Source organism: Tautonia rosea (assembly GCF_012958305.1).
In the GTDB taxonomy this organism is placed as follows: Bacteria; Planctomycetota; Planctomycetia; order Isosphaerales; family Isosphaeraceae; genus Tautonia; species Tautonia rosea.
In genome coordinates, this window is sequence record NZ_JABBYO010000003.1 from 115,344 (window position 1) to 173,014 (window position 57,671).

The window sequence follows — 57,671 nt, forward strand, 5'->3', positions numbered from 1 at the left end:
GCGTCGCTCGGTACGGCCAGGACGAACGCGGCCAGCCCCTCGTCATGAAAATGGGCTCCCCGAGCCGGGTCGACTCCTTCGGGGAGGCGTTCTCGAATGCGATCGGCCAGCCGGTCCCCCGCCTCGGCGTCGATCGGTGCCTTCAGCGCGTCTCGCAGTTCGGCGGCGGAGATCGGGTCAGATTCCAGCACGATGGTGAGGAGGAGGGAGAGGATCATGTGGGGATCTCGAATCGTCAAGAGGGAGCAGAAACGTCACGGTTGCGAGTCTCCCCGACGGCTCATCACCAGATACGCCGGGACACCCGCCAGGATGATGCCGAGACCGACAATCGACTCGGCAAACGTCTCCTGGAGCATGTTTCCAAGTAGCAAAGCCGCACCCGCCAGGTAGATCATCGGCGTGAAAGGATAGCCCCACGTCCGATAGGGACGCTTTAGGTCGGGCCTCGTCCGACGTAGAACGAAAACAGATGCGACCGTTAACGCATACATGAACGTCGCGCCAAAAATGACGTAAGAAAATAAAACGTCATAAAGTGGTGTCTGATTGAGTTTCACCCAGGCGTTTCGAAACCAGGCTGGCAAGCCACTCTCTGAACCAGGCGCCTCGATCACCAGGAAGATGGCCCCGGCGGCCGTCAAGAGCGCTGCCCAGGCGGTCTGAATGATGATCGCGTTGGCCGGCGTGTGAAATCTGGGATGAACATGACTGATCGAGTGCGGTAGCAAGCCGTCTCGGGCCATGGCAAAGTACGCCCGAGGCCCGGACAGGGCATTGCCGTTGAGTGCGATGAAGATCGATCCCATCACCACCAGGGCAATCAGCCAGGCGCCGGGTAGACCGAACAGCCGAACAAAAAAGGCTCCTGCGACGTTGCGGCCGTCAGGAGGTTGGGCCACGTCGGCCATCGGCAAGACGAGGTGATAGGAGAGCGTGACCCCCAGGTACACGGCGATCAGGGTCAGTGTTCCCAGAATGGCCGCACGAGGAATGTTCCGTTCGGGTTCTCGGATTTCCTCGGCAAGTGCCGTGATGTTGATCCACCCGTCATACGTCCAGAGCACGCCGACCATCGCCGCGAGCATTGCCCGCATCACCGATCCGCTCAGGTCCGTCGGCCACATGGGCGAGAGATTCTCGGTTCGGGCCACTCCCATCAGGAAGGGGAGCGGGAGCAGGATCATCGCGGCCATCGTGCCGACCTTCAGCACGGTGCCGAAGACCTGCACGCCGCCACCAACCCGGGCACCCAGAACGTTGAGAACGGCGAGCGTCGTCATTGCCAGGATCGCGACACCCGCGTCCCAGCCGGCCTTGGGAATGCCAGTCGGGGCTGGGACCACCTCTCCGAAATAGAGCGCGAATCCGGCTGCGAGGGCTGCGACCGATCCCGATCGAATCACCAGAAATTCGGTCCAGCCGAAGAGGAAGCCCGCCAGTTTCCCGAACGCTTCCCTCAAATACACATATGGCCCCCCGGCCTGCGGGAGCATCGCCCCCAGCTCGGCGACCGTGAGGGCTCCAGCCAGTGTGAGCAAGCCTCCAGCGATCCAGATGGCGATGATCAGACCGATCGACCCGAGGGTGCCCGCCACCCTTGCCGGCACGATGAAGATGCCCGAGCCTATCACCGATCCGACGATTGCACTGTAAGCCGTCGCCGGTCCCAGAACGCGAGGTAAAATCGGGCGCTGGGATTTTGGAGGGTCGTTGGACATCCAGACGTGCTCTCAAAGAAAGAGATGATGCATTGGGACGATTGAAGGGGAACCCATCACCGTTGCTGATTCCCCCGATCAGTCCGCGTTTCGGGCCGCTTGTTCCGCCTCGGCCATGACGGCGCTGGCAGCCTCAATCCGATCAATCAAGATGGAGGTCTGTTCGTTCATCATGTCCTGATGAGAGTCTTCGATCGCTTGTCGGACCCCTGGCAAGGGCCAGCTTGCATAGCCAGTCGTCAGTCCAGGAGCATAGATCGCGTGGCGAAAGAACGGTCGGCCCGGGAGCCCACCTTCGATCAGAAACGCCCGTTCAACGCGCATCAAGGCATGATTCACGCGGCTCAGGGTTCCCTCATCCGGAGGTACCTCACCCGCCACCAGGGCAGCCGTGGCCTCATCGAGCTTTGCGGCCTGAGTCTGGAAGTCACGGATCACCCGGGAAAGCTCGACAAGACCATGAAACGCGATCAACGGCTCGTCATCCGCCACCAGCGATTTGCGCGCGACTCTCTCGCGGAGCCGGTTCAATTCGTCTTCGATCGCCTCGCCGTAGGGAGTGAATGTCAACGGGGCGACCTCGGCCGAGGCCGCTCTCAGCAAGATCAACGTATACAGCCGTGCGGCAGTGGTGTGCCCGACGAAACTGGGATCGCCGAATTTTTCCATCCAGTAGAAATTATCATAAATCGAATGATAGACCCCATATCGACCGCCAAAATCGACGTTCAGAGCCGGGATGCCCAGGTTGTCAACGAAGGCCGTGTAATCGGACCCCGAGCCGAGGGGATTCAGCCTTGAGGAGAAGGGAGGCAACACGGGCTCTGGGTCGTCAGCGTCGAGGTCCGGTAATGTCAAGCGGACCGACTTCGCCCAATCCGATCGCTGTTCCTCCAGCCAGACATCCCGTAGGGATCGGCCAGTGGACGGCTCGACCACATCGGCAGCGGCCGAGAGCATCAGGTCTCGGAGCGACGGAACACCGTCCACATCCAGGTTCGGCCCGGAGACGGCGGAATCGACGTTGAGCATCATCAGGGCCTTGGCGTCGAGTTCGTCGCGATGCTCGTCGGCCCATTCGGTCGAGCCGACCAGGCCGTATTCCTCCGCGTCCCAGCTCGCGTAGACAAGCGTTCGTCTCGGTCGCCAGCCGGCCTTGTACGCCTCTCCCAGGGCTCGGCAGGCTTCCAGGGTGGCGGCGGTTCCGCTTCCCGGATCGACCGCGCCGTAGGTCCAGGCGTCTCGGTGGTTGCCGACCATCACCCAGCAATCGGGCTCGAACTCCCCCGTCAAGGTGGCGATGACGTTGTGAATCGTCTTGAGGCTGTATTTGGTCCGAACGGCCAGTCGTACCTCCACCGGCCCCGGCCCGACGTGATAGGCCAAGGGCAGGCCACCTTGCCAGCCTTCGGGAACCTCGGGGCCGGCGAGTGCCTCAAAGATCGGCTGAGCGGCCTCGTAGCTGATGGGGAGGGACGGGATCGCAGCGAAGTATTCGTTGCGGTCGAACCCGTTTTCCTCCTCCCAGGCGTCGACCAGATGCGGTAATACCGAATAATTCATGCTGGGATTGTCGAGTGACATCGGCGCCTTGCCCGCCAGCGGGAATCCGAAATAGCGGTCGAACGGCAAGCGATCGGCCCCCTTGACCGAGGGGCCATGCGGCGTCGATGGGTCTCCCGGCCCGAGCGAGAGGAACTGAACGCTGCCGCGCTGGATCGCCGAGGGTGGCCGGAACGGTCCGTTTGGATAAATGGCTCCTCGGGCGTAACCGTCGTCGATCGGATCGGAGTAGATCAACACCCCGATTGCCCCCCGACGCTGGGCGTTCAGGACCTTGAGCCCCCGGAAAATCGCCCCGTAGCGCGCCAGGACGATCTTGCCGGCCACGTCAATCCCCAGGCCCTCCAACGCCTTGAAGTCGGCGGCCGTCCCGTAATTCGCATAGACGATCTGCCCGGTCACGTCTCCCGACACGCCATAGCCGTGAAACGCGGGCCAGGCGTTCGGACTGGCGGAATCCTTGTCGAGCGGGTTCGGGTCTTCGATCACCTTCAGCTCGATTCGATCGGGGCGCACAATCGTTACTGAGGTCAAGCCGTCCGGCTCGTTGAGCAACACCTCATACTCGGCAAACTCGGCGTTCCAGCCCGCTTCGCGTAGCTGATCCCGAACAAAGACCGCCGTCTCGTAACCTGCTTCGGTCCCGGCTTCGTGCGGTTCCTCGGTCAGGCGGCGGAGGATCGCCCGGGCCGAGTCCGGGTTCGGGACCGTCACTGCAAGGGCTTCCATCTTAGTGAGCCTCTCGGCCTGCGCAGATGAAACTCCCGGAGGACGAAGATCGTCTGCCTGACCAGAAGCTGGAGCCGTCGTCAGCACGAGCAGGAAGATCAATCCTGGGAATCTTGGTTCAGACGACTTCCGATGCATCGGCTCAACGCTCCGAAAGGACGGGGCGACTTGACAGGAAATGCCGCGCGGGGTCATCCTCAGTCCAACAACCCGACACGGGGCACAGGTCATGTGAGCAGGATACGGCCCGGTTCAGACCGACGCCAGCCCCCCCGATCGGATCGTCGATCGTGGTGGTCTCCCCCCGACCCTTTCGATTGCCCGGATGTCTCCATTGAGGCGCTTCGTGATGTCCATCGTGCCGTTGCTGTTCTCGCTCGGAATGCTGGGCACCTCTGCTCCTCAGGGTGCTCCTGCCCAGGGAGAAGTGATCACCGCCCGCTACGAGATCGATCTACTCGGCAGGAGTCGCGTGGTTTTCGCCTTACCCCCTGGGCCTCGGACGATCCAAGCCTTTCGATGGATGCCCGCTTCAGACTCCTCAGAGATCTGGAAATCGGCGCGGCTTCGCCTCATCTGGGACGGTGACGATCTGGAACGCGCAGGGGTTGACGTGCCGCTCGGGCGGTTTGTCAGCCCTGGCGACGGCGACGATCCCCCGACCGAATTCGAGAACCGCCGCGCAATGCCTTACCGTCGGAACGGTCGCCTGGTGCTTGATGCAGAGGGCCCCGTTCGCGGTTCGCTTCGCCTCCAAACCGCGCCGGAGGCGAGCAAGCTCGACAACCAGGGTTACCTTCGGGCCCAGCTTTCGGCTGAGCCGAGCGAGGACGAACAGTCGCCATCGTCGAATTCGGGAAACTTCTCGGAAAATCCCGTAAGCGGATCGGGTCGCGCCGTGCGATACTGGTACGACCGCGAACCTGGACCCTCTGCGACTCACGGATCAGGATGAACGGATTCCTTGCCTTCCTTTCCTTGCCCGTACGTGTCGGTCGTGCGTCGAAGTGTTTCAAGGCCCAATCGTCCGGCTGCCTTTCCCGGAGCCGGGGGAGAAGTTTCCATGCCGCTCTCCGTCGCCATTGGTGGTGCCAAAGGAACCTTTGCGGATCAGGTCGGGAGCGAGGTTGCTCGAGTACTCGACCGGGCGTTCGGAGCCGAAGGTGAGTGGGAGGGGGTGGCCGTGCGCCACTTCGGCGAGCTGACCGCCGATCTCCTGGCCGAGCTTCGCCGCCGAGCCGCCGAGGAACTGGGTGAACATGCTGTGCCGAACCTGTCCGGCGTCGTGGGAGCCAAGACTGGGGTATTCCTCCCCGCTCACGTCCAGACGATCACCTTGCCGCTGTCTCAGGGTGGCCCGCTTTGCTGCGCCAGTCTCCCGGGACTTCGCGAGGAACTGGCCGACCTGGCCAATCGCTGGGACTTGCCCCTTGACGACGCCTCGTTGCTGGAACTGCTCCGCGTGGCCGACGATCCCGAAGATGGTCCCGTCTCCGAGCCTCTCGAGGTCATCACCTTTGCCCGACTCGCCCTAGCGGCGAACGAAGCCGTTCGTCGCGATTGCCCACTCTGGCTTCTCGATTGAGTCTCGGAATGTTCTCTGCTGCCGGATCGATCAATGGAACATCACTCAAAACGCATAACGAACCCCGCAATACGGAAGTTTTTTGCGCAAGAGTGTCACGAACTGATCGACCAGCTCCGTTTTCAATCCGCGCCGGTAGCGAACATTCCGCCCCCCGGTTTCCGAGGTCTTCTCCTCCTGAAGTTCGGGCACCCAGAGCAAGTCCTCGGCTTTCGGGTGCCATCGCAGGTTGACTTCGTGAAGGCCGTCGTGGTGGGTCAGAAAGATGACCTCCGCCCGCAATTGCCGGCGCGCCCTGGGGCCGATCGCGTCGTCGATGTTCGAGAACAACTCCGCGTAATCGTCGAGCCATCCCTCATAGTACACAACCGGGCTGAAGTTCAGGTGAACCTCGTACCCGGCCGCCACGAAGTCGTCGATTGCGGCAATCCGATCAGCAATGGATGACGTGCGGATGTCCAGCAGTTTTGCCACAATCGGTGGCATCATGCTAAACCGAATCCGCGTCTTGCCGCAGGGGTCGTAATCGAGCAAGGCTCGATTGACAAACTTGGTAGCGAACGAGGCTTTTGCGTTCGGCAGGCGACGGAACAGAGCGACGAGGTCCCGGAGATTGTCCGAGATCAGAGCATCGACCGAGCAATCCCCGTTCTCGCCGATGTCATAGACCCACTGCCAGGGGTCGACCTGATTCGGGGTCCCTTTGTTGCCCTGTCGGGCCGCATGACGCTCGATCGCCTGGCAAATTGCGTCGATATTCACGAACGTGCTGATTGGGTTGGCATAACCCTTCCGCCTCGGCACATAACAGTAGGCACAGGCCATCGCGCAGCCGTTCGAGAACCCAGGCGCAATGAAGTCGGCCGATCGGCCGTTGGGACGCATTTCCATCCCCTTGCGAAGCCCCAGCACGAGCGTTGACTTCTTGATCCGAAGCCAGTCCTCGGCGTTCCCTTCATTCCCGTGCAGGCCGGGAATGTTCCAGTGCGACGGCACCACGACCCGCTCAGCCTTCGGGAAGCGATCGAGAATCTCCCGACCCCTCGGGATGTCCGGGACCGAGGCTTCCAGGTAAATCGTCCCAACATCAAGCATCGCGGTCGAAACGACAGGCGCGGATCGCGTCGGCATCCTTCGGTCCCTTCATCCTTGAAACCGGAGGGAATCGCGGCGAAATTCAGGCGCAGACCAGCCGATCCGGTCGGCCTTGCCGCCTGAACTTGTTGTAGACAGGCGTCCAGATACCGTCGAGCGGGTCAGGAACTCAATGAGCGCGTTCGCCTCGTCGGGGAAGATTCTGAGGAATGGGACTCGGCGCGGTGATCGTGACCTCTGTGTTCAGGAGGTGGGCATTGCTGAATGCGGACTGGATCGTGTCAAACTGAACTGGAGGCGTATGAGGGGGAAGTGGGTTGCTTCGTTGTTGGAATCGATAAGCCAGTTCTCGGCTCCGGGCCCGCTCCCGAGCGTATTGCTGTCGAAGCTCCATTTCCCGCATCTTGACTAGCCGGGGGTTGATTCCTCCAGAAGCAACAACGTTTGAGAAAATCTGTGCTTGTCTCGTGTTGTGCATGTTCCAGTAGACGCCGTACAGATTGTCCGGCGTCCGGTAGATGACCTGCTGCTGCATCCCCCGCATCGTGGCCGCCCGATTGGCGTTCATCGACTGGATCATGGCGTTCGTGCGGTTGACCGACTGAATCGCCCCGCTCATTGCTGGACCGCCCATCACGGACTGATTCATCGACGGACTCAACGAGGAGATCATCCCGTTGGCTCGTCCGATCGACTGTTGGGTCGAATTCAAATATCGGTCGGCTCCTCCCGCGGTTTGTGCATGGCCGACCGACCCTATCACGACACTTCCCATCAGCGTGAGAAGGAACATCGGTTGCGGTCGAATGAGTGTCATCGCTCGGCTCCTCAGGGATTGGTCGAATGGGGGAAGCCCCTGTGAAGGGATCAGTGCAATCATGATTCTACGGGTCGACCTGTCGAGTCTTCAAGAACGGGTTGATTCACGCTCGGTCAGGCATCCGACGGCCAGGCCCTTGAAAGTCAACGTCACTCGTGGTGCATCCTCTCGAGGTACAAACCCTTTCGGTGCACGATTTCCTTCGCTTGCCGAACTGGCCTGGATCTGCTACGACACCGATCGAAACCATCAAGATTCGGACTTGCAACGGTTGTGCCGGGGGTGATTACGTGAACGGGAATCGGATCGAAGTGGCCTTCTCCGGCGACCTGACCGACCCGTGGGTCGCGGCCCTCCGCAATGCCATTCATGAGACCTCGACCCCAATCGATGGGGTGGTGCTCCCACAGGACTGGTCGCCTTCCCCCTTCCTCTCGGTCTTGGTACTCCATCGAGGAACCCTCTCCGTGGCCGAGGCTGATCGTTTGCGACGGCTCCGCGAGTCTGATCCGTCGCTTCGGGTCATCCTCGTTGTGGGTCCGCACGCCAGGTATCATCAGATCATGGTCTGGTCGGGGATCGTGGACGTTCTCCTCCCCGAAGCCACTGCCTGCGAGACGATTGCCCGTTACGTCGGGCAGCCAACGCATTCCCGAATCGTGCCAGCCAAACCACTTCCGGTCGCCTTGGCCTGCGGTCAGTGGGAACTGGGCCGCTTGTTGAGTGACGCACTCATCGATGCTGGTTATGCACCGCGACGCGAGCGAGACAATCCCCTCCATGGGCCAGAAGCCTGGGTGGTCTGGGATGTTCCCGTCCTCGATCCAGATTGGTCCAGTCGGCTGGCAATGGCTGCGCAGCGACGAGGGGTGATCGCCTTGCTCGGTCTTGCCAATCGCGATACGGTTGTCACGGCCCGAGCCAGTGGAGCGATTGCCTGCCTCGATCTCCCGTGTGATCCCGACGATCTGATTTATGTGCTCGATCGGCTCACCACTGCAAGCCGATCGGCTTCACTGCGGCGCGATTCGTCACATCCGCACCGGACCCGATCGTTCGATCGGCAAACGCGTGCCAGAACACCATCATAGTCGGCCCAGTGCGTTCCCGGTTCACCTTGCCGAGAAGATGCTGGTCGCTGGGCGCCGGTTGGGATAGTCTCTGCGTTGAATTCGCGAGATGTGGACCTGTCGCGATGTCACGCAACACGGAGACGCACCGATAATGACTCCCCGCCTTTCGAGACGATCGTTGCTCGGAGCTGCCTCAGCCCTTGGCTTGACCTGGAGTGGCTCGCGAGCGACTGCGATTTCGGTCGACACTCGACCGGCGGTCCTCGGGGGAACCCCTGTACGCACCGCATCGTTCCCTAGGTGGCCGATCTTCGGTGACGAGGAAATCTCTGCCCTGGTCGATGTCTTGCGCTCCGGGGCCTGGTACCGAGGCAGTGGCAATCGGGTCGAGCAGTTCGAGTCTGCCTGGGCCGATCGCCTCGGAAGCAAACACTGCGTGGCGACGGCCAATGGCACCAGTGCCCTGATCACCTCGCTCAACGCCTTGGACGTTGGTCCGGGAGACGAGGTCATCGTCCCGCCGTACACGTTTGTGGCAACAATCAACGCTATCTTGATTCAACATGCTTTGCCTGTGTTCGTCGACGTGGACCCCGAAACCTCTCAGATCGATCCGAGCAAGATCGAGGCCGCCATTACCGATCGGACCCGAGCCTTGATGCCGGTCCATATCGGTGGGTCACCGGCCGACATGGATGCGATCATGGCCATCGCCTCCAAGCACGGTCTTCCGGTGATCGAAGACGCTTGCCAGTCTCACCTGGCCGAATGGCGGGGCAAGAAGGTTGGTACGATCGGCGATCTCGGTTGTTTTAGCTTCCAGGCGAGCAAGAATCTCAACTCGGGTGAGGGGGGGGCCGTGATGACCCAGGACCCTCGCTTGCAGGCAGAGTGCATGAGCTTCCAGAACAACGGCCGGTCCGGACCCGGGATGCCCGGCATCTTCGCCCGCAACGGAGCGAATCTCCGGCTCACCGAGTTCCAGGGGGCGTTGCTCATGGCACAGATGACCCGGCTGGATGCCCAGTCGAAACTTCGGGAGGAGAACGCCTCAATCCTCACCGAGCAGCTGAACGACATCCCGGGCGTCACCCCCGCGCGGATGTACGAGGGCTGCACGCGTAATGCCTATCACCTTTATATGTTCCGTTACGATCCGGATCAGTTCTCCGGTCTCTCTCGCTCCGGTTTCCTCAAGGCACTTGCGGCGGAGGGAATCCCGGCCTCCGGCGGTTATGGGCCGCTCTACCACGAGCCGTTCCTCAGACGAGCACTCGATTCCCGAGGTTTCCGCGCCGTCTACTCCCCTCAGAAGCTTGCTGACTACGAGGCCCGCATCGATTGTCCAGGGAACGATCAACTCTGCCAGGAGGCTGTCTGGCTGACGCAGACAACCCTGCTGGGCAATCGACAGGACATGGATCAGATCGCGACCGCGATTCGCAAGATTCGCGAGCACGCGGGCACCATCGCCGCCCTCTAATCCAACGTGTGTCGCTCCAGTCCCTGTTCGGGTCGATCGCGTTGCTCAACAGCAAGTGAGGTCGAGCAACGCGATCAGGAGAACTCAGGAGGATCGACGACGGAATCCGCAATGTATGAGGAGTTCTTGCTGCGATTGATCGTGTCATCCACGACTTGAACGACACTCTGGCCAAGGCCCTTTTGCCGGATGCTCTCAATCTTTTCCCGGCATGTGAACATCGCGTCGACGACCTCGGGATCCCACTGTGTCCCGGCTCCGTTGCGGAAGATCCGATCGATCTGTTCCGAGGCCAGTCGGCGGCGATAGGGGCGGGTGCTTGACATGGCGTCGAACGCATCCGCCACCGCGAGAATGCGGGCAATCTGAGGAATCTGATTCCCGCTAAGCCCGTCGGGATAGCCGGAGCCGTCAAAGTTTTCGTGATGGTGCGCCACACCGGGCAACAGGTGATGCAGTTTCTTTAAGTCTGAAAGAATCTGCACGCCAATGGTTGGATGACGCTTGATCTCGTTGAACTCCTCCGGTGTCAGGGGACCAGGCTTCTGCAAGGTCGCGTCGCTGATTCCGATCTTGCCGACATCGTGCAGCAGGCCGCACAGGTAAAGATCCCCTCGCTCGTTGGCTGAGAGGTCGAGGGCTTCTCCCAGGAGCGTCGCGATTCGACCCACACGCTCGGAGTGGCCGAGCGTGTACGGATCTTTGGCATCGATGGCGGCCGTCAAGGATCGGATGATGCCGAACAAGAGGTCTTTCAGTTCGGTGTAGTGACGAGCGTTGATCCGTTGCGTGGCAATCAGGCTGGCGACCGGTCGCAGCAGGTCGGCCTCGTCCTGACCGAGCGATCGGCCGTCGAGCGGGTTGACCGCGACCAGCCAGCCGGCGCGAACTCCTTCGGAATCCGAGGAGATGGCCAGGGCCTGCCGAACCCCTTCGATCCCGTCCTGAGTGTCGTCTGCCCAGCGTCGTTCTCCCTGGTCTGCCCGGCTGGGAAGCAGCGTGCGGTACGCCTCGGGGCTCAGTCCCGCGACCTCTCCGTCAATCACCACCGCTTCGCGGCGGCTCCGGGGAACCCAGGCGACGGCCTCAACCTGAAGCGTCTCGCGCATCGACTCGACCGCAAGTCGCTGAAACCGTTTCGGCGGTTCCGCAATCGACATCTCTCTGGTCAGCCGGTCGGGAATACGGAACTGGGTTCGTTTCGATCGCAGTGAAGAGGACTCGGGTTTCTCCGACGAGCCGCTGCTCCTGCGGAGCCGATCAGCGACCTCTCGTCCCCAGGCGAGTAACGCCTGAGCGGGGGTCGCCGGTCCCCAGGTGTGGTCTCCGGCACGACCTCCGAAGCTTGACAGGGCAAAGCCGATCCAGACCGTCAGGTCCTTGCCGAGGAACTCCTCCATCTCCGTGACGTGCAGAATTAACCAGAGGTGGTCTTCCGCTGGTCCAGGAAGCCAGAGCGACGCCCCACCCTCCTCACGATCTAGGTCGATGGCCGTTCCCAAGGCCCGGGATGCTTCGGGCCAACGAACACCGTCGGAACCTTCACGAGCCAGCCAGACTGGCTGATTGTCCAGGTCGGTGCTGAGTAACCCGACCGGTGCCGTAAACTCCAGGCGTAACGCTCGGGCCAGACAAGGGGCCTGGCTCTCGGGTCCTTCCACCATCACCTGAGCGTCGAGGTGGATCGAGAACGGATCGACCGTACTGCCAGCGTGCATGGTTCCTCCTGGCTTGCAAGACGACCCCGTCGCCCCAGGCACGCCTGGTCCGGCGTTCGGTGACGGTCCAATACGAACGCTAGGTCGTGACGCGGCTTCTGGCAACTCGGACCAGGGTCTCCCGATCTCAACGCGTCAGCATCCTCATCCATTGATGATGGTCTCTCAATCGAGGAGGGAATCGGATTTCCCGGTCGAAGATGGCTCCTGGGATGTGGCTTGTACACGGTGTCTTGCCCTACCGGAGCGGTCCATGATGTTTCTGGAGAACACGCAGGGTCTTTCCCACGATCTTCTCGACCAATCTCCGACTCTTGAAACACTCGGCGCACTAGAGTTCATTCGGGACTCCGCGGATGCTGCTGTTAACGTAAGTGAACATGGACCGGTTTGGATTCCCCTCGGAGAATCGGTGAGGTTCTGTCTGCCACGCCGGCTCGGAGGAGCAACGGCTATGAGTGATCGGGGGTCTTCGTTTCAGGACGACTCGCTGGACTTTGATCCGGCGGTGGGATGGAATCTTCGTCCCGAGTCGTTTGCGGAGTTCGACGACTTGGATTCGACGTGCTCGGATCACTCCGATTCGCACGAAGCGCCTGGTGATCTCTTGACGCCGCCTGGCGACCTTCGCGGTGATTTCGATTATTCGATGCATCTTCGGCCGAGCGATTCGCCGCTCCAGCCTTCGGAGCCTCTGGGGCCTCGGCAGCGACCATCAGCCTCGTCGGCCCAGGGCTCGTGGCGATACCCTCGGACGGGGGAGCAACTGGCTGGCTTCCGGATCGTCGGCGAACTCGGTCGAGGAGCCTTCGCCCGCGTTTACCTTGCCGAGCAAGAGAATCTCGCTGACCGGCAGGTGGCATTAAAGGTCTCAAATCAGCCGGTGGGGGAAGAGTCACAACTGCTCGCCCGGTTGCAGCACTCGCACATCGTCCCGATCCACTCGGTCCATGAAGACCTGTCCTCGGGCCTCCACCTGATTTGCATGCCATACCTCGGCGGGGCAAACCTGGCCCAGGTGCTTGAGGCCGCTTCCGCCGAGTCGAGCGCCACCTCCAGGAACCTGGGGGGGAGCCTGATCGATGCGCTCGATCTGGTTTGCGGACCGCTTCCGTCCTTGCCCGCCAGCCGCATGGCGGGGGGCCATCGGCAATCGTCCCGAGGCCAATCCGGCTCCAGGGTCATTCCGCCCTCGAACCACGCCTCAAGCCCTGCAAGCAGGCCAATCGCGACCGCCACCAGCACCTATTCCCGGCTCCGGGTGGTCTGGAATCGCTCCTGGAGCTGGATCACCGGCGGGAGCCTTGATCAGGTCGAGGTGCCCCGCACGGTCGTCGATTCCGACCGGGCCCAACCGGCTCGTCATTATTTGAGGCACGCCAGTGCGGTACAGGCCTCGGTCTGGATTGCCGCGCGGTTGGCTGAAGGGCTTGAACATGCCCATTCCCGAGGCTTACTGCATCGCGACCTCAAGCCGTCGAACATCCTGATCACCGCCGACGGCATGCCGATGATCCTTGACTTCAACCTCTCGGCCGTGGCGAATCCCGGAGACGAAGGCAAGCGCGCTCGAATCGGCGGCACCTTACCCTACATGGCTCCCGAACATCTTGACGCCTTCCATCCCCGGGGATCGACTCCCTCTCATGCCGTCGACGAACGCTCCGACCTCTATTCCCTGGGGTTGATCCTCTTCGAGATGGTCACTGGTCGCCAGCCCTTCCGCGATCCTCCCGATGGCCCGCCCATCGCCGAGGTCCTCGACCAGATGATCGTCGAGCGCCTGACCACCGTCCCCTCAGCTCGGGCCATCAATTCGGCGGTTCCCTGGAGCCTCGACGCGCTGTTGCGCAAGTGTCTCGATCCCAATCCCGCCAAACGCTATCAGCATGCCGGTGACCTGGCCGAAGACCTCCGCCGCTTTCTCGAAGACCGTCCGGCCCGCCATGCTCCCGAACCGAGTCTCCACGAGCGGTTCAGCAAGCTCATGCGGCGCAACCCCCATTTGAAAAGCTCGACGACGGTGGGGGCGCTCGCCGTGATCCTTCTGATCATTTTCGCCCTGATGTTTGTCGCCGTCCGGGAACGATGGCACGGCGATGCCGCTCGGGTGGCCCTCCAGGACTTCGAGAATGATTTCACCCGTTGTCAGATCCTCTTGAATTCCTCGACCGATCTCGACCTCGCGTCGAAAGCCGACCTCGAACGCGGACTCACGCGAGCTCGGATGGCTCTGGCACGCTACGGGGTCGATCACCTCGGTCCCGACTGGGTCGATGGGCCGATGGTTCGGACCTTGCACACGAGCGATCGGCAAAACTTGATTGATCAGGTGGTCGAGCTCCTGATGCTTGAAGCACGAGCGTCGATCGTCGCAGCTCGCGACGGTCCCGAATCGGACTACGCCGCCGCCTTGATCCGAGCCGTGCATCGGCTCGACCTGGCCGAGCAGATTGATCCTCGGCCTCCCTCGACCCTCTTTGCCGAACGCGCGACCTATGCCGCCGCACTGGGCCTCAGCGAACAGGCCGAGCGCGACCGCCTCCGCGCCGACGCGATCCCGCCCAAGACCGCCCGCGATTACTACCTCCGGGGCACGGCCGCCCTGGCAAACGGGCAGATCGACCAGGCCGAAGATCTGCTCGACCGTGCCACCGGACTCGATCCACGGCGATTCTGGTCCTGGTTCGCGCTGGGACTCTGCCATTTCGAGCAGGAACGCTATGACGTGGCGGCCTCGGATTTCGCCATCTGCATCATTCTGAACGCCCGATCCTCCCAGGCCTTTGCTAATCGGGGGCTAGCGCTGGCCATGGACGGCCGGCCGGCCGAGGCGCGTCGTGCCTACGACGAAGCCGTGATCCTCGATCCCGACCTGATCCCCGCTCGGATCAATCGCGCGCTGGTTTGCCTGGAGCTCGAAGACCCGGCTCAGGCCGCCGACGACCTGCAATACGCCATCGAGTCCACCCGGAGTCGCGACCCCGCGTTGCTCGCCACCTGGGCCGAGGCCCTGGCCCGGTCCGGTTCCAAGGTCGAAGCCGATCATCGCTTCGGCGAGGCGTTGAAGGACCGCCCCGGCGATCCGGTCATCCTCGTCGCCCGTGGCTTCGTTCGACTCCCCGACGCTCCCGGCGCCGCCCGCGACGACTTCGAACGGGCGTTGAAGGCCGATCCTCGATCTCCCCGAGCCCATCTTGGCATCGCCCATGTCGTCCGTGCCGAGAATCCGAGTGAGGCTCTGGAGCACCTCGACACCGCGCTCGCGACCGAGCCGAATCTGATTGATGCGGTGCAGCTTCGCGCCCTGGTTCGTGCCCGGCTCGGCATGCGATCGGCCGTGGCCGATGTCGACACCCTCCGCCGATTCCCGACCGCCCACCGCCTCTACAATGCGGCCAGTGCCCTGGCCGTGCTCTGCGAAACGACCTCAGACAACTCGCTCAAGGACGACGCGCTGGCCTTGCTCCGTCGCGCCATCGACGCCGGATTTGACCCCTCCTTCGCCGCCTCTGATCCCGATCTCAATTGCCTGCGATCAATGCCGGCCTTCCAGAAACTTGTTCTCCCGAAATGACTCGATGGGCCTGAGTCACGAGAGCAAAGGCCAGCGGTTCGACGGGCGATCACCCCTCCGGTTCGATCGGTTCAATCGGCAGCGGCCGAGCCCCTCCGTCGATCCGGATATGCAGCCGAAGTGCCTCGACGACCCTCGCGAAGCTTTCGGCACTCATCGCCTCGGGAGCCCGGATTCGAACAACTTTGCCCGCATCGCTTTCCCAGAGCAACAGGTCGATGCGCACTCCTGACTCAGGGCTCGCGGTTCGAGACAGCGGTCGAGGTTCGGCTTCACGCTCCAATCCGATTTGTTCGCGGCGGGCAGGAGGAGCAGAGGCTTCGACGGGCGGTCGGGTGGAAGGGCCACCGTCCGGTCTGAGGATGCCGTCGTCTCCCAGAACCCCGGCGAACCTGGCTGACTCGACAAACGACTCGGCCGCTGCCAGCTTGGCCGATGCCGTGATCTGGTAACTATGATACAGCAGATTCGCCAGGCGATCCGGGTCCGGCACCCTCCGGTCGGCCAGGCGAACGAGCAGGTCGGAGTACAGCGGTGGTGCCTTCAAGGCTTCTCGATAGAGGCGAGGCAAGTCGGCCGGATCAACCGGGTGGAGAATGGCCCGGGAGAGGGGAGCGATCCGGTACCCCGAGCCTTCGAGCGTTAAGAGTCCGAACTGCCGGGCCGCACTCAATCGCGTTGAGAAGGTGCGCGTCTTGATGCTCTCAAAACCCATCGACGCCGCGATCGCCTCGGCCGAGGTCCCGTCGAGCCCCTGGTCATCGACGAATCGGGCCAGCTCGATCGCCTCGGAGAGCGGGGCACCGGGATACCGGGCGCTACGCTCTCGGCGTGCTCGAACGGCGGGAGCCTCGGAATCATCACTCACGCGGCACCCCCGATTGTCTCTCGCCTGGCCAGCACGAAGGCCGCGGTCAGTACGCTCGCCAGAAACGTGAGCACGGCCGCAATCCAGAGCCAGTCTTGACCCGCAATCGCCGCCGCGATGGCCATCACCGCCGTAACCAGAAGCAACGGCCGCCACGGTTGCAGCCGGAAGCTCAGACGGACGATCATCCTCAAAATCCGCACACCGTCTCGGAAGGCATTCAGCTTGCTCTGAGTCCCGGCGATCCGGGGGCGATACGGGACCGGTGCCTCGACCACCCGCAACCCCCGGCCGACGGCTTCGCCGGCCAGCTCCGTTTCAATCTCAAACCCTTCGGAACGGAGCCGCATCGTTCGCATCGCTCGGGGAGAGAAGACACGGTAGCCCGAGAGCAAATCCGTGGTCCCCGGCCCCACGAGCACCCAGAAACCGGCGCCGATCAGCAGGTTGCCAATGCTCCGAATCGGTGACATTGCCCCCGGCTCGGCGATCGGCTGGCGAATCCCGACCGCCATGTCGGCCCGACCTTCTCGAACGGCCGCCAGCAAAGGGCCGACGGCTGAGGCCGGATAGGTGCCATCGCCGTCGATCATCACCACTGCGTCGCGGTCGGCCAAATCGGCAAACATTCGACGCACGACGAACCCTTTGCCTTGCTCCGGCTCCGAAACGACCGTCGCTCCGGCTCTGGAGGCCTCAGAGGCGGTTAGGTCGGTCGAGTTGTTGTCAAAGACGACAATCTCGGCCTCGGGCAGTTCCTGACGCCATTCGGCCACCACGGCACCGATCGCCGCCTCCTCGTTATAGCAAGGAATCGCCACGGTCACTCGGGGGGATGTTGACGGGTTTGGATCACTCAACGGTCTTCCATGGGTCTCGCACTGGCGTTCGGACAAGCCTCCCCTCCTGGGACACGATGACCCATTGTTCCCCCAACCGCCTTCCGAGGCAACGCGGAGTCATCAGGCGATCCGGACATTCCTCCCGTTGTCCTTCCCCGAGCCTCGCCGATATGATGAGAACCGATCGGCCCGCGTCCGTGTCCAGCACGGAGGCGGGTCGATTCGTTCCGCGCCTGATCTCAATTGCCGGTCGTAATGCTCAACCTTCCGGCAGATCGTTTCGTGATCCCGAAGAATTGCACCCAAACGGACCAAAGGAGATGTGTTCGTGTCGAGCCGCCGGGTGATCAGTAATGGGGTGGCCTTTTTGATCGTGCTGACGTTGGTGCACCTGATTATTGATGCGTTCGCTGCATCGGTCCACCCGCTCTGGCCCGACCTGCAAAAGCGGCTCGGCGGAGGCGCAGCCATGATCCAGGCGGCCTTCCTCTTCTGGAGCCTCACCACTTCGGCCAGTCAGCTTGTCTTCGGCTACTTTGGCGACCGCTACCGAGGGGGCTGGATGCTCTGGGCTGGCCCCTTGGTTGGGATCGCCTGCATGGGGGCGGTCGGCCGAGCCGAGTCGTTGCCCGTACTCGTCGGCCTGTTGATGCTCGGCGGCCTCGGTGTGGCGGCCTTCCACCCGGAAGCCGCGGCGGCCGTTGGCCACGCCTTGCCCGAGTCGAGAAGTCGAGCCATGTCCCTCTTTGCCACCGGAGGGTTTCTCGGCCAGTCCCTCGGTCCGCTTGGAAGCGGCTGGATGTCGGAACGGTACGGCCTGTCTTTCCTCGTCTGGAACATCACCTGGGGCCTGGCCCTGGTGGCGATCTTAACCCCCTGGCTCCGATCGGCCACCGCCTCGATCGGATCAAGCCAGCAAGGCCGAGGCGTCTCGCTGCCTGAGTTGATTCAGGCCAGCGGCAGGCGTTTGGGGACGCTTGCCTGGATCGGCGTCCTGCGCACCTTGCCCGCGGCTGGAGCGCCGATTGCCTTGGCCTTTCTGCTGGAATCCCGAGGCGCGGGCAACGGGCGGATCGGCCTGGTTCAGGCGGCCTTTTTCGGAGGGATCGGCCTTGGCGGGCTTGTCTGTGCCGCATTGGTGAGTCGGAACCGAGAACGGACCGTTCTCTGGCTCCTCCCAATACTTGCGGCTCCCCTGCTCGCGGCCTGCCCCGTGGTCGCGGGCCCCTGGATGGTGGCGGCGTCTGGGACGCTTGGCCTCATTGTCGGGCTTGGCCTGCCGGTCTTCATCAGCTACGGACAGCAGCTTGTGCCAGAAGGGCCCCGGATCGCCAGCTCAATTACAATGGGCGTGACCTGGGGCCTCGGTGGAGCCTTCGTGGCCGGGATCATGGCCGTGAGTAACCATCTGGGCCGACCGGAACTGGCCTTCATCACCTTTGCCGCCTCCTCCTTGCTGGCGGGCCTGGCCTGTCTCCGGCTCCCCGAGCCGGGTAAACACCTGATCAAACCGCCTCCGGTCGTCCTCGACCCGGCTCGACCGGGGGAGGCCGTCGCCTGATCGACCGGAGCACGCGGCCCAATGAACCTCGCCGCCTTTGCTTTGTTGATCGTGATGGTGCTCGTCCTTCCAATTGTCTTGCTGGTGCAATTCATGATCGATTGGATCGGCGATCGGATCGAGGACCACTGGCCCAACCAAACCCGCGCAGCGTTGCTTCGCTTTTGGTTCCGATTGCTCGCGCCGCTGGTCCTCTCGGTCGTCTTGCTCATCCTGTTGATTGCCTTGATCCTCAACAGCCGAATCCTTCCCCACGCTTGACTCTCCCGCTGAAGACGCCATGAACACGCAGGTCGGGACCGTAACGCTGGTCGGCGCCGGCCCTGGAGATCCAGGGCTGTTAACCCGAGCCGGCGCTGAGGCGATCGCCCGGGCCGAGGTGCTTGTCTACGATCACCTGATCCAATCTCGATTGCTCGATCTTGCCCCACTTTCTGCCGATCGCGTCTTCGCCGGCAAGCAGCGGGGCCGATGCCCGGTCCCTCAGGACGAGATCAACGCCATGCTCGTCCGCTTTGCCCGCGAGGGGAAAGCGGTCGTGCGCCTCAAGGGGGGCGATCCCTACGTCTTCGGCCGAGGGGCCGAGGAGGCCGAATATCTCATCGCTCACGGCGTTCCCTTCCGGGTCATTCCGGGAGTCACTGCGGGGGTGGGCGCGACCTCTTACGCCGGGATTCCCGTCACGCACCGCGACGCGACCTCGGCCGTCGCCTTCATCACCGGCCACAACGAGCCCGGCGACCCGAGCGACCGCATCGACTGGCCCGCCCTCGCCCGGTTCCCCGGCACTCTCGTCTTCTACATGGGCTTCCGGCACCACGCAGCAATTTGTGCCACCCTCATCCGCCTCGGCGTGGCTCCCTCGACCCCCGCCGCGATCGTTTGCAATGGCTCCACCGCCTTGCAACGCACCGTCAGCGGGACGCTCGCCACTCTGGCCGACGTGGTTGCGGCGGCCGGTCCCGGCATCGGATCACCCGCCTTGCTCGTCGTCGGTCAGGTGGTGTCGCGTCGTGAGCCTTTGGCCTGGTTTGAGCGCCTCCCGCTCTTTGGTCGGTCGATCGTCGTCACTCGACCGATCGGCGAATCGGACCGCTCCGCATCCGATCTTGAAGCCCTTGGCGCCGAGGTCCTGATCGCCCCGACTGTCCAGATCCTTCCCATCGACGACCACGCGCCGATGGACGACGCCATCGACCGCCTGCCTTCCTTCGATTGGCTCGTCTTCACGTCCGGCAATGGCGTTCGCTACTTCCTCGACCGTCTCGAAAGCCGAGGACGCGACCTCCGCGCCCTCGGCCACCTGAAGCTCGCTGCCATCGGCCCCGCCACCGCCGAGGCTCTGGCTCGTTACCGACTCCGAGCCGACCTCGTCCCCGACTCATTCCGTTCCGAAGGCCTGGCTGAGGCGCTCGTCCCACGTGTCTCCGGCAAACGCGTCCTCCTGGCCCGCGCCGATCGGGGCCGCATGATCCTTCAGGAACAGCTCGCTCCCATCGCCCACGTTGAACAGATTCCCGTCTATCGCAACGCCGACGCCGACACCTTGCCCGCCGACGTGCTCGACTGCCTTGAACGCGGCTCGGTGGACTGGATCACCCTGACCAGCTCAGCCATCACCGCTCGTTTGCACACCTTGCTCCCGGAGTCGGCCCGAAGCCGGATCGCCTCAGGATTCATCCGCCTGGCCAGCATCAGCCCCGTCACGAGCGAGGCCGCCCGCCGCCTCGGCTGGCCCATCGCCGCCGAGGCCACCGAGCACACCTGGCCGGGTCTGCTCCGGTCCCTGATTGGTGTTGAGACAGGCCAGCAAAATCATTAAATCCCGAAGGTCGGATTGCACCGACTCAGGGCGTCTCGGGGGCAAGAAAAAGGTCGCCCGGAGTCGTTGTCCAGTTGGCCCCTTCTGCGTAGGGCGTCCCGCCGTCGTCCTGACCATCGGGGCCGACCGAGTAGAGGACGAATCCGGGGGCTGCTTCGGAAGCTCGATACACGAAGGGACCGCCGGTGAAAGGATCGGTCGGGAGCTTCTCGAAGAAATCCGGCACAAGCTGGTCCAGTCGGTCGGGCGGTGCGTTGTGGCGTGCTTCGAAGCCTCGAATCGCGAGATCAATCGCCAGCAGTCGAGCCATCGTTGAGGCTCGCAGCCAGGAATTCCGCCCCGCATCCAGAGCCGGGATGAGTAGCCCATCGAGTTTGCCTCGGACCCCTGGCACAAAGGTTCGGGCGAATTTCAAGCCCCGAGGGGCGGTTTCGAGGCCCCAGGCCGTTTCCAGGGCGATCGTCTTCTCGATGTCGGGCCGTTCGGCATCGAAGGCCATGACTTCTCGGGAAATCCTCCGGCATTGCTCCATGTCAAGATCGTCGCGGAGACTCCGAAGCCCTTCGACACCGGTCCGTTCGATGGCGACGCCCACAAGTGCGTGGAGCAGCAGGCCGTTCCGAGTCCCGTTTCGCGACAGTCCGAGGATCGCGAAGCAGCGCTCGGCTGCCTCGTCGATTCGTCCCTCCTCCTGCGCGACGATGGCATCGGCCAGCATGAGGCGTGCGAGCATCCGGAGTGTACCGAGTTCCCGCATTTCCGCGTCGGCTTGGGTGAAACTCAGTGGTACGCCACTCGGCAGTTCGAGCCCCTCGTCGGCGAGTTCCAGGGCATCCTGATTGGCGAGAACCCAGACCCGTAACTCAACCGGATCAGCCTCATCAATCGTGCCTTCGTTCGGCGGCGAACCTTCGATCATCAAGCCCGCCCGGACAAGCAAGTCAAACCCGTTCGGGTCCGGTATGGGTGGGGGGGAAGGGGGGCCTGACTGTTGGGCAAGGGCCAATACGATCGCACCAATGCTCACGATTCCGAGGGTTGCGAAGACCCATCGCATCCGGCGTTGTGGACGGCTGGACATCGAAGAACGCTCCACAAGAACGATGCCCATCGGGCCTGAAGTCTTGCGGGAACATTCGTCCGTCGGCGCGAGTTATTCAACGAGTGACATGGGGAAAGATCAGGGGCTTTCCCGACTAGCGCAGTTCTCGATACGTCTCGACCCCCTGCCAGATCACAAATGCGGCCCCCAGGATAAAGAGGATATCCAGGACGATGAATCGCCCGAAGATGCCCAGGGCCAGATCAAGTACGAAGAGGAGGGCCACCAGCCCCGCGACGATCATCGACGCGAAGCAGAGGATCTTCTCAGTCTCCATGACGGACGCGCTCCAGGCGGACGACGGACGGGAGGAGAGTCCTTTAGCTTGACTCTACCACATGCGACGGGGCCACAAGGGGCTTATCATGCCCGCGCCGGCCGAGCCGATCAAGCCAGCGACCCCGGCCGTTGCCGGGAAGATACGCGAAATCAGGAAGCTGGGCCATTCCCATCGAGCCCCTTGATCTCGATCCGACGCGGCTTGGCACGTTCGGCCTTCGGCAACGAAATCCGCAACACCCCATGTTTCAATTCGGCTGAAATCCGAGAGCGATCCACTTCATCACTCAGAATAAAGGTCCGCTGGTAGCAACCAAACGGAAATTCCTCCAGGAGCGCCGGGGCCGATTCGGGCACCGACCGCCGTGCTTCGGCTCGGAGTGTCAAGAGATTGTCTTCCAGATCAATCGCCACCGACTCCTCGACCGCTCCGGGCAGATCCGCCAGCAGAACCAGGCCGTCGGGCTCCTCGAAAATGTCGATCAGGGGGGTCTGCACGAAGGCCTGAGCAGATGTCGGTCTGGCCTCCGAGGGTTCTGACACCGAGGCCCGAGCGGGTGCTTCGGCGGGGACGCCTTCCCGCTGAGGACGGCCGATGGACACCGGAATCGGGCGCTGAGGGGTCGACATAAACAAGCCTCCGGAATCATCCAGGGAACCAGGATTCGACCGCATCGACGCCTCACGCTCAACCCAGGCTGGCGACGGCGATCTGTCGAGGACGGGCCTCGGCATCCTTGGGAAGAGTGACGGTGAGCACGCCGTGCGCGAATTGGGCCGAGGCTGCAGCGGAATCGACCCGCTCGGGCAACGTGACCGATCGGCCGAAGCGGCCGAAAGGTCGTTCCTGACGGCGGAAACAATCGTCCGAGGCCCCCTCGGGCCGCCGACGTTCTCCACGTAGCGTCAAGGTCTCTCCGGTGATCGTCAGGTCAATCTCCTGCGGATCGATCCCAGGAAGCTCGGCGGTGACGTAGTACAGGTCCCCCGCGTCATACAGATTGATGGCCGGAAACGGTCGCGCAAACCGCACCCCCAGCGACTCGAAATTGCCGAGAAGCCGTCCCACTTCCCTCCGGATCTCCCGAAACGGGTCCCAGGGGCCCGAGCCTTGCCACGGTAAACCATTCATATACGACTCTCCCGCCTCGTGATCGGAATACGATTGAACGATCACTGATGGGAATGGATCGGTGCATTTCTCGTGCCGCATACTCGTAAGCGGGCAAGGTGCACGGTGTGTTTGAGTCGCAATGCCTTGTTTTGAAAGAGGTTGTGGAAACGTATCGCGTTTGCTGGTCCTCGTGGGCTCACGAGGACTCTGCACTCGATCCTGCAAGAATGGCAGGTCTTCCAGGAAGAGTACGCCCCGAGGCGCTGAAGGTGCCAGATCGGCAGCCTGGTGGTGTCGACCGGGGGCTTCCTCCCGAACATCAACAGGACGAAGAAGTGTTGCTGACGGATGTCATGTGTGATCGGTGGTCCCGTCGGTTGTCGGCGCGGGTTCGACCTTCAAGGCCCGATCGGCGATGTCATGACGATACCAACCGCCCGTGAATCGGATGGCGGCCGCGGCCTTGTAGGCGCGTTCGCGAGCCTCGGCGATGCTGTCCCCGATCGCCGTGACGTTCAAGACCCGGCCACCGTCGGTCACGGTCCGAGGCCCTTGCGGCTCGTTCCGCAGGGTCGTTCCGGCGTGGAAGACCTTCACGCCTTCGACCCGATCGGCCTCGTCCAGACCGTTGATCGGCCGGCCGCGGTCGTAGTTGCCCGGATAGCCTTCGGAGGCCATGACCACGGTGATCGCCGGCCTCGGGTCCCAGTCCAGCTCGACGGTGTCGAGCCGCTCATCAACAACCGCGTCGAGCGCATCGAGCAGGTCGGAACGCAGTCGCATGAGAACTGCCTGAATCTCCGGGTCGCCGAAGCGGACGTTGAATTCCAGAACCTTCGGCCCTTGCTGCGTGAGCATCAGGCCCGCGTACAGGACCCCCCGGAACGCTTTGCGTGATCGTTTCATGGCATGAACGATCGGCACGAGAATCTCGCGCTCGACTTCGACCATTAGTTCCGGCGTGACGATCGGGGCAGGGGAGTAGGCCCCCATGCCTCCCGTGTTCGGCCCTTCGTCGCCGTCGAACGCCCGCTTGTGGTCCTGGCTCGATTCGAGCGGAATGATCGTTCGGCCGTCGGTCAGGGCCAGCACACTCGCCTCAACCCCGTCGAGCCGTTCCTCAATCAGGACCCGATCCCCGGCCCTCCCGTATGCCTGGCGGACCATGATCTCGTCGATCGCCTCGAGCGCCTCTCCCAGGTTCCGGCAAACGTACACTCCTTTGCCCGCCGCCAGACCGTCGGCCTTCACGACCAGCCCGATCGGCCGGGTCAGAACGTATCGCCGGGCCTCCTCGATCGTCTTGAACCCCCGACGCTTGCCCCGTTCATCAAACTCGACCTCGGCCGACCCTGGAAGAATCACCTGGCGAGGGTCGAGAATCGCCTCGATCGCCTCGATCGCCTCGGCCGCGGTTCGGCAATGCTGCGTCCCTCGAACCGGAGACTTCCCCTTCGGCCGTAGCGTCAGGGCCACTTCCCGCGAGAGCACGTACTGCTCGGCATCCGGAGCCGATCGGAAGACGCGAAACTCGGCCGTCGGAATCCCGGCCTGCCGCATCAGTTCCTTGGCGAAGATCTTGCTCCCTTCCAGCTCCGCCGCGTCCTTGCGAGGGCCGAAAATTCGCAACCCCTCGCGCTGGAAGGCATCGACCAGACCGTTGACCAGGGGCTCCTCGGGACCAACCACTGTCAGGCCGATGTCTCGACTCTTGGCGAACCGGATCAGCTCTCGGGTGTCCTTGGGATCGATCGCCACGTTCTCAGCGTCGCGAGCGGTGCCGGCGTTCCCCGGAGCGCAATAGACGGTGTTCACACGGGGGGATTGGCCGAGCTTCCAGCAAAGGGCGTGCTCACGACCACCCTTGCCAATGACCAGAACGTTCACGGATCGACTCCCTGCGACTCTCCGGATCGGCCCGGCGAGGAGCCGGCTCATCCTGTTTTCGTGGCTTGAAGCAGATCATTCTACTCAGCGACGATCAACTTCGCGCCGCCATCTTTTTTTCAACCGGTTGACGAGCCCAGTCGTCCCTCCACTTCGTGAGCGTTGGAGACGTGGTTTCGCATCCGTCGATCCGCTAGAATTCATCATCCTGATAATGCGCCCGGCCGTTGGGCCGATTAGCGCTCGAACGTGTTTGCCAGAGAGGAGCGATTTGCCGTGAAGCGCGTTGCTGTGGTCGGGGCCACCGGGGCCGTCGGAGAACGGATGATTCGGTTGCTGGAGGAACGCGCGTTTCCGGTCCAATCGCTCACCTGCCTCGCCTCCGAACGCTCGGCCGGGGCCAACCGAACAGCTCGGTTCGAAGGGCAAGAGATCCCCGTCGAGCCGATCCGCGAGGAGGCGTTCCGCAGCATCGACATCGTCCTGTCGAGCGTCCCTGGCTCCGTCTCCCGCCAGTGGAGCCCCATCGCCGCCTCGGCCGGAGCGGTCGTCATCGACAACTCCAGCGCCTTTCGCATGGACCCCGACGTTCCCCTCGTCGTCCCCGAGGTCAACGCCCACGACATCCCGAAACACAAAGGGATCATCGCCAACCCCAACTGCTCGACCATCCAGATGGTCGTCGCCCTCAAGCCGCTGCACGACGCCGCGACCATCCGCCGCGTCGTCGTCAGCACCTATCAATCCGTCTCCGGGGCCGGCCAGAGCGGCCTGGTCGAGCTCGAAGAACAGCTCGAAGCCCTCGTCCACAAACGCGACTGGCCCGAGCCGTCGAAGTTCGCCCACCCGATCGCCGGCAACTGCCTGCCCCACATCGACGTCTTCCTCCCCGACGGCTACACCAAGGAGGAGCGGAAGATGATCGACGAGACGCGCAAGATTATGGGAGACGAATCCATCGAGGTCGTTCCCACCTGCGTCCGCGTTCCCGTGCCGTACTCGCACAGCGAGTCGATCCTCGTCGAGTTCGATCGCCCGCTCTCTCCCGACGACGCCCGAGCCCTCTGGGCCAAGGCCCCCGGGATCACCGTGCTCGACAACCCCGAGCACAACCAGTACCCCCTCGCCGCCGACGCTGAAGGCCACGACGACGTTTTCGTGGGACGCATCCGGCAAGATCCCTCCCGCGCCAACGCCCTCTTGTTCTGGTGCGTCAGCGACAACCTCCGCAAAGGCGCGGCTACCAACGCGGTGCAGATTGCCGAGGAACTGGTGAAGCTCTCCCCCGTCAATTCCTAACCGCCTTTCGGACGGACGATCGGCATGACCTCCCACCCGCTTGACCTCGACGCGGCCCGCTGTCGCCTCGTGCTCAACGACCTGAGCGGGGAGGAGGTGCTTGCCGTCGCCGAGCATGCCCTTAATCAAGGGCGCTGGTGCGACGAATTCTGAGTCCTCGTTGGCCAAAAGACCCCTTGATCTGGGAGGTTCGTCCCATCTTCGAACGCGGTCTCAGGACGCTTGGTCTGGAACGTCCCAGCCTCGAACAGGCTCTCATTAGCGTCGGTTGCTGGCGGTCGATGCAGATCCTCGATGGGACAACCTCTCCCGCCCTTGCCGCCTGGAGTCTTCGCCAGATCGCCGGTAAGCACTGGTCCCATTGCGATCCGCTCCTTCCGTTCGTCTCGCTCGACGAGGATTGCCAGTCGGCCGAGGGGGAGCACTGGCGCACGGTGCAGGCGCGGTCTGATCGAGCCATCGTCGAGGAGGCCCAACGATTCCTGCTCGACCATTTGAACGCCTTCCCCCAACCGTGACGATGCGGAACATCAAGCTCACCCTCTGCTACGACGGTGCCGGTTACCACGGCTGGCAACGCCAGCCGGGACGTCCGACGATTCAGGGCGAACTCGAATCAGCCATCGAGCAGATTCTCGGCGATCGGCCGACGACCCTGGCCAGCGGCCGAACCGATGCCGGGGTCCACGCGATCGGCCAGGTGGCGACGTTCGAATCCGAGACGACCTTGCCCCCCGACGTGCTCGTTCGGGCCATCAATGCCAAGCTCCCGCGATCGATCCGGGTTCTTCATGCCGAGGATGTCCCGCTCGACTTCCACGCCACCCTCAGCGCAACAAGCAAACGCTATCGTTACGTGATCGACAATTCCCGGATCCCCGACCCCTTCCAGCGTCACTCTTGCTGGCACGTCGGCTACCCGCTCGACGAGCAGCGCATGCACCGCGCCGGCCAGGGCCTGAAGGGGACCCATGACTACCGTAGCTTCGAAACCGAGTGGCCGAACCGCCAGACCAGCATCCGCACCATCTTCGACATCGCCGTCTCGCGTCACGAACACCTCGTGCATGTCGAGGTCGAGGCCGACGGCTTCCTGTACAATATGGTCCGGGCGATCACCGGCACGCTCGTCCTTGTTGGGAGTGGTCGACGCCCCGAAACCTTCGCCGCCGAGGCCCTCGCCGCCCAGGCTCGCCGCGAGGCCGGACCGACCGCTCCCCCTCAAGGTCTGTTCTTGCTCTACGTACGGTACGACGGCGTACTCCCCTCTACGACCCAGGAGAGGCCCTGACGCCTCGGCTTCATGCACATTGTTCATGTCATCACGCGATTGATTCTCGGAGGCGCTCAGGAGAATACCCTCTTGACTGTCGAAGGATTGCACCACCGCTACGGCGATGACGTGACCCTCATCACCGGCCCCGCCGAAGGCCCCGAGGGAGATCTGTTCGACCGCGCCGAGCGTCAGGGTCTCCAGGTCGAGCTGATGCCTGAACTCGTCCGAGCCATCCGCCCGGGAACCGACTGGAAGGCATACCAAAAGCTCCGCCAGGCCATTCGACGGCTCAATCCCGAGGTCGTCCACACCCATAGCTCAAAGGCCGGAATCGTGGGCCGCGCCGCCGCCTGGGACGAGAAGGTACCACTCGTTGTTCACACAATTCACGGTCTCCCCTTCGGCCCGTCCGAGAAACCCTGGCGCAATCGACTCTACATCGGCCTCGAACGCTGGGCGGCAAAGCGGTGCCATGCCATTGTCAGCGTCTGTGACGCCATGACCGAACAGGCCCTCGCCGCTGGAGTCGGAATGCCCGAGCAGTTCCAGACCGTCTACAGCGGCATGGAGGTCGAGCCCTTCCTCAACCCGCCCAGGCCCCGCGACGAGATCCGCCGCGAGCTTGGCCTCGCTGATCACGACGTCGCCTTTGCCACCGTCGCCCGATTGTTCGAGCGCAAGGGGCACGAGGACATTTTGGAAATCGCCCCCCGCGTCCTTCGCCAGAACCCGAACGTCCGATTCGTCTGGATCGGCAGTGGCATCCTCCGCGATCGGCTCGAAGCCGAGGCCGATCGGCTCGGCATCCGCCACGCCATCCATTTCACCGGCCTTGTGCCGCCGGATCGCATTCCGGAGTTGCTTAACGCCTGCGACGCCGTTCTGCACCCGAGCTACCGGGAAGGCTTGGCCAGAGTCTTGCCTCAGGGGTTGATTGTGGGCCGCCCGGCGATCAGCTATGACGTGGACGGGGCACGGGAGGTCGTGCTCCCGGAGACGGGTATCCTCGTGCCGTTCCTCGATCGCGATCGGCTTGCCTCGGCCATTCTCGAACTGGCCGAAAACGCCGACCGGCGAGCAGCCCTCGGAGCCGAAGGCCGTCGCCGGTTTGCCGATCAATTTCGCAAGGAAACGATGGTCGATCAGCTCCGATCACTTTATACGGAGCGACTCCAGGGTCTCTCGTCCCCGGGCGACGGTCGGCACCGGGCCTCCGTCGGGTGAGGTGGTCCCCGGCTTCGGCCGGATGACGACGAGCGTCAATTCCTCGTTCCGGAATCGCTCGACGTTGAACCCCTCCACCTTGCCCCGTTCTTCGACTTGCAGACGAGGGTGATTCCGGAGCATTTCCAGTTCCAGGGGCATCAGGGCAGAGACGAGCGCCCCGGTGCGTCGGGCGTAATTGTCCGCATCAACCCGGCCGAGGAGTTCGGGAATCGGATAGCCGATCGAGTAAATGATCCCCGGCGGCTTGAACGACGCCAGGACTGGCACCGCCCCCTCGGTTCGCTCGATCCGATCGAGAGCCTTCGCCACCTTCTGCGGCAGGCGGTAGGGCTCGACCGAGGGCAGGAACCAGGCCCCGACGATCAGCATCACCACCGCCCACGACCCGACCAGGCTCGCCGCGGCCCGTTCCGTCGCACCGTTGCGCAGACGATCCACCGCGTACAGAGTACCCAAACCGATCACCACCGCCGCGGCCAGGCAAGGCCAACGCAACTGTCCCGGCAAGGCCACCGCCCCGGCCAAACCACCGACGCTCAACGCAATGCCGACCCCGGCGAGCAACCCGAGCGAGGTGCTGCCGAGCGTCCATCGCCGCAGGTTCAGCTCCGATCGCGACAGGGCGACGATCAGCCAACCCACCGCCAGGGCACAGGCCGGATACGCTGGCAAATAGTAGTGGATGATCTTCGTCCGCATGATTTCAAGCAACAGCAGCGGCCCGATGATCCACCCCAGCACAAACGCCGCCTCGGGCATCTGCCGCCGCTGTCGCCAGAGACCCACCAGGCTCGCCGGCAACAACGCCGACCACGGATAGAGCAAGGGCAAGGTCAAGGCGACGTAATAACCCGGGAAGCCTCCGTGCGTCTCGATCGCCTCGGTCGCCCGCTTCACCACGTGGTAGCCCCAGGCCACGCTGAAGAACGACCCCTCACTCAGGATGCCGATGGCGACATACCAAGGGGCCGCAATCGCCAGGAACAACAGGAACCCCCAGTTCCTCACGAACCATCGACCTGTAACCCGAAGCGTCAGCGCGATCATCGTGGCAGGCACCGCCACCAGGCCGGCCAGGCCTCCTCTCGCCATTGCCTCTCGGAAGCGAAGGCCCTCATCCAGTCCCGTCGCATCGGGCCAAAGCGGTCCGAGCAAGCGACGATACCCGGCCGTCGGACCTCCCCACCACCAGGTCATGATGGCGGCCGAGATCAGCATCACCGGACCCGCCGGTCCCTTGGTCAGGACTGAAAGCGCAAGACAGGCCCAGAACGACGCCGTCAACCATCGGCTCGCCCGCTGTCCGAGTTCCCAGACGGACCACTGAGCACCAATCAACCAGAGCAATAACGTCGCATCCGTCGTCGCGAGCTTTGACTCCGCGACCATGATGGGCGCCGTCGCCAGGGCCAGGGCGGCCCATCTCCCTTGTGCCGGCCCGAACAGCCGGCGACCAAACCCCCAGATCAAGAGACAACTGGCCGTCCCCGCCAGCGACGAGGCAAGCCGAGCGCCGAACGGATTGTCTCCTCCGATCGCCGTTCCGCCGAGCATCAGCCAGTAAATCAGGACTGGCTTGTGATACCGCGGTTCGGCGTTGAACGTGGGTTGGATCAGGTCGCCACTCTGACGCATCTCTCGCGTACAGCCGGCATAGCGCGGTTCGTCGCGGTCCCAGAGGCTCGCCCGGCCATTGCCGGCGAGGTTCAGGGTCAACGCCAGGAGACCAATGAGGACAGCCTCTCGCCAGGGTGGTCGACAACGACCTTCGTGGGGGGCTTCGGCAAGCGTTGCGGGAGCGTCCAACGGTTCCCTCCCTGGGGGTCAATTGCGATCCTGGGCAGCACTCGCATCCGTGCTCGGGGTGGACTACCCCGGCCACCCAATCCCGAGGCGATTCTGGCTCAATTCCAGACGCTTCGGGCTCGTCGCGAGGTTTCTATAATCGATCGGCTCGTTCCTGTTGAGCCCGATTTTCTTCGAAGTCTTTCGACCGGCCCCGCGGCCGGGGAGCCCCCTTGCCATGTCCCAGGCCGAAACCGAGGCCCAGGCACTGCTTCGATCCGGTGCCCTTTACCCCGAGCGTGTGGGGCTGCAGCCGATCGATGGACTTCTGATCTTCTTCGGCGTTAAACACGGCGCTCTTTCACTCTATTTCGGAAACGACCCAAGTTACCACTTCGACCTCGAAGGCCGCTGGCACCGCTGCTACGTCCATCCCAGTCATCATCTTCGACGGCTCGATGGCTCAACCCAGGCGATCGATCGACCTCGGGTGAACCAGCAGATGCTCCTCGACCGTCGGACCCTGGACGATGCCGAGGCCGCGGCGCTCGATGAGTCCATCCGTCAGATGGCTCTCAACCTGATGTCCCGGCTCGATTCGGGAGCCTTGACCCTCATCCCTCCTCCCGCTCCCGCTCGACCCGTCGAACCCGATCAGCTCCGGGCTTTCCTCTCCCGGATCGCCTCCTGGGACACCGATCGCTGGGCCGAGCACCGCCGATTGTATGCCAGCACGTACGGCCCGCTTCCGATTCTTCCCCCCGACAGCCAGGATGCCCTGGTCCTCCAGGCGACCGTCCCTTCTGTCTTGGGAAATGCGGTCGAACTCCAATCTCCCGAGGCGTTCACCGCCCATTGCCGAAATGTTGCCGAGCTTCTCGGACAGGGACTCCTCGCGTACCGAAACCTCTTTCTGGCCGGTCCCGACGTCCTGAACCACCCGCCCGAGGTGGTGGAATCGTATCTCCGGATCGTGACCAATGCCTTCCCCCTCGCCGAATCCCCCGCCCCTCCGAGACGCTCGGATCTTCCGGTCGATCGCCCCCATCGCGATGGCATTCACGCGACGCTCGGCAGGTGCGCCGGCCCCTTGCCCGACGCCTCCGCCTGGACCCGATACCAGACGCTCGGCCTGCGGCGCGTGACCTTTGGCCTTGCCTTTGGCGCCGTCTCGGACCCGTCGCTGCCGGTTTCCCCTCGTGACGAACTGGGTCGATTGGTCGGGGACGCTCGGGCCGCTGGCCTTGCGGTGAGCCTGGTGATCTGGTCCGGACCGTTGCCACCCTCGGCCGAGGCCGAGGAGCGTGACCGCACCGTTGCCCTGATCGAATCCCTGCCCCTCGGCAAGGGCGACCACCTCTACACGGTCGAGGAGGACGAGACGGCGGGTCCGGCGACCGCCCTCCGAACGGCTCTGGGTCCGCTCCGGAAGTCGCTTGGTGTGAAAGTCTTACCCTACAGTCTTCGCAAACAAGGACTTTGAGCGTCTTTGATCACTCTCCCGCCGATCCATCAGTCCGTCCCCGCTCCCGCCGGGATCGGCTCCTCCTCAGGAGTCTCGACCGGATCGCTTGGCGCGGGAAGGTCGGCCTCGGCCTTGAGCCGTTGCTGCGTGGGATCGGGCATCCCCTCGGGCCAGATGTAGAAGCCTCCTCGGTGAATTGGGGCGATCTCCCAGGTCCCCCAGATTCCCTTTCCTTCGTTGAAGCCCGAATAGAAGACATCGTGGCGGCCGACGTATTTCTTGACCCAGCGGCAGGAGCCGTCTTCCAGGTCGTAACGTCCCCGAACCAGGAACAGGCCGACCCGGTCGCGTCCTTCTCCCGAGAGAACTCCCTGACGAAACGTTAAATGCAGTTCCATCCCGTGACGACCGGGCAGTTCCTTTTGCAGGAAGAAGCCGACCCAGGGACCAGACGGAAACCGGGGATCGGCTTCATTGGCGGGGATGGGGGTGTCCGACTCGCTCATAAGTCGCCGAACTCCAATCGTCGATTCAAGAAAGGTTCGGTGAGAGTCCGCGTCGAACCAGACAGCCGAAGGAAGGTCGTTCCCCCTCCGTGGCGATCAGTCGTTGAGTTCCTTGATCCGGACATTGCGATACCAGGCCCGTGCGCCGTGGTCCTGAAACGCGATGTGCCCGACGCGAGGGTGATCCTTGATCGCCGTCAGAAACTTGTGCCGAGAGCCATCCGGGCGCCGGCCGGGCTCGGTCCATTCTTCGGTATTGAGGCTCGCGGTTTTGGTGCCGTTGACTGAGACTTCGACGACCGGGCCTTCGCAGCGGATCTCAACCTCATTCCATGCTCCGGCCGGTTTCGCCACGTTCGAGGCTGCGGGAACCAGGTCGTAAATCGCCCCGAAGCTGTGAATGCCGGTCCCTCCCTGGCCGACCTGGCACTCGAAGCCTGTCCTCGGGTTCCGGGACGGGGGGCCATGATGCCTGATCGGATCGACCAAACGCACAAACACGCCCGAGTTGGTCGTTTCGGTGTCTTGCTTCACCTCGCATCGAAGGATGAAATCCTCGAACTCGTCCTCGAAATACACAAAAGCCCCGCCATTGCGATACACCTGGAGCGATCCCTCGTCGATGGGGCCGTCGTACGGCTCACCATTGCCGTTTCGCCAGCCTTCACTTGAGTGTCCGTCGAACAGCACGCGCCAGCCATCCTCGATCGACGGAGGGGTTGCGGTGGTCGCGTCGATCCCCGTCAAACTCAGGCTCACGCCGACGGCCAGAACGGCCGGAAAGGGCAGACGTGTCATGATGCCGGGCTCCTTCGGTGCGGTTCGGAGGCGATTGCCACTGTACTCGTACCCAGGCGCCGGCTCAACGCTCGATTCAAACTCTCGGAGTTCCCAGGCCGTTCGAGACTCCCCGGCCGATGGCTCCTCGCAGACTCGGGGGTCGCCGCCGCGAGGATCGGGGTAGAATACGATGGCTCGACCCACAATCGATCCATTCGTCTTCGTTTCGTTTCCTTGACGCGCTCTCGTTGCTGATCGGGATGGTTTCTTCGCATGGCTCGCTCGCGCTACATTGTTGGCATCGATCTGGGCACGACCAATTGTGCGGTTGCGTTCGTCGACACGAGAGGCAAAGCCCGGCCCTCAGCTGCAATTCAACCCTTCCCGGTTCCTCAACTGGTCGCGCCGGGGGAAACCAACCCCCGGCCCATGCTTCCCTCGTTCCTCTACCTGCCCGCCGGGCCTGAGCTTCCCCCCGGCGCCTCGGTCTTGCCCTGGGATGAAGCGGCCTCCCGGATCATCGGCGAGTTTGCCCGATCCCAGGGGGCCCGCGTCCCCGCCCGACTCGTCGCCAGCGCCAAGAGCTGGCTTTGCCACGCCGGAGTCGACCGCGAGGCCGCCATTCTCCCCTGGGGAAGCCCCGAGGATGTCCCTCGCCTCTCTCCTGTCGATGCCTCCGCCGCCCTGCTCGCACACATTCGAGACGCCTGGAACCACCAGATCGCCCGCGGCGACGACGCTTCGAAGCTCGAAGCGCAGGAGATCGTCCTCACCGTCCCCGCCTCCTTCGACGAGGCCGCCCGGGAGTTGACCGTCACGGCCGCCAAGCGTGCCGGCCTGGCCCACCTGACCCTGCTTGAAGAACCGCAGGCCGCCTTCTATTGCTGGATTGTGACCCATCAATCCGGATGGCAAAAGCAGGTGAAAGCCGGCGAGCTGATCCTCGTCTTCGACATCGGCGGCGGCACGACCGACTTCAGCCTGATCACCGTCAACGAGACCCCCACCGGCCCCGGCTTCCGCCGCGTGGCCGTGGGCGATCACCTTCTTCTGGGCGGCGACAACATCGACCTGGCCCTCGCCCACCTTGTCGAGGGGAAGCTCGGCGGCCCCCGCCTCGACGCCGAGCAATGGAGCGCCCTTCGCTTCTCCTGCCGATCGGCCAAGGAACAACTCCTCTCCTCCGGAGGCCCCGACCGCGTTCCCGTCACCATCCCCGGCCGAGGCTCCCGGGTTATCGGCGGCAGCCTGAAGTCGGAGCTGTCGCGCGACGAGGTCCGATCGGTCGCCATCGACGGTTTCTTCCCGATCGTCGAGCGCACCTCAGAGCCCGACCGCTCCGCCCGCGCCGGTTTTCAGGAATTCGGCCTGCCCTACGTCAGCGACCCGGCCATCCCCAAACACCTGGCCGCCTTCCTCCGTCGCCACCGATCCGAGGCGATCCTACCCGACGGCCACCCCCCCGACGCCGATTCCCGCCCCGCCCGTCCCGATGCTATCCTCTTCAACGGCGGCGCCTTGACCCCCCAGGTCGTCCGCGATCGGATCGTCTCGGTCGTCACCTCCTGGTTCCCGGACGAGCCGGACGGGGCCTATGCCCCCCGCGTCCTCTCGAATGACTCGCTCGACCTGGCGGTTGCTCAGGGGGCGGCCTATTACGGGGTCGTCCGTCGCGGCGGCGGCATCCGGATCGGCGGCGGCACGGCCCGATCCTTCTACATCGGCCTCCAGGCCCACGATGCCGAAACCACCCCCTCCTGGCTCTGCACCGTCCCCCGAGACGCCCAGGAAGGGGACGAATTCCACATCGAGGACCGCAACTTCGAACTCCTCGTCGATCGCCCCGTGCTGTTCCCCCTGGCCAGCAGCTCCGTCCGGCCGCAGGACAAACCCGGCGACCTCGTGCCGCACGATCCGAATTCGATCCTCGACCTCCCCCCACTCGCCAGCGTCATGCGGGTCGGCCGCAAGGCCAAGAGCGAGCGCGTGCCCGTCAGCCTGGCCGCGCTCGTCACCGAGATCGGCACCCTCGAACTCTGGTGCCAGTCCCGCACCGACGACCGCCGCTGGAAGCTCCAGATCCAGTTCCGCAACCCCGCCGCCTCCGGGAATGCTCCGTCCGCCGACCTCGACGCCGACGCCGAACAGGACATCCTCGAACAATCGCTCGTCGATGCCGCCGTCTCCGCCGTCCGCCTCGCCTTCGAGACCCCCGACCCCCAGGCCGAGCACGGCGCCGCCCGCCTCGTCAAACGCCTGGAAGAGGTGCTCGACCTCTCAAGAGACGACTGGCCCCCCTCGGCCCTCCGCGCCCTCTGGGAACCGCTCCGCGACCTCGCCGCCGACCGCAAACGCTCCCCTCGCCACGAGCAGCGCTGGCTAAACCTCGCCGGCTACTGCCTCCGCCCCGGCACCGGCTACCCGCTCGACCCGGTCCGCATGAAGGCCCTCTGGCCGACCTTCCACCAGGGCGTCACCCACGCCAAGGACGTGCAATGCTGGGTCGAGTGGTGGGTCCTCTGGCGACGCGTCGCCGCCGGCCTCAATCGCGCCCACCACGACGAGATTTACCGCCGCCTCGCCCCCTTCCTCCTCCCCGGCAAGGGGGGGGCCGGCCCCGCCTCCAAGAAGCTCAACCGCCCGAAGCCCGAATCCCACGAGATCGCCGAGATGTGGCGCTGCGCCGCAGCCCTCGAACGGCTCGAACCCTCGCTCAAGGTCGGCCTCGGCGACGTCCTCGCCAAGGTCGTCGGCCGCCCCCACGCCCCCCGATCCGCCCTCTGGTCCCTCGGCCGCCTCGGCGCCCGGATGCCCCTCTACGGCCCGGCCAACACCGCCGTCTCGAAAGACGTCGCCGAGCGATGGATTGCGTCCCTCCTCGCCGTCGACCCTTCGTCCGACCGCGAGCGCGACGACCTCATCTTTGCCCTCTCCCAGATCGCCCGCGTCTCCCGCGACCGAGCCCGCGACCTCGACGACACCCTCCGCTCCCAGGTCCTCGACCGCCTCTCCTCCCTCGGCGCCGACGACGAAACCCTTGCCCCCGTCCGCGAGTTCCACGAACTCCGCTCCCGCGCCCAGGGGGTCGCCCTCGGCGACGCCTTGCCGGTGGGTCTCCGCCTGGTCGGTGAGAGAGAAGAATAGGTGAGGTGGACTGTTCGCAGAGTCTCAGAGAAAGGGCCTGGGATACGACTGTTTCGCCTGGGGGGACGGACGAGTTTCCAGATCACCTTGTCGAAATGTAGGGCCGGACAATCGATCGAAAAAAAGCACACTTTATGGTGAAACGGCTTCCCCGCCCGCACGGGTGCCGAATGCACGCCAGAGGGCAGGATCAATGTGTGTCGAGAAAAACCGAACAGATCCATCCGCCATCATCCCATTGACGCCGTTCGGGTGATGACTTCGAGCAGCGACATAACCGATGGCGGGATTCGCCTTCCAAAGGCAGTCAACATCACGAGAATTTGGAGGCGAAACGTGATTGTAGATTGAACTCGAAAGACCTCCGATCATCCACGAAAGCCCAGGGTAATTGTAAATGGGTGTTGTGTCCAAAACAAGCAAGTCGTTGCATGAGGAAACATCACCATCGTCCCTGGACGCAGATCGATCGATCACGATTGTTCCGCCAACGGTTCGCCTCATCCCGCCTCTACCCATATATCCTTCGCTCATCGCGATTGTATTGCTGAGCCCATCCTTGATGTCTGAAACAGTGCACGTCTGGTACATGTAAGAGAAAGGTCCAAGTTGCGCGGATTTTCGACCGGCTATCGGGTATCTCAGGGATCCCAGATTACTTCGATAGCTGACACCATGTATGGTCAAGTCGCTGTTTGTATTCGCTTCAGAAGGGCATGTAAATAAGCTAACTTTTGTTGTTAGTGCAGTATAGTTTGTTTGCATAGCACTATCCCATCCATAGAGAATTGGGTTTTCCAATGGAGAGTTGAAATTGATAGCATTGTATAAATTCTCATGTTCTATGTAGTTGAGTAATCGGGCATGCAAGGAGTATTTTTTGGGACAATCTGGGCTTCTCATCGATTCTAATTGCATCGGCATGCAATTGAAAACGGATTCGTAGTTCAGAATTGCAATTCCCAGCTGTCGGAGGTTCGCGGAGCAATGAGCACGTCGAAACGCTGAGCGTGTCTTGGCGATCGCTGGTATCGCGATGGCGAGAATGAACAACACGATGCTGATCACCACGAGCAATTCAATCAAGGTGAGGCCGTGGCGTCTTCGAGTTGATTCGAGATCGGATTTCATGGCTCGCTCCTGACGATCCTAGCATCGTGTGGCGGCACGACGTTACCTGTTCATTACTGCTGATCTTGATCGCCAGGTGAAAGCCCCGACAACGCATATTGCGACGATGAAAACGATTACAAGCGCGATCCATCGTATGGTGCTGTCGTTTTGTGGCTTCCTGAAGATGTCGATGCCCTCGGTGTTGATGCCCTCAATACGTGGATTCAACGGAAGATCGGGTGAAAATTGCTCGTAGATTCGTGTCCTGTCCTGATTCTCGCCGACGATGAATTCTTCGCCAGTGGTCTCATTGCTGACCAGAACTCCGTCGTGAAGTGTGCCCAGATCGATGGAGTAATCGTTTGGGTCGATGGGCGTATTGAATTGAAATCCAGAGACGGAAAAACTGAACTGCTCTCGGCCCCGTACGATTTGTCCATCGTCATCCGTTTTTTTGGAAGAGCCCTGGCCCTTGATCGGGAACCACCGGCCGTTGTCTAGACCAAAATCGGTCACCTCGATGACGGTCTCCTCATCTCCAATGACAATCTTTCGAGGAAGCCAATCCCGGTCACGGTCGACGGTGATCAAGAGAGGAAGTTCGACACGTTTTCTCATCGATTTGATCAAATACAGGTTGTCGGTTTCCAGGCGTTCGATCGTGGCTCCTTCATTCAGGTGGACGTGCAGCGGTCTACCATCCGGCAGAAACACCCAGAAGAGCGGAAACATCGGCCCAGCGTAATGCTCCGCATCGTGTTCCTGATTCTTCATCACGACTCGATCGACAACTTCGGGATCTCCATGCATCCAGAGAATTGATGTATGAGTTTTTCCGTCCTCTCTCTGCTCGGTCAGTTTTCGTATTTCATCGGTGCTGACTAATGTTTGTCGGACAATGCGACGTCCGTGGTTTGTGTAATCGAGTTCGAATTGCAGAGTGTAATCGCGATCAGGGTAAAGCGTTTCTCCCTTCGCGAGTAGATGCGCCATCCCCTCCCAGAACATCCTCATCTCATGTCGGAGTAATTCCACGTCAGGATCGTTCGCGATCCGTGCCGAATTTGTATTTGCAAGAATGGTGATTAAAGAAAATATGTGCAAAAAAGAATAAATCGGTATATTCATGAGTAAGCTTCGCGTGTCGAGTGATTTCTGGCTTGATTCGATCCAATGAATGAGTGTCTCGAAACCGAGGAGTCTAGGTGTGTGTGTGTGTTGATTTTGTGTTTCTCTAGAAATCGCATGCGAGTTCACGATTGTCAAGTTGAATTCCAAGAAATTTGGCGGCATGTTTCAGGGTATCGGCCGCGATTTGTGGCCTCCAGAGTGACATTCCTCCATAGGGGACCAACAGGTGGGGCCGTTTGTCACGTAGAGAGTTGAATACGCAAGCGTTCCCCGTAGCATTTCTGTAATGGATTCATACAGATTGAGGTCACGAGGGCTATGCCACGTTTGATGATCCGAGTCCAGAACGGGGCGTGATGGCCTGGAATAATTGGGAGAAATGGGGCAGCTTGGTCCTCGGGTTTCTCATGAGAACCCATGGGATCGACCCTTCTGAAAAACCGTCATCTAGCTCGCCCTGTCACCATGGGTTTCTCCGGGATGACTTCGTGAGAGACCGTGTCCCGTCTTCCATGAGTTTGAACCTCACTCCGCATGGGCGAAATCGAATCCTCTCCTTACAATAAGCACTCGTGTTTCTGCCCGACCCCGGGCGGTCCTCCTCGCCGATCATCGAGGGAACGATGCCCGACGCCTCCACCGCCCGATCGCTCGACGATCCCCGAGCCCTCACCGACCTCACCCGCCTGATCCAGACCGCCGACGGCTTCCCCGAGGTCCTCGCCGCGCTCAAGAACAACCGCGGCGCCACCATCGACGGCGCCTGGGGCTCGGCTGCCCCGCTCGCCACGGCTGCGTTGAGCTGGCACACGCCGAAGACGCTGCTCGTCGCCATCCCTCACGTCGGCGACGTGGACGACTTCGCCGACGACCTGAGCACCTTCTCCGGCCTCCCCGTCGCCGTCCTCCCCGCCTGGGAGAAGCCGCCGAGCCAGGCCAAGCCCGGCGACGAGACCCTCGCCAGGCGCCTCCGGATCGCCCGGCAACTTCTCGACGACCCCCCGCGCATCCTCGCCGCCTCGTTCCAGGCGTTGATGCAGCCGGTGCCGACTCCCGAGGCCCTCGCCCAGGCCTCCCGCACCCTCCGGGTGGGCGAGACGATCCCCGTCGAGGACCTGATCGCCTGGTTCGTGGAGCGGGGGATGACCCGCGTCGAGGTGGTCGAGGTCGCCGGCGAGTTCAGCCTCCGCGGCGGCATCCTCGACGTCTTCTCCCCCGACCGGGCCGAGCCCGTCCGCGTCGAATTCTTCGGCGACGACGTTGAGTCGATCCGCCCCTTCGACCCCGAATCCCAGCGCTCGCTCGGCACGCTCGATTCCGTCTCGCTGACCGCCCCCGTCGCCTCTGCCGATCACGCTCCCGACGCCCTCGGCCACCTGGCCGATTACCTCCCCGAAGGCTCCTGGGTCGCCCTCGTCGAGCCGGACGACCTGAAAGAGCAGGGGGGGCACTACCTCGGCCGGGTCGAGAACCGCCGCGGCCTGTTCAACGTCAACGGCACCTTCAAACGCCTGACCGAACGCCCCTCCATCGCCCTTTCCGCCGTCGCCTCCGCCAGCCTCGAAACCACCTGCCGTCTGCGGGTCGAGAGCGTCGAACGCTTCTCGGGAGAACTCTCAAAGGTCAAGGCCGAGCTGGAGACCGCCTCCGGCGGGCATCGCGTCCTCATCGCCTGCCACAACGCCGCCGAGGTCGAGCGCCTGGGCGAGGTCTTCGCCGACACGTCCCTCGTCCGAGAATCCCGACTCGAACTGACCATCGGCCGCGTCCGCTCCGGCTTCCATCTCATCGACGCCGAATTGCTCGTCATCGGCGATCATGAGCTGTTCGACCGCACCGAGGTCCGCCGCGGCACCGGCCGTCGCCGCTACGAGAGCCGGGCGATCGACAGCTTCCTCGACCTGAACGAAGGGGACCTCGTCGTCCACCTCAACCACGGGATCGCCCGCTATCGCAGCTTGCAACTTGTCGACAAGGAGCGTGATTCCGGCGGCTATGCCGAGGAACAGCTCGTCCTCGAATTCGCCGAAGGGACGCGGCTTTATATCCCGATCGCCAAGATCGACCTCGTCCAGAAGTACGTCGGCGGCGGCAAGATCGATCCTCCCCTCTCGAAGATCGGCACCACCTCCTGGGAGAAGCGCAAGAAGCGCGTGGCCGAGGCCGTCGTCGATCTCGCCCAGGACCTCATCGACCTCCAGGCCCAGCGTGCCCACAAGCCCGGCATCGCCTACCCCGAGGACGACTCCCACTGGCTCACCGAGTTCGAGGCCGCCTTCCCCTACCAGGAGACCCCCGACCAGCTCTCCGCCATCGAATCCATCAAGCGCGACATGGTTCAGCCCCGGCCGATGGACCGCCTCATCTGCGGCGACGTCGGCTACGGCAAGACCGAGGTCGCCATGCGCGCGGCCTTCAAGGCCGCCGACGCCGGCAAGCAGGTCGCCGTGCTCGTCCCCACCACCGTCCTTGCCGAGCAGCACCACCGCTCCTTCTCGAAACGAATGGCCGAGTTCCCCTTCCGCATCGAGGTCGTCAACCGCTTCCGCCCCAAATCCGAGATCAAAGCAGTCCTCAAGGACACCGCCGCCGGCCAGGTCGACATCCTCATCGGCACCCATCGACTCGTGCAAAAGGATGTCGCATTCAAGGATCTCGGTTTGATCGTCATTGACGAGGAGCAGCGCTTCGGCGTCGAGGACAAGGAGTGGCTCAAGTCCCTCCGCGCCACCGTCGATATCCTCACCCTCTCGGCCACTCCCATCCCCCGCACCTTGCACATGGCCCTGCTCGGCATCCGGGACATCTCGAACCTCGAAACCCCTCCCCCCGACCGCAAGGCCATCGAGACCCGGATCACCCGATGGGATGACCAGATGATCCGCCAGGCCATCCAGCGCGAGCTGAACCGCGACGGCCAGATCTACTTCGTCCACAACAAGGTCTTCGATATCCAATCCGTCGCCGACCGCATCCAGCAGCTCGTCCCCGATGCCCGAATCATCATCGGCCACGGTCAGATGACCGGCGATCAGCTCGAAAAGGCCATGATGACCTTCGTCCGCCACGAGGCCGACATCCTCGTCGCCACCACCATCATCGAGTCCGGCCTCGACATCCCGAACGCCAACACCATCTTCATCCACGAGGCCGACCGCTACGGCCTGGCCGACCTGCACCAGCTCCGCGGCCGCGTCGGCCGCTTCAAGCACCGCGCCTATGCCTACATGATCCTCGAAGAATCGAAGGCCGTCACCCCCAACGCCGTCCGTCGCCTCAAGGCGATCGAGGAGTTCACCGACCTCGGCGCCGGCTTCAAGATCGCGCTCCGCGACCTCGAGATCCGGGGGGCCGGCAACATCCTCGGCGCCGAGCAGTCCGGCCACATCGAGGCCGTCGGCTACGAACTCTATTGCTCGTTGCTCGAAGGGGCCGTCCGCTCCCTGACCGGCAAGGGGGAACGTCCCCGCTACGACTGCTCGATCGAACTTTCCTGGCGCGCCTATCTGCCGGCCGATTACGTCCCCTCGCACAAGCTCAAGGTCGAGCTTTACCGCCGCGTCGGCCGCCTCCGAAGCCTCGAACGCCTGGCCGACTTCCAGCAGGAACTCATCGACCGCTTCGGCCCGCTTCCGAAGCCCGCCGAGCACCTCCTAGCCGAGGCCGAGCTACGCATCCTCTCCGAGCACTGGATGATCAACCGCCTCCACGTCGAAGATGCCTTCCTCGTCCTCACCTACCGCAACCCGAAGCGGATCGACGCCCTCGCCAAACGGCACCCCCCCTCGACCGTCCGAATCGCCGACACCAAGACCGCCTACGTCCCTCTCAACGACGACCGTTCCCCCGCCGCCATCGCGTCCCTCGCCCGCAACCTCCTCGCCACGCCGCCACCATCCTCCCCACCAACTCCGTCGAAGCCCTCTCCCAAGCCTTCGGCCACGATGCGGGAGGCCCCTCCTGCCGCTCCTGATCCCGAACCCAAACCCAGCGTTCCGCTCAGCCAGGGGCTCAAAGGCCGCACCCGGCGCCGCAAAGACCGAGCCGATGGCCCTGCATGATCCTCCTCGTCAGGAACACCAGGTCTTATTGTGACTGCCGGACCCGGAATTCTCGATGATCATGAGGGAGAACGCCTCCTCCGATCCCCTCCGCCAATGACTGGCCGTCGCTCATTGGCAATGTGCGCTCCGTCTCTCCTCCGCTTCGCTGATGAGCTGCCTCCACAAGATCCGTCCCCGTTGCCCGTGCACCAGGCGGCGCACCTTTGGCGCACCTCTCGCCCCGATCGCCCTGGAGGAGGTCTCGACACGAAGTCGAGGAGTAAACTCCCCGATGCCCCGACGAATCGAACCGAGTTCACGGCATCATCCTGACGAAACAAACCGATTGCGATCGACGCAACCTCAACGCCTCTCACGAGAAACGTTCCTTTCCGCGACTGCTCCCCGAGCGCACCCTCCGGCACGCCGAGCCCGGCGCCCGAAGCACACCATGACCTCGACTCCTCCCGCACGAGCCCGACGGACCCCGACACCACCCCATGACCGGATCTTCCACCACTCTCCTGCATCTGCCGTGACGAAACGAACTGAGAGGAATCAACGCAAATCCTTGAGATTTCGGAAGAATCGTCATCCCAATGACGCGAATCATCAGCGCACCGAGCCCCAATTCCCGGGCGCACCACGCCCCGATCCGGCTCTCTTGACCGAGTGCCAGGATGCACCTGCTCCGAACCTTGATCCTCTCACGCGTCTCGGATGAGAATGGGACTGGTATGCGTGCGACCTCAGGGATCGGACCAGGAGTCCAATTCATGGCCTCGAACAAGAAGCGCCGGAAGCAGAACGCTGTGGCTCGACGGATCGAGGGGGCCAAGCCCGCCGCTGCCTCCGACGGAGACCGCCGCCGTCGAGCCTTCGGTTCCGTGGTGGATGAGGCCCTTCGCCGCAAGCGATCGGTCCGAGACTGGACGATCGACGAGGGTCCACCCCCAGGCGTCTGATCGAATTTTCTGTAGGCGACCGTTCCGGCCCGATCGGGCGCGGGACGTCCCTGGAACTGGTCGTGACGATCGTGCCGGCGGTCACCACTTGACCTTCCTCAAGGGGCTCGATACCGTACCGATCTGGCCTGATCTGGTCTGAGCCCAATCCCGTCGGGCTTGCCATGCGGCAAGTCTCCAGGATGTCGATGGGGTGGCTCGGACCCAGACGGATTGATGATCCGGCCGAGACTCACGGAGGAGACGAGCATGGCGACGCACGACCGTCGAGACGCCAGGGGGCGACGCAGCGGGACGCGAGGCCCCAAACTCCTGAGGTTCGAACCGCTGGAAGGCCGCCAGCTCCTGGCTGCCAATGTCGGGTCTGCGCTGGCGGGAGCCCAAGGACCCGACCTCGTCGCCGTCTCGTTCAAGTCCGACTCGACCGGCGACTGGGGAGAATCCCTGACCATCAGCGGCACCCTCCGCAATCAGGGGAACATTGATGCGGCATCTCCGTTCAAGGTCGATGTTTACGTCTCGGCTGCTCCGGATCGCTCAACCGGCGCGGTCCGGATCGGCTCGGTCGAGTTCGACGCGGTGAAGGCCGGCGACGCGGTCGATTTCGAGGAGACGCTCGATCTTCCTCCGGTCGCCGTTCCCGGAATGGGCACTGACGACGCGGTCCACATCGGGATGGTCGTCGACGCCGGCAACGCCGTGGCCGAATCCAACCAGGCCAACAACATTGACCGCGGCCTGAACATCGACTCCGCTGTGGTTCGAATCGTCCCCCGGTCGTCGGCTCACCTGGAAGTCCGCTCGGTCCAGTTCGAGGATTCGTCCTTGAACTGGGGCGAAATGGTCAAGGTGACTGCCCGGATTGAGAACACGCACCCCGGTCGAGCCCCGGCCTCGGTCGCCCGGGTCGTCCTGACACCGCCGAACATCCCTGCCGGCACCGGTCAGGATGTGACCCTGGTCGGCGATCTGGAGGTCCGTGAGCTCCAACCCTATTCCAGCGTTGAGGTTTCGGGCTATGTTCGCCTGCCCGACGGACCTCCGAAAGACTTCCCCGCCGCCGGTGGCTTCATTGCCCGGGTCGTCGCCGATGCCGAGTACGACGTCCACCCAATCTTCGCTCCTCAGGCCCCCCAGGGCCGAGGGATCGACTGGCAGGTGCTTTCGATCACCCCGACCGCCGACGCCCCCCCGTCCGACCCCGACGCCGCTCGGCCCGACTTGACCGCCTCGGATGTCCTGACTCCTGGTGCGACCTTGACCTGGGGAGGCACCTTCCAGGTCGCCGCGACCATCACCAACCAGGGTCCGGCCAGTGCCGGCCCGCTCCACCTGCGTTTCCTCCTCGCCGGGCCGAACGGTGAGTTGAACAATGCCCTGGTGCTCGGTGACGCGCTCCTCGAAAACGGCCTGGCCGCGGGTGCGTCGCAGACCGTCAACCAGACGCTCAAACTCCCTGGCAAGCTGCCGTTTAACATTCCGCTCGGCGATGGCATCGGCCGGCTCGTCGTTCAGGTCGACCCCGAGAACCTCATCGATGAGTCGAGTCTGACCAACAACGCTGCTCTCTCGGTGCCGATGACTCTGACACTCCCTGTAGCTCAGGCCCCCGATTCTCATCTGGTGGCACCTCGTCCACCGGCCCCAGCGCCATCTCCGACCCCGACTCCGACTCCGACTCCCACCCCGGCCCCCCGTCCGATTCCCAATCGCCCCGCGAACCCCAGGCCAACCCCGATCACCCGGGTTGACCAGCAACAGCGAATCCAGGAATTCCGGAACCGCCTGCAGGCCTTCCGTCAGCAACTCGAACAGCGGCGACAGAACCTGCCTCCCCGGCGTCCCACACTCCCCGCCTTCCCAACAAGACACCCCGGCGGAACCCCCCATAACCAGGTATGACTCGGGAGCTTCTCGGGCGGACCCGGGCCCGGGTCCGCCCCAGATCCCTCTGACGGCGACCCATCATTACCTAAGTTCCGCCGATCCCGCAGATTGCGTACGTTCCTCTTGCTCGGAATGATACCCCCGAAACGGCATCATGAACTAGGTAAAATGTTGAAGGACGGCAATTTCCTGGCTATGCTTTGTTCAGGGTCGATCACCGACGCGATCGGGCCCAGGAAGACCTCGGTTGACCCTTGACTCGAGCCCGTACGTCGATCGTTCTGCGAATGTCACTCCCGAATTTCCCTGACGAGATGCACCTGCTGAGAGGAGCCCGCACCATGTTTCAGGAACGCCGGACGCCCGGCTCGATGGAACGGTCGTCCGGGATCGGGGCGGAGACGTCGGTCGAAGCGACCTTCATCCCACACCGGTACGAGCCGAACTACGCATACCCCTTGCTCGTGCTCCTGCATGGTCGCGGCGGCGACGAACAGCAACTTGTCGATGCCATGCCGACAATGAGCTGGCGGAACTACGTCGGCCTGGGTCTTCGCGCTCCCGAGCCTGTGCTTCGGGCAGGGAAGGTTGCCGGTTATGACTGGGGAGCCTCGTTTCGGCATCCCCGGCGCAAGCCCGGCCCGCACTGGGAGGAGATCGACGCCGAGGCCATGCTCCCCCGCTTCATGACGCACGGGATGGCCGATTCGTTCGACACGATTGAGGATACCCTCTTCTCCGCCGTCTGCCGGACGATGCGGGCCTTCCACGTGCATTCCGAACGGATTTTTCTGGTCGGAAGTGGCGAGGGGGCGGCCGTCGCCTTTCGTCTCGGATTGACTCATCCCGAACGATTTGCCGGCGTGGTCGCCTTGAATGGCTGGATTCCCCGGGGCTTTCGCCCTTTGGCCCGCTTGAAGGATTGCCGATCGCTGCCGATCCTTTCCCTGCATGGCCTCTGGAATGCCCGATCACCCCTTCAGGATGCGATTCGGGACGACCAGCTCCTCCGCAATGCCGGTCTGCCCCTCACCTCCCGCGTCTACAACGCGGCGCGAACCATGACGCCCGCAATGCTCTCTGATGTCGATTCCTGGCTCATCGAGCAATGCACCGCCCGCGCTCACTGATTCCGACTGCTCGGCGTGCAAGGCTCTCCCCATGTTCCCTGTTCCGGCGTAAGATCACAGAGGAGCAGGCCGACGTCGCGAGAGGTGATGATTCGACTCGTACCTCCCTGGGAATCGCTCAACGGTGACGCGAATCAAGTGAGTCGGAACGTCGAAGCCACATCGATTGATGTGAATGATGAGAAGATGCTGGCTGCTCCCCCCTGATCGTGAACCGTGATCGAGGGCCGGACCCGGACTGACGGGGGGCGGGGATGGGGACATCAGTGGCGTTCGGATGCCCCGAATGTGGCCGGAAACTTCGCCTGAAGACGCGAACCTCCGGGCGACGAGTTCGTTGCCGGGGCTGCGGAACTCTGGTCGAAGTGCCGTTTTTCCCGAGGAATGTCGGGCGGCGGCGCTCGAAGCGATCGCAATGGCTACGGTGGGCTCCGCTCGGAGTGGGACTCGCGTTCGCCGTCATCCTGCCGATCATGGCCTGGCAATGGTGGCAGGGGTCGATCGAGGCCGAACGAACCAAGGCCATCGCGCTGAGCGTGGCGGAGATGGAAGAGGCCTCCCTGGCCGGGGACCTCTCGGAGGCCTTTCTCGCCGCTGAGGCGGCTCGAACAATGGCCATTCAGTCTGCAATTGAGCCGCCGGGCGGACTCGATCGTCTTACCCAGCGGCGTGATGAACTGGCCCGTGCCGAGGTAACCGCTCAGCTCGACCGTTTGCCGGATCAACCCGCACAACAAGGGCTGCAACAGGCCCAAGCAATTGCCGATCGGGTGGCATCCGATCCCGCCCTGGATGCGCTGAAGGCCCGATCGGAACACGCGATCTCCGAAGCTGCCCAGCGGTGGACCGATCTGCAATTGACCCGCGCCGAGGCCGCACTCGGCTCGGACAATCCGGCCGAGGCACTTGCCCTGGCCCATCGGCTGGCGAGCGACCTCGATCTCGCTCCAGCCGCTCCGGTGGCCGCAGTGCGAGACCGGCTCCGAAGTTTTGTGGCAAAGCTCGTGGAGACGCATGGAATCCGGATTGAACCGATCGACCTTACCCCCGGGCCGCTGGGACCACCAGGAGACGCGTACCTTTCGGACCTTCGTCGGCTCATCCAGGACGGGTTGCTTCAACGCGGCTATCTAGTTGCTCCGCCCGACTCCTCGCTGGCCGATCTCTGGGTCGAAGCACCGTTCCGCTTTGAATCGTCGCTGACGGAACAGTACGGAGCCTCGTACCTCCAATCGCCTCATCAAACGACAATGATTCGAACTGAGCTAGTGCTTGAACAGTCCGGCCGAATCCTTTGGAGCGACTATTTCGAGGCGAGAACTCGCGTGCCGCTTCCCGGGCTCAGCGCGATGGAATCAAGCCGCCTGGAAATCGGCACGGAGGCCAGCCCTGAGATCGAGAAACGCTTTGCCCGTGATGCCAGAGCCGATCTGATCGAGAAACTCATCGTAAAGCTCAGAAGTTTTCCCGTGAATCGAAAGCTTTAATTAAAATAGGATTGCGTTAGAACTTGCTTGGTGGTCAGGTTAATCTGTCTGGAGAACGACGTACAGCGCTTCGGCAGGGAGATCGACATTCAAGGATCCGTCACTGGTGGTCACGTCGAGTGAGCGGACAGGAACCCCGTTGGGATCAAGGACGACGGCCGAGGTCAGTTGCGGATTTTGTACGCGGATGGAGCCCTTCGTCCGAGCAATGGCCCAGGGCATCCGGCCGGTCTCAACGATCTCGAACCCGTCGATTTCGCGCTGGCCGTCGTCGATGGACAAGGTGGTGGGGTGGGTCGTCCACCCGGTCGGCAATGCCTCGGTTCCAAGCTGGACAAGGATCGATCGGCTGGTCGCCAGCGGTTGATCGTCGAGCGAGACGGCAAGCACGGCGCCGTACGAATTCTGTGAGGAAATCGTCACATCTCGAAAGGTAAACGTTCCCACTCGATCGAGGAAGCCGACCACACCCTGGGCCTTCGGTGCATTCAGGCCGCAAAGCCCCTGACCGAAGTTGACCACCACCTCTCCGGTAACACTTCCCACGCGCTGTAGATCGCGATGGATCAAGGCGTCGAGGTCGGCCACCTCCGACCGGCTCGGGTCGGAATTGTACGAGACGACGACCGGTCCGGCAAGGAAGGCGAGGGGATCGACTGCGTCCGGCCCGGTCTGCTCAACCCGTCGGGCCGAGTCACCGAGATCACGGTTCGGATCGTAGCTCGGGTCCTCGGCGATGATCGGCGGCTCGCGTTGCCAAAGTTCGTCGAGGGTTCGGTGCTCGATTATGACCGGTTCTCCTTCGGTCACGTAGCCGAGCCGATAGATCAAGGCTGCGGCCGGGAATTGCCCGAGGACCATTGGCGTGGCGATTTCCCATTTCTTGCGGGAGGCGGCGTTCCACTCGGCGCGGTCTACAAGGGACCATTCCGTCTCGCCGGTCGAGAACCAGATGAAGCCGTCGATCCCGGTCAGGGCCGAATAAACGCTGGCCAAAACGGGAGCCTCGGCCTGATAGGTCAGCGGAGGAACCCATTTCGTTTCGGTGAGCATGGTCGGGAATCCGGCCACCTGCTTGATGTTTGTCGGTAGACTTCTCGGGTCGAGCAGGGCGGAGCGATTGGCAAAGCGGTCGCCGGCATTGATCCGCCAGCCGCGATCGGGACCGAGATGTACCGGGCTGTAATACCGGTTGACGGCAATGATATCGTTCGCTGTGTAGGACCAACGTTCGACATCTTCGAGGCGGATCGGGTCGGCCGTCTTCCAGTTGCCTGCGTTGATCAGTTGGCGGCAGCCGAGCTCGTCTCGGAGATAGCGAGCGATCTCCTGGTTGAAGGCGTACATCGTCTCGCCGAAGAACTGGAGCTGGTCGTCGAGCCGGGCCTTGCGGCCTCCGCTGCGGGACTGGGTCCACTCCCAAACGATGTGAATCCCGACGATTCCTCGGTCGAAGTCATCGTCGCGCATCCGGTCTCCATCCCAGGCTCGAATCGCAGAATCAAGTAATCCATACTTGTTGACAAGCCAGTTCCCAAACTGCTTGCCGAGCAATTCGAGCTGGCGTCCCTTGACGTTCTGCATGGTCCAGAAGAGCATCGAGTCCTCGTTCTGGAGCTGGATGACCGCAAGGGCCGGGTCTTCGGCCAGGGGGATGCCAGTATAGGGGTTGGGGGTGGCAAGCAGTTTGCGAAGCCAGGATTTGTACGATTGCTGAAGTGTCGGATTAAAGAAGAGAAGTCCCTGCGGGCTCTGGTCCTCGGGCCAGCCTTCGATCCCGAAGCGGGCGGGAACTTGCTTGAAATTCGCAGCCCAGTAGGGGCTGAGGGTTGTGTAGATCCCCGAGTCCTTCATGCCCGCAACCAGTTTCCAGGCCTGGTCGAGTGCTTCGGGGTCGGGGTCAGTGAGACTGGCCTCAGGATGCTCCTCAGGCTTCGGTTCGAGGTGGCCGTGGTATCGGACCATGTTCACCCCTCGCTTGGCAAGAAAGCGGGCGTGATGTTTCAGGGCCTCCAGCTCCCCCTGACGCTGGACATAGGTGGTGACGGCCCAGAATCGGACAGGCGAACCATCGCCAAGGAGAAACCCGTTGCCGTCGTCGGTCCGCCGGACGAACCCGTTTTGCCCGGCGATCTCCTCGTTCAACGAGCGGAGGTCGAGCAGGGCATCCTCGCGGAACGTGTCAGGCTCCGGTCGGAAGGGCCAGGTCCCCGCGCCGCCGAAGACAGTCAGGTTCGAGGCGCCGGGACGATCGAGGCCCCGGGGAACAAACGCCTCGGTCGTGAGCACGAACGCATCAATTGCCCCGTGATGATGCAAATTGCTTCGGGTACGAAAAGACAGTACGTGCCGACCGGCGCTGAGTTCCAGGTCGTCCAGCCGGGTCCAGGCGACGAAGCGCAGGTCGGGTTTCTCGTCGTCCGCGAGGTAGACCTGCTGGTCGGCCTGACAGAAGTCGACTGGTTGCCAGTCGCCCTCATCGAGTCGGTAATCCAGTGCTGCCTGAACGGGATTGGCGCGGAGCCAGAAGGCATATCGACCCGCCTGGGGAATGTCCAGGTCGTATTCAGCGGTGCCGGGCCGGTCGTCAGAGAAATGGGAGAGCCAGTCGCCTGAGGAGAGTTCCTCGGACTTGACCCTGTCATACCACTGAGGGTGGCGGATCATGTCCGATCGGCTTGGCCGCTCTGCTTCCACCCAGAGCGTCTGCCCTTGATCTTCTGCGGAGAGCGGCTGATCGTGTCCGATGAGCGAGGCAAGCACCAACAGGGGTACGTAGCGTCTTGCGAGGGTAAGCATCATCAAGGTACTCGGGCTCGGAGACCGTCTTGTGAGGAATTGTCCAAGAAGTCTTCCAGCAGGAATTCAACCAGATGGGCGTATTCGGGTCGGAACCGATGCTTAAATCATTTTTTCAGGGAGCGTGATCGTATCTCTTGTTCAGGAATCGCGGTCGATTCGGGTCCGGCTGCGTGGGTGAAGGGATCGCCGTCCTTCGAGATCGGGGGGCGATTGCGTGTTGCGAAGTGACTCAGAGTGAATCACCAGGACCGGACCGGAGCCTCTGGGGAGACCCGGTCCGGCGGTTGGGTGCCTTTGCAATCAGCCCTTCGGCTCGTACTTCGCCCCGGAGAGGGATTCGAGCAGGCTCTTGGTCGCAAGGATGCCTTCCAGCTCGGAGAGGCGGCCGCCCTCGTATTCGATGCCCACGTAGCCGTTGTAGCCGGCGTCGGTCACGATCTTCATGATCCGCGGGTAGTCGAGGAAGATCTCATGCCCCTGGTCGTCGAAGTCGAAGGACTTGGCCGAGACCCCTTTCGCAAAGGGCATCAGGCGGGCGATGGCGTCGTAGATGTCGATAGAGTAGTCGTGCTCTTCACGAGGCCCCTTGGTGGGGAAGTTGCCAAAGTCGGGCAGGGTGCCGAAGTTGTCCATGCCCACCCCCTTGATCAGCGCGATCAGGGCGTCGGGATCGCTCGACGGGCCGCCGTGGTTTTCGCAGATGATATTCAGGCCGACCGACTTCGCGTACTCCGCCAAAGCCGAGCAGCCATCGACGGCGTCGGCAACCTCGGTCGCGCTGTAATTGTCGCCGGTGTTGACCCGGATCGAGTGGCAGTCGAGCGCCTTGGCGGCATCGACCCACTTCTTGTGGTTCTCGACCGCCTGGTTGCGCTGGGCGGGGTCCTTGTGGCTGAGGCTGCCTTCGCCGTCGATCATGATGAGCAGGCACTCCACCCCCTGATCGTCGGCGCGCTGCTTCAACTCCTTGAGGTAAGCCTCGTCGCGGGCCTTGTCCTTGAAGAACTGATTGACGAACTCGACCCCCTCGATCCCGAACCCTTCCCGGGCATCCCTGGGGAAGCCGAGGTTGGCCTTGGCCGTGTCGCCACTGGCGAAGTAGCGCTTGTGAAGCGACCACTGGGCCAGCGAGATCTTGAACTCGCCGATCGGCCCGGCGTCGGGGGTTCCGGTCGAATCTTGAGCGAAGGCCTGGCCCGGACGGAGGCCCAGTCCGAGGCCGAACGCGGCTCCGCCGACAAGGGCGCCTCGAAGCACGTCGCGGCGAGAACGAACGCGAGAATTCATCGGAAAAAGACTCCGGAACAGGGCAGGGCGAAGGAGTGATGGGGTGCCCGAGATGTTGCGATGAAGCCGGGCATTCCGTTGAGTCTAGGGTGGGGGGATCGGGCGGTCAATGAGCCGGAGCGGAGCGGGGATGACGTGACATGGCGTTGGCTTCGCGGTCTAATCAAGAACCAGCGTCGGCCTGAGGGGTCGGCGGACGTGTTCAACCCCCCTTTTGTGTTCCTTTGACTCGGAGATCGAGCCCGTGATCGTTTCGACCACCGTGGCCCTGGCCACCCTCGTGTTCATCGCCCCGACCGACGAGAGCCAACTCAACACCCCTCCCGAAGGGTTCATCGCCCTGTTCAACGGCACCGATCTGACCCACTGGAAATCGGACAACGATGCCGCCGAACACTGGACCGTCAAGGATGGCATCCTGCACTACGACGGCAAGGGGAACAGTCTTGTGACCGCGAAGGATTACGGTGACATCGAGCTGTACGTCGATTGGAAGATCGGCCCGAAGGCCGATTCGGGTATCTATCTGCGCGGCAAGCCTCAGGTCCAGATCTGGGATGAACCGGAGATCGGCTCCGGTGGTCTGTTCAACAACAAGGTCGGGGAGAGCAAGCCGCTGGTCGTTGCCGACAAACCGATTGGTGAATGGAACACGTTTCATATCATCATGAAGGGTGAAAAGGTCACGGTCTTCCTCAACGGTGAGAAGGTCGTCGACGACGTCGCTCTCGAAAACTGGCCCAACTACGACGGTCCGATTCCGGCCAAGGGAACGGTGGAGCTGCAACACCACGGCAATCCGTTGGAGTTCCGGAACATCTACCTCAAAGAACTGGACTGAATCCCCTCGGAGCGGCCGAAGCCTGGCTCGGCCGCTCACTGTTTCTTGGAATCGAACCTCCTGGATTTTGCGATGCAATACCGGACCTTTGGTCGAACTGGTTGGTCGGTCTCCGAGATCGGCTACGGCATGTGGGGCATGGCCGGCTGGGTGGACTCGAACGATGACGAGTCGATGGCCAGCCTTCATCGGTCGGTCGAGCTGGGGTGCACCTTCTTCGACACCGCATGGGGCTATGGCGAGGGACACAGCGAGCGATTGCTCGGTCGCCTGGTCAAGGCCCATCCTGATCGCCGCCTTTATGTCGCTACCAAGATCCCGCCGAAGAACTTCACCTGGCCCTCGCGCCGAGGGTTCACGCTCGACGACTGCTTCCCGCCCGATCACATCCGCGCGTATGCCGAGAAAAGCCTGGCGAACCTCGACCTTCCGCGCATCGACCTGCTCCAGTTTCACGTCTGGGAGGATGCCTGGGCGACCGACGACCGCTGGCAGCGCGCCATGGACGACCTGAAGCGCGAAGGGCTGGTTGAGGCCGTCGGCGTCAGCGTCAACCGCTGGGAGCCGACCAACGGCGTCGAGGCCATCAAGACCGGCCTGGTTGACGCCGTTCAGGTCATCTACAACATCTTCGACCAGGCACCCGAGGATGAGCTGTTCCCCCTTTGCCGCGAGCGCAACATCGGCGTCATCGCCCGCGTCCCGTTTGACGAGGGGACGCTCACCGGCAATCTCTCCTACGATTCCACCTGGCCCGAAGGGGACTGGCGGAATACCTACTTCGTGCCCGAAAACCTCCGCACCAGCGTCGATCGGGCCGAGGCGCTCCGCCCGCTCGTTCCCGAAGGCATGACCATGCCGGAACTCGCCCTGCGCTGGATTCTGGCCGAGCCGACGGTGTCGACGATCATCCCCGGCATGCGCAAGTTGCGGCACGTCGAGGCGAACATCGCCACGAGCGACGGTGTCCCTCTGGAACCGAAACTCCATCAATCGCTTCGCGCCCACCGATGGGATCGGACGCCCACCTCCTGGTCTCAATGAGCATTGTGACGCGACATCGTGACCGGCTGGCACTGCTGGCACTCCTGGCCTTCACCTTCGGGGTGCGGGCCTGGAACGTCGATCAGCCGATTGTCGAGAACTACGTCGGCCGTCAGATCCCCACGGCGATGGTCGCGCGGAACATTGAGCGCGGGTCGGGGTTCCTCCGTCCCCAGCTCGAAACGGGACCCTTCCCGAACCTCTTCCTGGTCGAACCGCCGATCTATGCAAGCCTCGTTGCCGAAGTGACTCGGGTGACGGGGTGGCCGATCGGCGTGTCGGGTCGCCTCGTCTCTGCCCTGGCGACGACCCTCGGAGCCTGGGGCCTCTACGGTCTGACTCGACGTCGGGAAGGAGTCGGGGTCGCCCTGCTCGCCGTGGGTGCCTTTGCGATGATGCCGGTCATGATCCGCTACGGTCGGGCCGTGCAGCCCGACGCCCTGATGCTCGGCACGCAACTGGCCGCCCTGCGCTGCTGGGATGCCTTCGCCCACGAGGATCAAGGGCGGCGAGGCTGGATCCTCGGTGGTTGGCTCCTGCTGGCAACGAGCCTGGCGGTGAAGGTGACCTCGGCGTTCGTCTTCATGCCGCTCATCGCGATTCTCGGCCCCAAATCACGCAGGGCGATCGGGCTGGCGATCCTGGCTCTGGCGCCCGCCATTCTTTGGTATGTTCATGCGTCTGTATTGCTGGCAGAAGGGAAAGGTTCGCGGGCCTCGCTCGACAACCGGCGCATCTGGCTCGACGCACTCGTGCCGACGGTGCTGTTTGATCCGGAAACCTACCGGCCCGCGGCACGGTATCTGCTGATCCGATCGTTCACGCCCATCGGACTGGTGCTGGCGATGGTGGGAGTCTTCAAGGTCCGGCCGATCGACCGCCTTTGGTGGATTTGGGGAGCCTCCGCTCTGCTCGCCCTGGTGCTCTTGGCGGGGAAATGGCATCACGAATACTATTGGATGGTGCTGGCACCCGTGTTGAGCGTCGGGATCGCTCGGAGTCTCCTGGCATTGGCCCGCGCACAGGGCGGCCGTCGATGGGCGGCCGTCTTCGGGGCGGTGTTCGTTGGGATGGCGGCGATCGGCTCCTCCTCAACCTGGCGAACCCCGGCCGAGTGGCAAGCGCTGGACGAGGCGGCCGAGGAAATTCGCCGGGTGGTCCCGGCCGATCGGTGGCTCGTGGCTCCGGAGGCACTGCTCTACGCCTCCGATCGCCGAGGCTGCCGCCTGGAAACGACCCCTCGATCTGCCCAGCGGGCAGCAGGAGAGTGGGGCGGGCGGCTGGGAATGCCCGACGATCCGCTGGCCTTGGTCGAGTTCTACCGGAGCCGGGGGGCCGCCTTCCTGGCTGATCTTGTCCCTGAGGATGCCGACGGCTCCGAGCCCCGTCTCGCCTTGCTTCGCCGTCTGGCCCGCGAACAATACCACGTCCTGATCGATCGGCCCGATGTGTTCGTGGTCGAGCTTGTGCCGAAGCCCGGCCTCGATGGAGCCTCTGATGGCCACTGAGAACGACCAAGTGGTGACTCCTCCGCTACTTTCCCGATGGAAGCGGGAGGGTCGGAAGATTACCTCGCTGACCGCCGCCGACTTCACGATGGCTCGCTTGCTCGACGGGGCGGGGATCGACGTCCTGCTCGTGGGAGACTCGCTCGGCACGGTGGTTCAGGGACATCCGACGACGTTGAAAGTCACGCTTGATCAGATGATTTACCATACCGAGATGGTTGCCCGAGCCGCGAAGCGCGCCCTGGTCGTGGCCGACCTGCCGTTCGGCTCGTACCACGAATCCCGTCGTCAGGCGGTCCGGTCGGCCTGCCGGCTGTTGAAAGAAACCGATTGCCAGGCTGTGAAGCTTGAGGGGGGCCTACGGATGGCCCGGACCATCCGAGCCCTCGTTGAGTCCGACGTGCCGGTCATGGGCCACATTGGCCTGACGCCGCAATCGATCCGCCATCTGGGCCGTTACAAGGTCCAGCGCGACGCCGAGGTCTTGCTGGCTGATGCCAACGCCGTGGCCGAGGCCGGGGCGTTCGCGCTGGTCATCGAATGCGTTCCGTCAGAGATCGCGGCAACGATTTCGCAAGCCTTAACGATTCCAACGATCGGCATTGGTGCAGGGCCGTCGTGCGATGGCCAGGTGCTGGTCACGCACGATGTTCTCGGGCTGTTTGAAGGCTTCCGCCCCAAATTTGTCCGCCGCTATGCTGAGCTGGCGACGACTGTCCGAGAGGCGGCGACGCGATACGCAAACGACGTTCAATCCTCGGCCTTTCCCTCCGATGAGGAAGGCTTCCGATGACGAGCGATCCGAGCCGAGCGGATCATTGACCGACCCGTGTGTCCCGGATAGGGTCGGTGCCTGGTCTTGCCTTCTCGACCCCGGGCCTAGAATGGAATCGTTCCCGAGCCTTTGGAGAGGGGAGCGGAGATGCCCCGTTCGACGACGCCTGCCTTGAACATCACCCGGATCGACACCAGCGCTGACGACGCCCGAGAGGCCATCGCCTCTCTCCGAGCGCAGTTGAGCCCAAGGGGAGACGTGGTCAGCCCCCGCGGTCGAGAACTGACCATTGCCGTTTTCGGCGAACCGCTGAATCCCCAACAGGTCGTTGATCGCATTTGCGCCGACGTCCGCGAGCACGGGATTGATGCGGTGCTCGACTACACGGCCAAACTGGATCGCAAACCGCTCGACCGCTCGTCCGTCACCGTTTCTTCCGAAGAAATGGCCGATGCCTATCAGAAGGCCGACCGCGAGTACCTGCGTACCGTCCGCCGGGTTCGGGACAACATCCTGGCCTTTCAATCAGGCATCCTCCTGAGAGACGCCGTGATGACGCCGTCTCCCGGGGTCGAGCTGACTCTCCGCTATCGGCCGATGCGACGGGTCGGCGTCTGCGTGCCGGGAGGTGCGGCGGCCTATCCGTCGTCGCTGCTGATGACCGTCGTCCCTGCGCAGGCCGCGGGGGTCGAGGAGATCGCCGTCGTTGTCCCTCCGACGGAGTTCGGCGGCTACAACACCGACCTCCTCGCGGCTTGTCACCTGTTGGGCGTGACGGAAGTCCACCGAATCGGCGGCGCCCAGGCGGTGGCGGCCCTGGCTTACGGTGTCGAGGGAATTCCACAGGTCGACAAGATTGTCGGCCCCGGTAATTTGTTTGTCGCCCTCGCCAAGCAAAAGGTCTACGGCGAGGTCGATATCGACAGCATCGCCGGACCGAGCGAGGTGGTCCTGATCGCCGATTGGACGGCCAATCCCGCCTTCGTTGCCGCCGACCTGATCAGCCAGGCCGAGCACTCGCCGGGCGCGAGCATCTTGATAACCTGGGAAGCCGATCTCATCGACCGCGTGGTTGAGGCGCTCGAAGATCAGCTCTCACGGCTCAGCCGGGGCGATCTGGCGCGGGACAGCCTCGAACAGTTCGGCTCCTTGATCCTCGTCCGAGACGAGGAGGAGGCGATCGACCTTACAAACCTCATCGCCCCGGAACACCTGCACGTTTCCACGAGTGATGCCCACCGCATGGCTGATCGTCTGACCGATGCCGGAGCTATCTTCCTCGGCCACCTTACTCCCGTCGCGGTGGGTGATTACGCCGCCGGCCCCTCGCACGTCCT

Annotated in this window: 45 protein-coding genes (2 of these 45 cut by a window edge); 25 read left to right on the plus strand and 20 right to left on the minus strand. The window is 63.1% G+C overall.

From position 1 onward, the window contains the following. From HG800_RS05835 to HG800_RS05845, 3 genes are all read right to left on the minus strand, one after another. Window positions 1–218, minus strand: the beginning of a protein-coding gene (locus HG800_RS05835; RefSeq protein WP_169974752.1) for an alpha/beta hydrolase. It extends 946 nt beyond the left edge of the window; only the first 218 of its 1,164 coding nucleotides appear in the window; it begins with the start codon at window positions 216–218; its stop codon lies beyond the left edge, outside the window. 36 nt (window positions 219–254) lie between these two features. Further along, the gene (locus HG800_RS05840) at window positions 255–1,721 is read right to left on the minus strand and encodes an APC family permease (protein WP_169974754.1); all 1,467 of its coding nucleotides are present in this window, start codon (window positions 1,719–1,721) and stop codon (window positions 255–257) included. Window positions 1,722–1,799: 78 nt separating this feature from the next. After that, entirely contained in the window at window positions 1,800–4,013 is a 2,214-nt protein-coding gene (locus tag HG800_RS05845) for a M28 family metallopeptidase (protein WP_235963345.1), read from the minus strand. 349 nt (window positions 4,014–4,362) lie between these two features. Here HG800_RS05845 and HG800_RS05850 point away from each other — a divergent pair, with 349 nt between their 5' ends. Then, window positions 4,363–4,968, plus strand: a complete 606-nt coding sequence (locus HG800_RS05850; protein ID WP_169974758.1) for a hypothetical protein — start codon at window positions 4,363–4,365, stop codon at window positions 4,966–4,968. Window positions 4,969–5,076: 108 nt separating this feature from the next. Beyond that, window positions 5,077–5,598 (plus strand): hypothetical protein, encoded by a 522-nt coding sequence (locus tag HG800_RS05855; protein WP_169974760.1) that lies wholly within the window; start codon window positions 5,077–5,079, stop codon window positions 5,596–5,598. A 45-nt stretch (window positions 5,599–5,643) separates the two neighbouring features. Here HG800_RS05855 and HG800_RS05860 read toward each other — a convergent pair whose 3' ends face one another. Next, window positions 5,644–6,729, minus strand: coding sequence for a spore photoproduct lyase family protein (locus HG800_RS05860; protein ID WP_169974762.1), 1,086 nt, complete (start codon window positions 6,727–6,729; stop codon window positions 5,644–5,646). A gap of 133 nt (window positions 6,730–6,862) precedes the next feature. Beyond that, entirely contained in the window at window positions 6,863–7,342 is a 480-nt protein-coding gene (locus HG800_RS05865) for a hypothetical protein (protein ID WP_169974764.1), read from the minus strand. A gap of 461 nt (window positions 7,343–7,803) precedes the next feature. On the opposite strand from HG800_RS05865, the gene HG800_RS05870 reads away from it, so the two are divergent. Next, window positions 7,804–8,604 (plus strand): hypothetical protein, encoded by an 801-nt coding sequence (locus HG800_RS05870; protein ID WP_169974766.1) that lies wholly within the window; start codon window positions 7,804–7,806, stop codon window positions 8,602–8,604. A 133-nt stretch (window positions 8,605–8,737) separates the two neighbouring features. Then, window positions 8,738–10,069: a DegT/DnrJ/EryC1/StrS family aminotransferase gene (locus HG800_RS05875; RefSeq protein WP_169974768.1), complete on the plus strand. Its 1,332-nt coding sequence runs from the start codon at window positions 8,738–8,740 to the stop codon at window positions 10,067–10,069. Between the two features lie 74 nt (window positions 10,070–10,143). Here HG800_RS05875 and HG800_RS05880 read toward each other — a convergent pair whose 3' ends face one another. Then, a complete protein-coding gene (locus HG800_RS05880) occupies window positions 10,144–11,787 on the minus strand; it encodes an HD-GYP domain-containing protein (RefSeq protein WP_169974770.1) in 1,644 nt (547 codons plus the stop codon). Between the two features lie 454 nt (window positions 11,788–12,241). Between HG800_RS05880 and HG800_RS05885 the strand changes: the two genes are divergently transcribed. Beyond that, window positions 12,242–15,364 (plus strand): protein kinase domain-containing protein, encoded by a 3,123-nt coding sequence (locus tag HG800_RS05885; RefSeq protein ID WP_235963347.1) that lies wholly within the window; start codon window positions 12,242–12,244, stop codon window positions 15,362–15,364. A 49-nt stretch (window positions 15,365–15,413) separates the two neighbouring features. On the opposite strand, the gene HG800_RS05890 is transcribed toward HG800_RS05885, so the two are convergent. Next, window positions 15,414–16,232, minus strand: coding sequence for a hypothetical protein (locus HG800_RS05890; protein ID WP_169974774.1), 819 nt, complete (start codon window positions 16,230–16,232; stop codon window positions 15,414–15,416). Next, complete coding sequence (locus tag HG800_RS05895) at window positions 16,229–17,053, minus strand: glycosyltransferase (protein WP_315851979.1); 825 nt, start codon at window positions 17,051–17,053, stop codon at window positions 16,229–16,231. Before HG800_RS05895 ends, HG800_RS05890 begins: the two co-directional genes overlap by 4 nt. A 349-nt stretch (window positions 17,054–17,402) precedes the next feature. Here HG800_RS05895 and HG800_RS05900 point away from each other — a divergent pair, with 349 nt between their 5' ends. Genes HG800_RS05900 through cobA form a run of 3 tightly spaced genes read left to right on the plus strand, consistent with a single transcriptional unit; the run spans window position 17,403 to window position 20,457 of the window. Continuing rightward, window positions 17,403–18,635 carry an MFS transporter gene (locus tag HG800_RS05900; protein WP_169974778.1) on the plus strand — a complete coding sequence of 411 codons (1,233 nt, stop codon included), beginning with the start codon at window positions 17,403–17,405 and terminating at the stop codon, window positions 18,633–18,635. Between the two features lie 21 nt (window positions 18,636–18,656). Continuing rightward, on the plus strand, window positions 18,657–18,896 hold the full coding sequence (locus HG800_RS05905) for a hypothetical protein (protein ID WP_169974780.1): 240 nt from the start codon (window positions 18,657–18,659) through the stop codon (window positions 18,894–18,896). A 19-nt stretch (window positions 18,897–18,915) separates the two neighbouring features. Beyond that, complete coding sequence (cobA, locus tag HG800_RS05910; RefSeq protein WP_169974782.1) at window positions 18,916–20,457, plus strand: uroporphyrinogen-III C-methyltransferase; 1,542 nt, start codon at window positions 18,916–18,918, stop codon at window positions 20,455–20,457. A 25-nt stretch (window positions 20,458–20,482) separates the two neighbouring features. Here the strand turns inward: cobA and HG800_RS05915 are convergent, their stop codons facing one another. The 5 genes from HG800_RS05915 to purD form a co-directional block, all read right to left on the minus strand. Further along, on the minus strand, window positions 20,483–21,538 hold the full coding sequence (locus HG800_RS05915; protein ID WP_169974784.1) for a hypothetical protein: 1,056 nt from the start codon (window positions 21,536–21,538) through the stop codon (window positions 20,483–20,485). A gap of 115 nt (window positions 21,539–21,653) precedes the next feature. Beyond that, a complete protein-coding gene (locus HG800_RS05920) occupies window positions 21,654–21,836 on the minus strand; it encodes a hypothetical protein (protein ID WP_169974786.1) in 183 nt (60 codons plus the stop codon). A 152-nt stretch (window positions 21,837–21,988) separates the two neighbouring features. After that, window positions 21,989–22,468, minus strand: a complete 480-nt coding sequence (locus tag HG800_RS05925; protein ID WP_169974788.1) for an Hsp20/alpha crystallin family protein — start codon at window positions 22,466–22,468, stop codon at window positions 21,989–21,991. Window positions 22,469–22,526: 58 nt separating this feature from the next. Beyond that, complete coding sequence (locus HG800_RS05930) at window positions 22,527–22,970, minus strand: Hsp20/alpha crystallin family protein (protein ID WP_169974790.1); 444 nt, start codon at window positions 22,968–22,970, stop codon at window positions 22,527–22,529. Between the two features lie 333 nt (window positions 22,971–23,303). Further along, window positions 23,304–24,839 (minus strand): phosphoribosylamine--glycine ligase, encoded by a 1,536-nt coding sequence (gene purD / locus HG800_RS05935; protein ID WP_315851980.1) that lies wholly within the window; start codon window positions 24,837–24,839, stop codon window positions 23,304–23,306. Between the two features lie 276 nt (window positions 24,840–25,115). On the opposite strand from purD, the gene HG800_RS05940 reads away from it, so the two are divergent. Genes HG800_RS05940 through HG800_RS05955 form a run of 5 tightly spaced genes read left to right on the plus strand, consistent with a single transcriptional unit; the run spans window position 25,116 to window position 28,638 of the window. Further along, complete coding sequence (locus HG800_RS05940; RefSeq protein ID WP_169974794.1) at window positions 25,116–26,138, plus strand: aspartate-semialdehyde dehydrogenase; 1,023 nt, start codon at window positions 25,116–25,118, stop codon at window positions 26,136–26,138. Window positions 26,139–26,162: 24 nt separating this feature from the next. Beyond that, window positions 26,163–26,291, plus strand: a complete 129-nt coding sequence (locus tag HG800_RS27930) for a hypothetical protein (RefSeq protein WP_261345893.1) — start codon at window positions 26,163–26,165, stop codon at window positions 26,289–26,291. Continuing rightward, entirely contained in the window at window positions 26,276–26,656 is a 381-nt protein-coding gene (locus HG800_RS05945) for a hypothetical protein (protein ID WP_169974796.1), read from the plus strand. The genes HG800_RS27930 and HG800_RS05945 overlap by 16 nt, the downstream gene beginning before the upstream one ends. Window positions 26,657–26,658: 2 nt before the next feature. After that, complete coding sequence (gene truA, locus HG800_RS05950; RefSeq protein WP_169974798.1) at window positions 26,659–27,429, plus strand: tRNA pseudouridine(38-40) synthase TruA; 771 nt, start codon at window positions 26,659–26,661, stop codon at window positions 27,427–27,429. Window positions 27,430–27,441: 12 nt separating this feature from the next. Beyond that, entirely contained in the window at window positions 27,442–28,638 is a 1,197-nt protein-coding gene (locus tag HG800_RS05955) for a glycosyltransferase family 4 protein (protein ID WP_169974801.1), read from the plus strand. On the opposite strand, the gene HG800_RS05960 is transcribed toward HG800_RS05955, so the two are convergent. Continuing rightward, window positions 28,567–30,447 (minus strand): ArnT family glycosyltransferase, encoded by a 1,881-nt coding sequence (locus HG800_RS05960; RefSeq protein ID WP_235963349.1) that lies wholly within the window; start codon window positions 30,445–30,447, stop codon window positions 28,567–28,569. The two genes, HG800_RS05955 and HG800_RS05960, sit on opposite strands and share 72 nt — an antisense overlap. A 217-nt stretch (window positions 30,448–30,664) precedes the next feature. On the opposite strand from HG800_RS05960, the gene HG800_RS05965 reads away from it, so the two are divergent. Further along, on the plus strand, window positions 30,665–31,909 hold the full coding sequence (locus HG800_RS05965; protein ID WP_169974803.1) for a hypothetical protein: 1,245 nt from the start codon (window positions 30,665–30,667) through the stop codon (window positions 31,907–31,909). 29 nt (window positions 31,910–31,938) lie between these two features. Here HG800_RS05965 and HG800_RS05970 read toward each other — a convergent pair whose 3' ends face one another. Together HG800_RS05970 and HG800_RS05975 are read right to left on the minus strand one after the other, a co-directional pair. Next, the gene (locus HG800_RS05970; RefSeq protein WP_169974805.1) at window positions 31,939–32,397 is read right to left on the minus strand and encodes a hypothetical protein; all 459 of its coding nucleotides are present in this window, start codon (window positions 32,395–32,397) and stop codon (window positions 31,939–31,941) included. Window positions 32,398–32,493: 96 nt separating this feature from the next. Continuing rightward, window positions 32,494–33,195 carry a 3-keto-disaccharide hydrolase gene (locus HG800_RS05975; protein WP_169974807.1) on the minus strand — a complete coding sequence of 234 codons (702 nt, stop codon included), beginning with the start codon at window positions 33,193–33,195 and terminating at the stop codon, window positions 32,494–32,496. Window positions 33,196–33,450: 255 nt separating this feature from the next. Here HG800_RS05975 and HG800_RS05980 point away from each other — a divergent pair, with 255 nt between their 5' ends. Next, window positions 33,451–36,321: an Hsp70 family protein gene (locus HG800_RS05980; RefSeq protein ID WP_169974809.1), complete on the plus strand. Its 2,871-nt coding sequence runs from the start codon at window positions 33,451–33,453 to the stop codon at window positions 36,319–36,321. A 132-nt stretch (window positions 36,322–36,453) separates the two neighbouring features. On the opposite strand, the gene HG800_RS05985 is transcribed toward HG800_RS05980, so the two are convergent. Together HG800_RS05985 and HG800_RS05990 are read right to left on the minus strand one after the other, a co-directional pair. Next, the gene (locus HG800_RS05985; protein WP_169975450.1) at window positions 36,454–37,452 is read right to left on the minus strand and encodes a DUF1559 family PulG-like putative transporter; all 999 of its coding nucleotides are present in this window, start codon (window positions 37,450–37,452) and stop codon (window positions 36,454–36,456) included. A 42-nt stretch (window positions 37,453–37,494) separates the two neighbouring features. Continuing rightward, on the minus strand, window positions 37,495–38,562 hold the full coding sequence (locus tag HG800_RS05990) for a hypothetical protein (protein ID WP_169974812.1): 1,068 nt from the start codon (window positions 38,560–38,562) through the stop codon (window positions 37,495–37,497). A 626-nt stretch (window positions 38,563–39,188) separates the two neighbouring features. On the opposite strand from HG800_RS05990, the gene mfd reads away from it, so the two are divergent. From mfd to HG800_RS06015, 5 genes are all read left to right on the plus strand, one after another. Beyond that, complete coding sequence (mfd, locus tag HG800_RS05995; RefSeq protein ID WP_169974814.1) at window positions 39,189–42,626, plus strand: transcription-repair coupling factor; 3,438 nt, start codon at window positions 39,189–39,191, stop codon at window positions 42,624–42,626. Between the two features lie 758 nt (window positions 42,627–43,384). Beyond that, the gene (locus HG800_RS06000) at window positions 43,385–43,573 is read left to right on the plus strand and encodes a hypothetical protein (protein WP_169974816.1); all 189 of its coding nucleotides are present in this window, start codon (window positions 43,385–43,387) and stop codon (window positions 43,571–43,573) included. A 249-nt stretch (window positions 43,574–43,822) separates the two neighbouring features. Beyond that, window positions 43,823–45,475 carry a CARDB domain-containing protein gene (locus tag HG800_RS06005; RefSeq protein WP_169974818.1) on the plus strand — a complete coding sequence of 551 codons (1,653 nt, stop codon included), beginning with the start codon at window positions 43,823–43,825 and terminating at the stop codon, window positions 45,473–45,475. Between the two features lie 326 nt (window positions 45,476–45,801). Continuing rightward, window positions 45,802–46,590, plus strand: coding sequence for an alpha/beta hydrolase (locus HG800_RS06010; RefSeq protein WP_169974820.1), 789 nt, complete (start codon window positions 45,802–45,804; stop codon window positions 46,588–46,590). Window positions 46,591–47,030: 440 nt separating this feature from the next. After that, window positions 47,031–48,077 carry a hypothetical protein gene (locus tag HG800_RS06015; RefSeq protein WP_169974822.1) on the plus strand — a complete coding sequence of 349 codons (1,047 nt, stop codon included), beginning with the start codon at window positions 47,031–47,033 and terminating at the stop codon, window positions 48,075–48,077. Window positions 48,078–48,116: 39 nt separating this feature from the next. Here HG800_RS06015 and HG800_RS06020 read toward each other — a convergent pair whose 3' ends face one another. Next, entirely contained in the window at window positions 48,117–50,879 is a 2,763-nt protein-coding gene (locus HG800_RS06020; protein ID WP_169974824.1) for a hypothetical protein, read from the minus strand. 300 nt (window positions 50,880–51,179) lie between these two features. Then, window positions 51,180–52,166, minus strand: coding sequence for a sugar phosphate isomerase/epimerase family protein (locus tag HG800_RS06025; protein WP_169974826.1), 987 nt, complete (start codon window positions 52,164–52,166; stop codon window positions 51,180–51,182). 244 nt (window positions 52,167–52,410) lie between these two features. Between HG800_RS06025 and HG800_RS06030 the strand changes: the two genes are divergently transcribed. From HG800_RS06030 to hisD, 5 genes are all read left to right on the plus strand, one after another. Next, entirely contained in the window at window positions 52,411–53,007 is a 597-nt protein-coding gene (locus tag HG800_RS06030; protein WP_169974828.1) for a 3-keto-disaccharide hydrolase, read from the plus strand. A gap of 72 nt (window positions 53,008–53,079) precedes the next feature. Then, on the plus strand, window positions 53,080–54,051 hold the full coding sequence (locus HG800_RS06035) for an aldo/keto reductase (protein ID WP_169974830.1): 972 nt from the start codon (window positions 53,080–53,082) through the stop codon (window positions 54,049–54,051). Window positions 54,052–54,056: 5 nt separating this feature from the next. Continuing rightward, window positions 54,057–55,559, plus strand: coding sequence for an ArnT family glycosyltransferase (locus tag HG800_RS06040; protein ID WP_169974831.1), 1,503 nt, complete (start codon window positions 54,057–54,059; stop codon window positions 55,557–55,559). Next, on the plus strand, window positions 55,549–56,352 hold the full coding sequence (gene panB, locus HG800_RS06045; protein WP_169974833.1) for a 3-methyl-2-oxobutanoate hydroxymethyltransferase: 804 nt from the start codon (window positions 55,549–55,551) through the stop codon (window positions 56,350–56,352). The genes HG800_RS06040 and panB overlap by 11 nt, the downstream gene beginning before the upstream one ends. A gap of 129 nt (window positions 56,353–56,481) precedes the next feature. Continuing rightward, window positions 56,482–57,671, plus strand: the 5' portion of a protein-coding gene (hisD, locus tag HG800_RS06050) for a histidinol dehydrogenase (protein ID WP_169974835.1). Its footprint extends 202 nt past the window's final position; the window shows 1,190 of its 1,392 coding nt (coding positions 1–1,190); the start codon lies at window positions 56,482–56,484; its stop codon lies off the right edge, out of view.

Coding starts and splice junctions, on each gene's coding strand:
- HG800_RS05855 (WP_169974760.1), top strand. CDS start 5,077: ATGCCGCTCTCCGTCGCCATTGGTGGTGCCAAAGGAACCTTTGCGGAT.
- HG800_RS05850 (WP_169974758.1), top strand. CDS start 4,363: ATGTCCATCGTGCCGTTGCTGTTCTCGCTCGGAATGCTGGGCACCTCT.
- HG800_RS05905 (WP_169974780.1), top strand. CDS start 18,657: ATGAACCTCGCCGCCTTTGCTTTGTTGATCGTGATGGTGCTCGTCCTT.
- HG800_RS05915 (WP_169974784.1), bottom strand. CDS start 21,538: ATGTCCAGCCGTCCACAACGCCGGATGCGATGGGTCTTCGCAACCCTC.
- HG800_RS05845 (WP_235963345.1), bottom strand. CDS start 4,013: ATGGAAGCCCTTGCAGTGACGGTCCCGAACCCGGACTCGGCCCGGGCG.
- HG800_RS05840 (WP_169974754.1), bottom strand. CDS start 1,721: ATGTCCAACGACCCTCCAAAATCCCAGCGCCCGATTTTACCTCGCGTT.
- HG800_RS05985 (WP_169975450.1), bottom strand. CDS start 37,452: ATGAAATCCGATCTCGAATCAACTCGAAGACGCCACGGCCTCACCTTG.
- HG800_RS05885 (WP_235963347.1), top strand. CDS start 12,242: ATGAGTGATCGGGGGTCTTCGTTTCAGGACGACTCGCTGGACTTTGAT.
- HG800_RS06010 (WP_169974820.1), top strand. CDS start 45,802: ATGTTTCAGGAACGCCGGACGCCCGGCTCGATGGAACGGTCGTCCGGG.
- truA (WP_169974798.1), top strand. CDS start 26,659: ATGCGGAACATCAAGCTCACCCTCTGCTACGACGGTGCCGGTTACCAC.
- HG800_RS06005 (WP_169974818.1), top strand. CDS start 43,823: ATGGCGACGCACGACCGTCGAGACGCCAGGGGGCGACGCAGCGGGACG.
- HG800_RS06025 (WP_169974826.1), bottom strand. CDS start 52,166: ATGAATTCTCGCGTTCGTTCTCGCCGCGACGTGCTTCGAGGCGCCCTT.
- HG800_RS05990 (WP_169974812.1), bottom strand. CDS start 38,562: ATGAATATACCGATTTATTCTTTTTTGCACATATTTTCTTTAATCACC.
- panB (WP_169974833.1), top strand. CDS start 55,549: ATGGCCACTGAGAACGACCAAGTGGTGACTCCTCCGCTACTTTCCCGA.
- HG800_RS06020 (WP_169974824.1), bottom strand. CDS start 50,879: ATGATGCTTACCCTCGCAAGACGCTACGTACCCCTGTTGGTGCTTGCC.
- HG800_RS05955 (WP_169974801.1), top strand. CDS start 27,442: ATGCACATTGTTCATGTCATCACGCGATTGATTCTCGGAGGCGCTCAG.
- HG800_RS05865 (WP_169974764.1), bottom strand. CDS start 7,342: ATGAATCAGTCCGTGATGGGCGGTCCAGCAATGAGCGGGGCGATTCAG.
- HG800_RS05980 (WP_169974809.1), top strand. CDS start 33,451: ATGGCTCGCTCGCGCTACATTGTTGGCATCGATCTGGGCACGACCAAT.
- HG800_RS05875 (WP_169974768.1), top strand. CDS start 8,738: ATGACTCCCCGCCTTTCGAGACGATCGTTGCTCGGAGCTGCCTCAGCC.
- HG800_RS05880 (WP_169974770.1), bottom strand. CDS start 11,787: ATGCACGCTGGCAGTACGGTCGATCCGTTCTCGATCCACCTCGACGCT.
- HG800_RS05925 (WP_169974788.1), bottom strand. CDS start 22,468: ATGTCGACCCCTCAGCGCCCGATTCCGGTGTCCATCGGCCGTCCTCAG.
- HG800_RS05970 (WP_169974805.1), bottom strand. CDS start 32,397: ATGAGCGAGTCGGACACCCCCATCCCCGCCAATGAAGCCGATCCCCGG.
- HG800_RS05860 (WP_169974762.1), bottom strand. CDS start 6,729: ATGCCGACGCGATCCGCGCCTGTCGTTTCGACCGCGATGCTTGATGTT.
- HG800_RS05920 (WP_169974786.1), bottom strand. CDS start 21,836: ATGGAGACTGAGAAGATCCTCTGCTTCGCGTCGATGATCGTCGCGGGG.
- HG800_RS27930 (WP_261345893.1), top strand. CDS start 26,163: ATGACCTCCCACCCGCTTGACCTCGACGCGGCCCGCTGTCGCCTCGTG.
- cobA (WP_169974782.1), top strand. CDS start 18,916: ATGAACACGCAGGTCGGGACCGTAACGCTGGTCGGCGCCGGCCCTGGA.
- mfd (WP_169974814.1), top strand. CDS start 39,189: ATGCCCGACGCCTCCACCGCCCGATCGCTCGACGATCCCCGAGCCCTC.
- HG800_RS05965 (WP_169974803.1), top strand. CDS start 30,665: ATGTCCCAGGCCGAAACCGAGGCCCAGGCACTGCTTCGATCCGGTGCC.
- HG800_RS05930 (WP_169974790.1), bottom strand. CDS start 22,970: ATGAATGGTTTACCGTGGCAAGGCTCGGGCCCCTGGGACCCGTTTCGG.
- HG800_RS05975 (WP_169974807.1), bottom strand. CDS start 33,195: ATGACACGTCTGCCCTTTCCGGCCGTTCTGGCCGTCGGCGTGAGCCTG.
- HG800_RS06035 (WP_169974830.1), top strand. CDS start 53,080: ATGCAATACCGGACCTTTGGTCGAACTGGTTGGTCGGTCTCCGAGATC.
- HG800_RS06000 (WP_169974816.1), top strand. CDS start 43,385: ATGGCCTCGAACAAGAAGCGCCGGAAGCAGAACGCTGTGGCTCGACGG.